General features: G+C 71.6%; 51 protein-coding genes (2 of these 51 running past the window's edge). 35 read left to right on the top strand and 16 right to left on the bottom strand.

Going from position 1 to position 57,671, the window contains the following annotated elements; all coding sequences use genetic code 11:
• Window positions 1-71, bottom strand: the 5' portion of a protein-coding gene (locus IF04_RS0127415) for a PrpF domain-containing protein (RefSeq protein WP_030263516.1). It extends 1,051 nt beyond the left edge of the window; 71 of the gene's 1,122 nt are visible here — the first part of the coding sequence; its start codon is at window positions 69-71; the stop codon falls past the left edge of the window.
• Window positions 72-248: 177 nt separating this feature from the next.
• Between IF04_RS0127415 and IF04_RS0127410 the strand changes: the two genes are divergently transcribed.
• The 4 genes from IF04_RS0127410 (at window position 249) to IF04_RS0127395 (ending at window position 4,715) form a co-directional block, all read left to right on the top strand.
• Window positions 249-1,202 (top strand): LysR family transcriptional regulator, encoded by a 954-nt coding sequence (locus tag IF04_RS0127410; RefSeq protein WP_030263515.1) that lies wholly within the window; start codon window positions 249-251, stop codon window positions 1,200-1,202.
• 367 nt (window positions 1,203-1,569) lie between these two features.
• Window positions 1,570-2,664, top strand: a complete 1,095-nt coding sequence (locus IF04_RS0127405) for a glycoside hydrolase family 62 protein (RefSeq protein ID WP_078600867.1) — start codon at window positions 1,570-1,572, stop codon at window positions 2,662-2,664.
• A 33-nt stretch (window positions 2,665-2,697) separates the two neighbouring features.
• On the top strand, window positions 2,698-3,606 hold the full coding sequence (locus tag IF04_RS0127400; RefSeq protein ID WP_030263509.1) for an alpha/beta hydrolase family protein: 909 nt from the start codon (window positions 2,698-2,700) through the stop codon (window positions 3,604-3,606).
• 77 nt (window positions 3,607-3,683) lie between these two features.
• Window positions 3,684-4,715, top strand: a complete 1,032-nt coding sequence (locus tag IF04_RS0127395; protein WP_030263508.1) for an endo-1,4-beta-xylanase — start codon at window positions 3,684-3,686, stop codon at window positions 4,713-4,715.
• A 114-nt stretch (window positions 4,716-4,829) separates the two neighbouring features.
• On the opposite strand, the gene IF04_RS0127390 is transcribed toward IF04_RS0127395, so the two are convergent.
• Window positions 4,830-5,696 (bottom strand): IclR family transcriptional regulator, encoded by an 867-nt coding sequence (locus IF04_RS0127390; RefSeq protein ID WP_078600865.1) that lies wholly within the window; start codon window positions 5,694-5,696, stop codon window positions 4,830-4,832.
• A gap of 240 nt (window positions 5,697-5,936) precedes the next feature.
• On the opposite strand from IF04_RS0127390, the gene IF04_RS0127385 reads away from it, so the two are divergent.
• The 7 genes from IF04_RS0127385 (at window position 5,937) to IF04_RS0127355 (ending at window position 14,178) form a co-directional block, all read left to right on the top strand.
• Window positions 5,937-8,282 carry a CaiB/BaiF CoA-transferase family protein gene (locus IF04_RS0127385; RefSeq protein WP_169746157.1) on the top strand — a complete coding sequence of 782 codons (2,346 nt, stop codon included), beginning with the start codon at window positions 5,937-5,939 and terminating at the stop codon, window positions 8,280-8,282.
• Between the two features lie 126 nt (window positions 8,283-8,408).
• Complete coding sequence (locus IF04_RS0127380; RefSeq protein ID WP_030263502.1) at window positions 8,409-9,182, top strand: enoyl-CoA hydratase/isomerase family protein; 774 nt, start codon at window positions 8,409-8,411, stop codon at window positions 9,180-9,182.
• A gap of 111 nt (window positions 9,183-9,293) precedes the next feature.
• On the top strand, window positions 9,294-10,592 hold the full coding sequence (locus IF04_RS0127375) for an MFS transporter (RefSeq protein WP_030263500.1): 1,299 nt from the start codon (window positions 9,294-9,296) through the stop codon (window positions 10,590-10,592).
• Window positions 10,589-11,341 carry an SDR family NAD(P)-dependent oxidoreductase gene (locus tag IF04_RS0127370; protein WP_030263497.1) on the top strand — a complete coding sequence of 251 codons (753 nt, stop codon included), beginning with the start codon at window positions 10,589-10,591 and terminating at the stop codon, window positions 11,339-11,341. The genes IF04_RS0127375 and IF04_RS0127370 overlap by 4 nt, the downstream gene beginning before the upstream one ends.
• Window positions 11,342-11,466: 125 nt before the next feature.
• Window positions 11,467-12,324: an alpha/beta fold hydrolase gene (locus IF04_RS0127365; RefSeq protein ID WP_030263495.1), complete on the top strand. Its 858-nt coding sequence runs from the start codon at window positions 11,467-11,469 to the stop codon at window positions 12,322-12,324.
• Window positions 12,325-12,376: 52 nt separating this feature from the next.
• Window positions 12,377-13,231: an alpha/beta fold hydrolase gene (locus IF04_RS0127360; RefSeq protein WP_030263493.1), complete on the top strand. Its 855-nt coding sequence runs from the start codon at window positions 12,377-12,379 to the stop codon at window positions 13,229-13,231.
• Window positions 13,231-14,178 (top strand): quinone oxidoreductase family protein, encoded by a 948-nt coding sequence (locus IF04_RS0127355; protein ID WP_030263489.1) that lies wholly within the window; start codon window positions 13,231-13,233, stop codon window positions 14,176-14,178. Before IF04_RS0127360 ends, IF04_RS0127355 begins: the two co-directional genes overlap by 1 nt.
• Before the next feature lie 86 nt (window positions 14,179-14,264).
• Here IF04_RS0127355 and IF04_RS0127350 read toward each other — a convergent pair whose 3' ends face one another.
• Window positions 14,265-15,770 carry a crotonobetainyl-CoA--carnitine CoA-transferase gene (locus tag IF04_RS0127350; protein WP_030263486.1) on the bottom strand — a complete coding sequence of 502 codons (1,506 nt, stop codon included), beginning with the start codon at window positions 15,768-15,770 and terminating at the stop codon, window positions 14,265-14,267.
• Window positions 15,771-16,028: 258 nt separating this feature from the next.
• Here IF04_RS0127350 and IF04_RS0127345 point away from each other — a divergent pair, with 258 nt between their 5' ends.
• From IF04_RS0127345 to IF04_RS0127310, 8 genes are all read left to right on the top strand, one after another.
• Window positions 16,029-17,306 carry an aromatic ring-hydroxylating oxygenase subunit alpha gene (locus IF04_RS0127345; RefSeq protein WP_051831611.1) on the top strand — a complete coding sequence of 426 codons (1,278 nt, stop codon included), beginning with the start codon at window positions 16,029-16,031 and terminating at the stop codon, window positions 17,304-17,306.
• A complete protein-coding gene (locus tag IF04_RS40150; RefSeq protein WP_258052565.1) occupies window positions 17,303-17,425 on the top strand; it encodes a hypothetical protein in 123 nt (40 codons plus the stop codon). Before IF04_RS0127345 ends, IF04_RS40150 begins: the two co-directional genes overlap by 4 nt.
• A complete protein-coding gene (locus tag IF04_RS0127335) occupies window positions 17,422-18,768 on the top strand; it encodes a M20 family metallopeptidase (RefSeq protein ID WP_030263479.1) in 1,347 nt (448 codons plus the stop codon). The genes IF04_RS40150 and IF04_RS0127335 overlap by 4 nt, the downstream gene beginning before the upstream one ends.
• On the top strand, window positions 18,765-19,715 hold the full coding sequence (locus tag IF04_RS0127330; RefSeq protein WP_030263477.1) for a DODA-type extradiol aromatic ring-opening family dioxygenase: 951 nt from the start codon (window positions 18,765-18,767) through the stop codon (window positions 19,713-19,715). Before IF04_RS0127335 ends, IF04_RS0127330 begins: the two co-directional genes overlap by 4 nt.
• A gap of 36 nt (window positions 19,716-19,751) precedes the next feature.
• Complete coding sequence (locus IF04_RS0127325) at window positions 19,752-20,573, top strand: IclR family transcriptional regulator (RefSeq protein WP_078600861.1); 822 nt, start codon at window positions 19,752-19,754, stop codon at window positions 20,571-20,573.
• Window positions 20,574-20,730: 157 nt separating this feature from the next.
• Complete coding sequence (locus IF04_RS0127320) at window positions 20,731-21,756, top strand: NAD(P)/FAD-dependent oxidoreductase (RefSeq protein WP_030263470.1); 1,026 nt, start codon at window positions 20,731-20,733, stop codon at window positions 21,754-21,756.
• 3 nt (window positions 21,757-21,759) lie between these two features.
• Window positions 21,760-22,089, top strand: a complete 330-nt coding sequence (gene fdxA, locus IF04_RS0127315; protein WP_030263469.1) for a ferredoxin — start codon at window positions 21,760-21,762, stop codon at window positions 22,087-22,089.
• Window positions 22,086-22,898: an alpha/beta fold hydrolase gene (locus IF04_RS0127310; RefSeq protein WP_030263468.1), complete on the top strand. Its 813-nt coding sequence runs from the start codon at window positions 22,086-22,088 to the stop codon at window positions 22,896-22,898. The genes fdxA and IF04_RS0127310 overlap by 4 nt, the downstream gene beginning before the upstream one ends.
• Before the next feature lie 20 nt (window positions 22,899-22,918).
• On the opposite strand, the gene IF04_RS0127305 is transcribed toward IF04_RS0127310, so the two are convergent.
• On the bottom strand, window positions 22,919-24,523 hold the full coding sequence (locus tag IF04_RS0127305; protein WP_051831610.1) for a carboxylesterase/lipase family protein: 1,605 nt from the start codon (window positions 24,521-24,523) through the stop codon (window positions 22,919-22,921).
• Window positions 24,524-24,728: 205 nt separating this feature from the next.
• Here IF04_RS0127305 and IF04_RS0127300 point away from each other — a divergent pair, with 205 nt between their 5' ends.
• From IF04_RS0127300 to IF04_RS0127275, 6 genes are all read left to right on the top strand, one after another.
• Window positions 24,729-25,553 (top strand): HipA family kinase, encoded by an 825-nt coding sequence (locus IF04_RS0127300; protein WP_030263466.1) that lies wholly within the window; start codon window positions 24,729-24,731, stop codon window positions 25,551-25,553.
• A complete protein-coding gene (locus IF04_RS0127295; protein WP_030263462.1) occupies window positions 25,550-25,945 on the top strand; it encodes a DUF3037 domain-containing protein in 396 nt (131 codons plus the stop codon). The genes IF04_RS0127300 and IF04_RS0127295 overlap by 4 nt, the downstream gene beginning before the upstream one ends.
• A gap of 255 nt (window positions 25,946-26,200) precedes the next feature.
• On the top strand, window positions 26,201-26,962 hold the full coding sequence (gene fabG, locus IF04_RS0127290) for a 3-oxoacyl-ACP reductase FabG (RefSeq protein ID WP_030263459.1): 762 nt from the start codon (window positions 26,201-26,203) through the stop codon (window positions 26,960-26,962).
• A gap of 46 nt (window positions 26,963-27,008) precedes the next feature.
• A complete protein-coding gene (locus IF04_RS0127285) occupies window positions 27,009-27,761 on the top strand; it encodes an SDR family oxidoreductase (protein ID WP_030263455.1) in 753 nt (250 codons plus the stop codon).
• Between the two features lie 252 nt (window positions 27,762-28,013).
• On the top strand, window positions 28,014-28,691 hold the full coding sequence (locus tag IF04_RS0127280; protein ID WP_030263453.1) for a uracil-DNA glycosylase: 678 nt from the start codon (window positions 28,014-28,016) through the stop codon (window positions 28,689-28,691).
• Window positions 28,692-28,840: 149 nt separating this feature from the next.
• Window positions 28,841-29,326, top strand: coding sequence for a hypothetical protein (locus tag IF04_RS0127275; RefSeq protein WP_030263451.1), 486 nt, complete (start codon window positions 28,841-28,843; stop codon window positions 29,324-29,326).
• A 41-nt stretch (window positions 29,327-29,367) separates the two neighbouring features.
• Here IF04_RS0127275 and IF04_RS0127270 read toward each other — a convergent pair whose 3' ends face one another.
• Window positions 29,368-29,883 (bottom strand): DinB family protein, encoded by a 516-nt coding sequence (locus IF04_RS0127270; protein ID WP_030263449.1) that lies wholly within the window; start codon window positions 29,881-29,883, stop codon window positions 29,368-29,370.
• Window positions 29,884-30,149: 266 nt separating this feature from the next.
• Here IF04_RS0127270 and IF04_RS0127265 point away from each other — a divergent pair, with 266 nt between their 5' ends.
• Window positions 30,150-31,055, top strand: a complete 906-nt coding sequence (locus IF04_RS0127265) for a Gfo/Idh/MocA family protein (protein ID WP_030263447.1) — start codon at window positions 30,150-30,152, stop codon at window positions 31,053-31,055.
• On the opposite strand, the gene lnt is transcribed toward IF04_RS0127265, so the two are convergent.
• From lnt to IF04_RS0127245, 4 genes are all read right to left on the bottom strand, one after another.
• Entirely contained in the window at window positions 31,027-32,646 is a 1,620-nt protein-coding gene (gene lnt / locus IF04_RS0127260) for an apolipoprotein N-acyltransferase (protein ID WP_051831609.1), read from the bottom strand. The genes IF04_RS0127265 and lnt overlap by 29 nt on opposite strands.
• Before the next feature lie 108 nt (window positions 32,647-32,754).
• Window positions 32,755-33,246 (bottom strand): nuclear transport factor 2 family protein, encoded by a 492-nt coding sequence (locus tag IF04_RS0127255; RefSeq protein WP_030263441.1) that lies wholly within the window; start codon window positions 33,244-33,246, stop codon window positions 32,755-32,757.
• An 82-nt stretch (window positions 33,247-33,328) separates the two neighbouring features.
• A complete protein-coding gene (locus IF04_RS0127250; RefSeq protein ID WP_037960827.1) occupies window positions 33,329-35,257 on the bottom strand; it encodes an ABC transporter ATP-binding protein in 1,929 nt (642 codons plus the stop codon).
• Between the two features lie 132 nt (window positions 35,258-35,389).
• The gene (locus tag IF04_RS0127245) at window positions 35,390-37,360 is read right to left on the bottom strand and encodes a heavy metal translocating P-type ATPase (RefSeq protein ID WP_030263435.1); all 1,971 of its coding nucleotides are present in this window, start codon (window positions 37,358-37,360) and stop codon (window positions 35,390-35,392) included.
• A gap of 173 nt (window positions 37,361-37,533) precedes the next feature.
• On the opposite strand from IF04_RS0127245, the gene IF04_RS0127240 reads away from it, so the two are divergent.
• Complete coding sequence (locus IF04_RS0127240; RefSeq protein WP_030263431.1) at window positions 37,534-37,908, top strand: ArsR/SmtB family transcription factor; 375 nt, start codon at window positions 37,534-37,536, stop codon at window positions 37,906-37,908.
• Between the two features lie 33 nt (window positions 37,909-37,941).
• On the opposite strand, the gene IF04_RS0127235 is transcribed toward IF04_RS0127240, so the two are convergent.
• A complete protein-coding gene (locus IF04_RS0127235; protein ID WP_030263429.1) occupies window positions 37,942-39,303 on the bottom strand; it encodes an NAD(P)/FAD-dependent oxidoreductase in 1,362 nt (453 codons plus the stop codon).
• A 734-nt stretch (window positions 39,304-40,037) separates the two neighbouring features.
• Here IF04_RS0127235 and IF04_RS0127230 point away from each other — a divergent pair.
• The gene (locus tag IF04_RS0127230; protein WP_342668223.1) at window positions 40,038-40,382 is read left to right on the top strand and encodes an STAS domain-containing protein; all 345 of its coding nucleotides are present in this window, start codon (window positions 40,038-40,040) and stop codon (window positions 40,380-40,382) included.
• A 97-nt stretch (window positions 40,383-40,479) separates the two neighbouring features.
• Here the strand turns inward: IF04_RS0127230 and IF04_RS0127225 are convergent, their stop codons facing one another.
• Complete coding sequence (locus tag IF04_RS0127225) at window positions 40,480-41,343, bottom strand: serine/threonine protein kinase (protein WP_051831607.1); 864 nt, start codon at window positions 41,341-41,343, stop codon at window positions 40,480-40,482.
• 191 nt (window positions 41,344-41,534) lie between these two features.
• Between IF04_RS0127225 and IF04_RS0127220 the strand changes: the two genes are divergently transcribed.
• On the top strand, window positions 41,535-43,646 hold the full coding sequence (locus tag IF04_RS0127220) for a SpoIIE family protein phosphatase (RefSeq protein ID WP_245654523.1): 2,112 nt from the start codon (window positions 41,535-41,537) through the stop codon (window positions 43,644-43,646).
• Between the two features lie 9 nt (window positions 43,647-43,655).
• On the opposite strand, the gene IF04_RS0127215 is transcribed toward IF04_RS0127220, so the two are convergent.
• The 3 genes from IF04_RS0127215 to IF04_RS0127205 form a co-directional block, all read right to left on the bottom strand.
• Window positions 43,656-44,135: a flavin reductase family protein gene (locus IF04_RS0127215; RefSeq protein WP_245654522.1), complete on the bottom strand. Its 480-nt coding sequence runs from the start codon at window positions 44,133-44,135 to the stop codon at window positions 43,656-43,658.
• Between the two features lie 330 nt (window positions 44,136-44,465).
• Window positions 44,466-45,287 (bottom strand): IclR family transcriptional regulator, encoded by an 822-nt coding sequence (locus tag IF04_RS0127210; RefSeq protein WP_030263415.1) that lies wholly within the window; start codon window positions 45,285-45,287, stop codon window positions 44,466-44,468.
• Window positions 45,288-45,289: 2 nt separating this feature from the next.
• A complete protein-coding gene (locus tag IF04_RS0127205) occupies window positions 45,290-45,961 on the bottom strand; it encodes a GntR family transcriptional regulator (protein WP_051831605.1) in 672 nt (223 codons plus the stop codon).
• A gap of 94 nt (window positions 45,962-46,055) precedes the next feature.
• On the opposite strand from IF04_RS0127205, the gene glyA reads away from it, so the two are divergent.
• The 6 genes from glyA (at window position 46,056) to IF04_RS0127175 (ending at window position 53,759) form a co-directional block, all read left to right on the top strand.
• Entirely contained in the window at window positions 46,056-47,354 is a 1,299-nt protein-coding gene (glyA, locus tag IF04_RS0127200; protein ID WP_030263407.1) for a serine hydroxymethyltransferase, read from the top strand.
• The gene (locus IF04_RS0127195; protein WP_030263405.1) at window positions 47,351-48,571 is read left to right on the top strand and encodes a sarcosine oxidase subunit beta family protein; all 1,221 of its coding nucleotides are present in this window, start codon (window positions 47,351-47,353) and stop codon (window positions 48,569-48,571) included. The genes glyA and IF04_RS0127195 overlap by 4 nt, the downstream gene beginning before the upstream one ends.
• Before the next feature lie 12 nt (window positions 48,572-48,583).
• Window positions 48,584-48,880, top strand: coding sequence for a sarcosine oxidase subunit delta (locus tag IF04_RS0127190; protein WP_030263402.1), 297 nt, complete (start codon window positions 48,584-48,586; stop codon window positions 48,878-48,880).
• Window positions 48,877-51,768, top strand: coding sequence for a sarcosine oxidase subunit alpha family protein (locus tag IF04_RS0127185; protein WP_030263400.1), 2,892 nt, complete (start codon window positions 48,877-48,879; stop codon window positions 51,766-51,768). The genes IF04_RS0127190 and IF04_RS0127185 overlap by 4 nt, the downstream gene beginning before the upstream one ends.
• Window positions 51,761-52,390 carry a sarcosine oxidase subunit gamma gene (locus IF04_RS0127180; protein WP_030263398.1) on the top strand — a complete coding sequence of 210 codons (630 nt, stop codon included), beginning with the start codon at window positions 51,761-51,763 and terminating at the stop codon, window positions 52,388-52,390. The genes IF04_RS0127185 and IF04_RS0127180 overlap by 8 nt, the downstream gene beginning before the upstream one ends.
• A 157-nt stretch (window positions 52,391-52,547) precedes the next feature.
• Entirely contained in the window at window positions 52,548-53,759 is a 1,212-nt protein-coding gene (locus tag IF04_RS0127175; RefSeq protein ID WP_063829530.1) for a glycoside hydrolase family 6 protein, read from the top strand.
• Here the strand turns inward: IF04_RS0127175 and glxA are convergent.
• Both glxA and IF04_RS0127160 read right to left on the bottom strand, forming a co-directional pair.
• Complete coding sequence (gene glxA, locus IF04_RS0127170) at window positions 53,707-55,635, bottom strand: radical copper oxidase GlxA (protein WP_030263392.1); 1,929 nt, start codon at window positions 55,633-55,635, stop codon at window positions 53,707-53,709. The genes IF04_RS0127175 and glxA overlap by 53 nt on opposite strands.
• A gap of 43 nt (window positions 55,636-55,678) precedes the next feature.
• Window positions 55,679-57,671, bottom strand: partial view of a glycosyltransferase family 2 protein gene (locus tag IF04_RS0127160; RefSeq protein WP_078600858.1) — the 3' portion only. The gene runs 437 nt beyond the window's last position; only the last 1,993 of its 2,430 coding nucleotides appear in the window; the start codon falls outside the window, past its right edge; it ends in the stop codon at window positions 55,679-55,681.

The following is a 57,671-nucleotide window of genomic DNA, read 5'->3' as shown; positions in this document are numbered from 1 at the left end:
GGGAGATGGACCTGGTGGAACAGCCAGCACTTGCTGGTGCCACCGCGGACCAGGGTCGCGGGAGTGTGCACGTCTGAGGCTCTTTCTCGATCAACGCGGAGGGGGAAGGGGCCGGAGTGCGGTTACGGGCGTATTGCCAACCGGTGAACCTGAACCGCCCCGGCGAATGCGATGACCTTCGCAGAGGTGTGACTTGGGCACAATGGCAGTCAGCTTCACCCGGGTTTAGCTCAGCTAAACTCAGCGCCATGCTGAACGTGCGCCATCTCCTGCTGCTCACCGAGGCCGCCGAACGCGGCTCGCTCACCGCCGCGGCGGAGGCGATGGGTATGACCACCTCCGCGGCCTCGCAGCAGATGTCGCAGCTGGAGCGCGAGGCCGGGCAGCCACTGATGGAGCGGCTGCCCCGCGGCATCCGTCCCACCCCGGCCGGCGCCGCACTGGCCGAACGCGGACAGGTGATCCGCCGCGAGCTGCGCGCCGCCCAGGCCGATCTGGGATCCTTCGCCGACCTCGACCAGGGCACACTGCGGCTCGGCTCGTTCCCCACCGCGAGCGCTTCGCTCCTGCCGCTCGCCCTCACGCGCTTCCGCCGCCGTCATGCAGGGGTCCGCATCGAGGTGCGCGCAGGAGTCCTGGCCGAGCTGTGCGAGATGCTGCACACCGGCGAGGTGGAGCAGGCACTGCTGTGGGACTACGGCTGGAACCGCATCGAGGACCCGGCGCTCGCCCTCACCCACCTGCTCGACGACCCCACGGTGCTGGTCGTCCCGGCGGACTCACCCCTGCGCGCCCATCCTTCCGTGCGTCTGAGCGACCTCGCCGACCAGGAATGGATCATCCGAGCCGACAACCACCCCGTCGCCGACGTACTGCGCCGCAGCTGCCGCCAGGCCGGGTTCGAGCCGCGCATCGCCTACGCCTCGCACGACTACCAGGAAGCACAGGCCATGGTCGCCGCCGGGCTGGGCATTGCGCTCGCGCCCCGGCTCGCCCTCACCAGCCGCCGCAGCGACGTCCGCCTGCTCCCCTTCGCCTCCGACGTGCCGGCGCCCACCCGCCGCATCCTGCTCGCGCACGCCCAGGCCCGGCCCACCACCCCGCCCGCCCAGGCGATGGCCCGTGTCCTGCGCGTGGTGGCGCAGCGGTTCGCCTCCCCGGGCCTGCACCGGGCCCAGCTCGGAGCGGTCCGCCGTAGCTGACCGGGCCGACACAGCACCATTGCCGCCCTCGACCGTGAACCGGCCGCCCCTGCCGAAGAGTTGAGCGCGGCCCGTCGTCGAACCACGCGCGGCATCCGATGCGATTCAGGCATACCTTGCTGCCCTTCAAAACGCCTGCTCACCACAGGTGTTGGGGGTTTTACGAAAGACTTTCGAGAGCTGAACCGAGAATATTGCGCGCAAAGCGTTGACCGGGCTCCGTCAAACGCTCCATTATTCCTACGCCCGAAGACCCGGCCGCCGTCCGGTATATCGACCAATCTTCGGGTCCGGTCCGGCCTGGGCAGTACGGCCGGCCAATCCCGCTTCACCGCATGCGCACCAGTCGAGCCGCTATGGAGTTGCCATGCCCTTGACTCATCGTCTCCGCACCCGCCCCTTTCGCCGCCACGCCTGCGGGGCCCTGCTCATCGCCCTGCTGACGGCGTTCTTCGCCGTGCCCGCCAACGGAGCGACACCGGCGGCCACCCCACGGCAGGACCTGCCGAGCAGTTTCCGCTGGTCGTCCACAGGACCGGTGATCTCACCGCAGCAGGACGGCAGTAACTCCGTCGCCGTCAAGGACCCGTCGGTGGTCCAGGACAAGAACGGCAGATGGCACGTCTTCATGACCACCGCCGCGCGCGGCTCCGGCGACTGGAGCCTGGCCCAGACCAGCTTCTCCGACTGGTCCCAGGCCGCCGGTGCGAAGCAGACCCACCTGGAGACCGCCTCCCGCATCGGCCCCGGCTACCGTGCCGCCCCGCACGCCTTCTACTTCGCCCCCAAGGACGAGTGGTACCTCGTCTACCAGACCGGCCTGCCGTCGTACTCCACCACCAAGAACATCAACGACCCGACCAGTTGGTCCGCGCCGAAGAACCTCATGAGCAGCATGCCCGACGTCGTCCGGGACAACATCGGCAACGGCAACTGGCTCGACTTCTACGTGATCTGCGACGACGCGAAGTGCTACCTGTTCTCCGCGGACGACAACGGCCACGTGTACCGGTCCGAGACCACCGTCGCCAACTTCCCGAACGGCTTCGGCAACACCAAGATCGTGCTCCAGGACTCCCGCGCCGCGCTGTTCGAAGGAGGCGCGGTCTACCGCGTCAAGGGCACCAACACCTACCTGCTGATCTGGGAGGCCATCGGCAGCGACGGAAACCGGTACTACCGCTCCTTCACCTCCAAGGGGCTGACCGGCACCTGGCAGCCGCTCGCCGCCACCGAAGCCAACCCCTTCGCCCGGTCCACCAACGTCACCTTCCCCGGCGGCGCCTGGACGAAGGACATCAGCCACGGCGAGCTGATCCGCGCCACCAACGACCAGACCATGACGATCGACCCCTGCCGGCTCCGGCTCCTCTACCAGGGCCGGGACCCCAACTCCAGCGGCGAGTACTCGCAGTTGCCCTACCGGCTCGGCCTGGCCACCCAGGCCGGCTCCACCTGCTGAGACCTCCCTGTCCCCCCACGCAAGGAGTCACGCATGTCGTTAGGACGACGCACCTTCCTCGGCCTGACCGCGGCCGCGACAGCAGGCCTGAGCTCCCCCCTGCTCGGCTCGGCACTGCACCAAGCCCATGGTGTCGAACTGGCGGTGCCGAGCGGGGAGTTCGCCATCGGAGTGCGCCAGTTCAACTGGAGCCGCGGTGCCCGCTCGCTGTTCACCAAGGTCTTCTACCCCACCCCCGGCATCCCCGGCGGCACCCCCGTTCCCAATGCCCCGCTCGCCGACGGTGTGTTCCCCGTCGTCGAGTGGAGCCACGGCATGGGCGGCAACTCCGACTCCTACGCCTCGCAGACCCACGCGATAGCCTCCGCCGGCTTCATCTGCCCCGCCCCCTCGTTCTCCGACAACACCAACCTCGGCTCCGTCTACGGAGGCGAATGGTCGAAGGACGTCTCCGAGGTCATCACCCGGACCCTGGCGCTGGGCGACGCCACGGGCGGCCCCTTCGCCGGGCACATCGACACCGCGGCCGGCGTCGGCGTCTCCGGGCACTCGATGGGCGGCATGACCACCCACGGCCTGGTGACCGCCTGGCCCGACGACCGTATCGCCGCCGCAGTCCCGGTCGCCTGCGTGGACATGGGCGACCCCGCCGCCTCGGTCGGTGCAGGCGTGCTGTTCATCCACGGCGACCAGGACCCGACCTGCGACTACGCCCTGGCCCGACGGGCGTACGAGGAACTGCCCGCGCCCAAGGCGTTCCTCACCCACGTCGGCGCGGACCACGCCGCGTACCTGAATCCGGGGTTCCCCACCTTCGGCCGGACCCAGAACACCCTCGTGGACTGGTTCCGCTGGCGTCTGTACGACGACACCGCCGCCCGCGACCGCCTCCCCACCGACGCCACCGGCGACGGCACCCGCTGGGAAGCCGCCCTGGCCTGACGGCCGACGGCCGTACGAGTCCGGGCCCCGCACAACCCCCCATAGGAAAGGGACACGCAATGACCAGGAGTTCCGCAATGACCAGCAGATCCCCCGGAAAGCGAACCTCCCGACGCACCCGGTCCGCGATCACCGTCGCGGCGAGCGGCGTCCTGGCGGCAGCGGCCGTCCTGACGTTCTCACCGACCGCCCATGCCGCCGACACCCTCGGCGGCGCCGCCGCCCAGAGCGGCCGGTACTTCGGCGCCGCGGTCGCCCCTCATCTCGGCGAGACGGACTACGAGTCCACTCTCAACCGGGAGTTCTCCAGCGTCGTCGCCGAGAACGCGATGAAGTGGGATGCCACCGAGCCGAGCCCGGGGCAGTTCAACTTCAGCGGTGGCGACGAACTCGTCGCCTACGCCAAGCAGCGCGGCAAGTTCGTACGCGGCCACACCCTGGTCTGGCATGACCAACAGCCCGGCTGGGTCCAGGGACTGACCGGCGACACCCTGCGCCAGGCGATGCGCAACCACATCACCAAGGTCGCCGGCCACTACGCAGGCAAGATCGATTCCTGGGACGTGGTCAACGAGGCGTTCGAAGGGGACGGCAGCCGACGCCAGTCCAACCTCCAGAAGCAGCTCGGCAACGGCTGGATCGAGGACGCCTTCCGCACCGCGAAAGCAGCCGACCCCAAGGCCAAGCTCTGCTACAACGACTACGGCACCGACGGCATCAACGCCAAGAGCGATGCCATCTACCGGATGGTCCAGGACTTCCGCGCCCGTGGCGTACCGATCGACTGCGTCGGCTTCCAGAGCCACCTGGCCTCGAACTCCGACCTCAGCACCTACCGGCAGAACCTCCAGCGCTTCGCCGACCTCGGCGTGCACGTGCAGATCACCGAGCTCGACGTCGGCGGCTCCGGGGCGGCACAGGCCAACGTGTACCGGCAGGTCACCCAGGCGTGCGTGGCCGTCGCCCGGTGCAACGGCATCACCGTGTGGGGCGTCACCGACAAGTACTCCTGGCGCGCCCAGGAAACCCCGCTGCTCTTCAACGGCGCCTATCAGAAGAAGGAGGCATACGGCGCGGTCCTCGCGGCGCTGAACAGCGCGGCGAGCTGAAACCGGCCGGGGCCCGGCGGCCGTTTCGCCGGGCCCCGCATCCGCACGCCACGCGTTGTCGTGCGTGGTCCGCACACGATCAAGGGCACGACGCAGCCGCCCACGCCGGCGGGACTACTGATCGGTGTCGTTGTGCAGTGGCAGTGTCGCGTGATCAAGCCTTCGGGCAATGCCTGCGGCTGCCGACCACAACTCCGGCAGCAGGCTTCCCGTCTGCATGCGCGCCGTGGTGGCGGTGGCCGACACCGCGGCGTGGACGGTGCCGTCCGCGCCCGTCACGGGGACGGCGAGGCTGCTGTGGCCGGACAGAACCTCGCCGTGTTCGAGGGCGTAACCGCGGTCGGCGACGGCAGCCAGTTGCTGTCCCAACTTCTCCGTCGTGGCAACGCTCCGTGTGGTCAGCGACGGCAGTCCGGTACGGGCCAGACGCTGCACGGCCTCCGGTCCGCCGCGGTGCAGAGCGAGGAGGACTTTCCCCGTGGCCGTGCACGATGCGGGCAGTCGGCCGCCGATGTGTGAGTGCGTGTGGATGTTCGCCGCACCGGCGACCTTTTCCAGGAAGAGCACGTGGGAGCCATCGAGCACGGCGAGGTGAAGGGTGGCTCGGGTACGCGCGAACAGGTCTGTCAAGAGCGGGCGTGCCACCGCGCGCAGCATCGCCGATGCCGGCACCCGCTGGCCGAGTGAGAAGAGCTGCATGCCGAGCTGGTAGCTGTCGCCCTGCCGCTCGAGCAGGCCCCACTGGACCAGCTCCTGCGCGAGCCGGTGCGTCGAGGCCTTCGGTATGCCGGAGCGCCTGCTCAGCTCCGTCAGTCTGAGCTGGTGGGTGCCGGACCCGAAGGCTTCGAGCAGTAGCTGCGCTTTGCCCAGGACCGAGTTCGGACGTGTGATGTCCCCGTCGACGTGTGCTGGCACCGGTTCGCTCCTCGCTCGAGTCACACCGCAGCACACGGTCTCGGAACGCTTCAGCGATGTGCTCACGGCATCGATAGTTCAACACCATGGTGTTGGGCATGAACAGCCCTCTGTAACAAGCGTGTGAATGTGTCGCCGCGGCACGCTGCTGGGCGTCGCGACCGGTGGCGCCCCCTCGGTGACGTGACGGCGTCCCGCACCGGAATTCGAGGCGACTCGATCGTTCTGTTCACCGGAACAACCCGCTGGCCGCGGCCACCCCACCCCATGAAGGTGAGTCCTCCGTCCCACACCGAAGGAGGGCACGTGGGGGCACGACAGCCGATGCCGCTTCGCGTACTGGATCTCACCGACGAGCTGGCGTTCCAAGGGGCCCGACTGCTGGTCGGCCTGGGCGCCGACGTCCTGAGGACCGATCCGGGAGGAGATCTCGACCCGGCGTCCCGGGCTCACTGGCACGCGGGGAAGCGCTGGACGCGGGTACGCGACCGGACGCACCTCGACGAGCTGGCCGGGGCCGCCGACATCGTGCTGGAGAGCGGGCCCGCCGCCGAGCTCCGAGGCATCCACGCGGACGGCACCTCACGCTGGCCGCACGCCGTGCACGTCGTCGTGACCCCGTTCGGGCTCACCGGCCCGCGCCGCGACTGGCGGGGCGGCGACCTCGTCCTCGCGTCGGCCGGCGGGATGACCTGGCTCGGCGGACAGCCCGACGGGCGGCCCGAACCACCGCCGAGGCAGCAGGCCCTCCAGGTGGCGGGTGCCCACGCGGCGCTGGGTGCGCTGCTCGGGGCGGTGTCGGGCACGCCCCAGCTCGTCGACGTCTCCGTGCAGGAGGCGGTCGCCGCCACCCTGGAAACCGGTGCCATCGGCTGGATACACGCCGGACGGTTCCCGGTCCGCAGCGGAGGGGTGTACGAGCACGTCGCACACCGGATCTTCCGCGCGGCCGACGGTTACGTCGCGGGCGGCTACTCGGGCAGCGAGCGCATGTGGACGGACCTGCTCGCCTGGATGGCGGAGAGCGACGAGGCGGCGGACCTCACCGGCGAGCGCTACGCCGATGCCGCCTTCCGCTGGCGCGCACGTCCCCACGTCGACGCGGTGGTGGAGCGCTTCGCCGCTCGCCGCACCGCGGCGGAACTTGCCGAGCAGGGGAGGGCCCGGGCCCTGCCGTGGGCCGAGGTCGTCCCGCCCGCCCGGCTGCCCGCCAATCCGCAACTGCGGAACCGGGACTTCTTCGTACGCATCACCGGCGAGGGCCTGCCCGAGGAAGGCGTCGAGGACGTCGGCTTCCCCTGGGCCGCCCGCCCGCGGCCGCTCGCGCTCGAGACGATCCGCGAGGTGGCGAGCGGCGCGCCATGGCAGCACGAGCGGCCGCGCGGCCTGCACGAGAAACGGCCGCGCGGCCTGGCGTCGGGCGACGGGCGAGGCATGGCGCTCAGTGGCGTCCGTGTCCTCGACCTGTCGTGGGTGCTGGCCGGCCCGTACGTCACCAAGCTGCTCGGCGAACACGGCGCCGACATCATCAAGATCGAATCCAAGCACCGGCAGGACCCGACCCGCTTCGCGCCCTCCATGCACCTGCGGCCCGGGTCGGACCCCGACGACAGCGGCTACTTCCTCAACTTCAACCGCAACAAGCGCAGCGTCGCCCTCAACCTGCGCACCGAGGACGGGCAGCGGCTGCTGCGCGAACTGGTCCCGCACTGCGACGTCGTCGTGGAGAACTTCAGCCCGGGCGTGCTCGCCCGCTGGGGAATGGACTACGAGTCCCTGCGCGCGCTCAACCCGGACGTCGTCCTCGTGTCCATGGCCGGGGTGGGGCACACGGGCCCCTGGCGCAAGGCGGTGACCTTCGCCGACACGCTCGCCGCCATGTCGGGCCTGTCCAGCGAGACCGCGAGTCCGGGCGGTGCCCCACAAGGGCTGACCTTCGGGCTCGGCGACATGGTCGCTGCCAACGCCGCGGCCCTCGGCGCCCTCGACCTGCTGGCCCAAGGACGCGGCGGACACGTCGACCTCTCCCAGCTCGAAGCGATGGCCGCGACGATGGGCCCCGCCGTGCTGGAACCCGTTCTGACACCGGACCTCGAAGACCCGCGCACCGCCGAGCAGCCCAACCGCTCGCCGTACGCCGTCCCGCACGGTGTCTACCCGGCCGCCGGCGAGGACCGCTGGATCGCGATCACCGTCGACGACGATGCGCAGTGGCGGTCGCTCACCAAGCTCGTCGACCTGCCCGGAGGCGGGGACGGGGACGGTAGCGGTGGTGGTGGCGTGGACACCCGCCGTGCCCATGAGGACGCCATCGACGCCGCCCTTGCCGCGTGGACCCGCGGCCAGGACGCGGCCGAACTCGCCGCGCTGCTGCAGGCCGCGGGCGTCCCCGCCGCAGCCGTGGCCACCGGCCGGGATCTGGTGGAGGAGGACGAGCAACTCGCGGCTCGCGGTTTCTACCCGCAGCTGGACCACCCCCGCGCGGGCCGCGTCCGCCACGAGGGCATCGTCGCGCGCTGCTCGGTGACGCCCGGCGCGCTCACCGCCCCGGCGCCCCTGCTCGGCCAGCACACCCGGGACGTACTGGGCGGACTGCTGGGGCTCTCCGACGAGGACTTCGCGGCACTGCGGGCCGCGGGCGTCCTCGAATGACACTCGCAGCCCGCAGCCCGCAGCCCCCAACCCGAAGGCACGACCACGCAGACGCACCCGCACCCACCCACACCCACCCTCCGAAGCGCCCCCCGAGCGCTAAGGACGAACGGAGAAGGAACCGGTATGACCGCTTCCGTGCTCGACGTCACCCGCGACGGAGCCGTCGCCACGATCCGGATCGACCGCCCCAAGGCCAACGCCGTCGACCCGGCCATGATCGAGGAGTTCCTCGGCGTCCTGCCGCCGTTGGTGGACGACCCATCCGTACGCTGCCTGGTGATCACCGGCACCGGCCGCTTCTTCGTCGCCGGTGCCGACATCGCCGTGATGCGCGACCTGTCGGACGGCAACCAGGCGAAGATGCGCCGCTGGATCGACGTCCAGCGCCTTCTCGAACGCGCCCCGAAGCCCGTGATCGCGGCCATGAACGGGCATGCGCTCGGCGGGGGAGCGGAGCTCTCGCTCGCGTGTGACCTGCGCATCCTCTCCGCCGATGCCTCCTTCGGCTTCCCCGAGATCGCGCTGGGCCTGTTCCCCGGGGCCGGCGGCAGTCAGCGGCTGCCCCGCCTGGTCGGGCCGCATCTGGCGAAGCGGCTCATGATCGAGGGCGCGCGCCTCGACGCCGCACGCGCATTGGAGCTGGGTTTGGTCGACGTGGTCGCCGACGCGACGGACTTCCCCGCGGTCGTCGACGAGCGGGCCCGGCGCCTCGCCGCGCAGCCCACTGCCGCCATCGGCCTGCTCAAACGGGTCATCGACGACGGGTGCGCCCTGCCCATCGAGGAGGCGCTGCGCCAAGAGGAGAAGGGAGTCCGCGAACTGACCCGCACCGCCGACGCCGCCGAGGGCCTGCAGGCCTTCCTGGACAAGCGCACGCCGGTCTTCACGGGCCGCTGACAGCACCGTCCCGCAAACCGGTGAGGTGCGAAGCCGCCCGGACCTCCACCGTCTCCCCTCTCAGGCGTACGGTCGCCGTGCGCCGGCCTTTCTCCCCCTCAAGGAGGGACCGTGACCCAACAGGTCGCCGCACAAACCCCCACTCCGCCCGCACCCCGGACGTCCCTGCGCCGCATCGTGGCCGCGTCGCTCGCCGGCAACACGCTGGAGTGGTACGACTTCTTCCTCTACACGACCGCCGCCGCGATGGTGCTGGGTGATGTCTTCTTCCCCGCCCACGGCAGCCCGCTCCTCGGCACCATCGCCGCCCTGGCCACGCACGCGGTCGGGTTCGCCGCGCGGCCGCTCGGCGGCATCCTCTTCGGACACATCGGCGACCGCAGAGGCCGACGCACCGCACTCATGGCGACGCTGTCGCTCATGGGCGTGGCCACCTTCTGCATGGGCCTGCTGCCCTCCTACGACACGGCCGGCATCGCCTCGCCCGTCCTCCTCGTCCTGCTGCGCATCCTGCAAGGAGTGGCAGCGGGCGGCGAGTGGGGTGGCGGAACGCTGATACTGAGCGAGAACGCGCCGCCCCACCGACGTGGTTTCTACTCCTCGTTCAGCTCCTCCGGCCTTGGCATCGGCTACATCCTGGCCTGCCTGGCGCTGATCGGCGCCGAGCGGTTCGCCGGCGATGCCTTCGCCACCTGGGGATGGCGGCTGCCCTTCCTGGCCAGCGCGGTCATCTTCGTGGTGGGCCTCTACATCCGCCGCCACGTGGGCGAGACGGAGAGTTTCAAGGAGACCAGCCAGGAGGAAGGCGTGGTGCGCGCACCGCTCATCGAGGTGTTGCGCACCAACCCGCGTGGCGTCCTCACCGCCGTGGGCCTGCGCTTCGCGGAGAACGGCGCCGGCTACATCTTCCTCTCCTTCTCCCTGGTCTACGGCCGTCATGTCGGCGTCTCCACCGATGTGCTGCTGTGGGGCGTGGTCGTCGCCATGGCCGTCGACTCGGGGCTGATGGTGTTCTTCGGGCACCTCTCCGACCGGCTCGGCCGCCGCCCTGTCTACCTCGGTGGCGCCGTCGCGATGGTGCTGTGGACCGTTCCGTTCTTCCTTCTCATGAACACGGCCTCCGCGCCCGCCGTGTGGCTGGCGCTGATCGGCGGCCACATCACCATCGCCGCCATGACCGGCGTCCAGCCGTCCTACTTCTCCGAGCTGTTCAGCACCGAGACCCGTTACTCCGGCATGGCCATCGGACACGAGCTGGCCTCGGCGGTCGCGGGCGGACTCTCCCCGGTGATCGCAGCCATCCTGCTCGACTCCTACGGCAGCTTCTGGCCCGTGGCCGCCCTGACGATCGGGCTCGCCCTGGTCACCGTCGTCACGGTCGTGGTGGCTCGGGAGACGAGGCCCACATGACCGAGCTGTTCGCACTGCGCGGCCGGACCGCCCTGGTCACCGGTGGTACTTCCGGGATCGGGCTCGCCGCCGCGCGGGCGCTCCACGGGGCAGGGGCCCGGGTCGCGCTCACTTCGCGCGACCCGGGCCGTGCCCGCGAGGCCGCCGCCGGCATCGGTCCGGACGCGCTCGGACTGGCCTGCGATGTCACCGACGAGGACCAGGTACGCGTGGCAATAGGGCGCGTGCACGAAGAACTCGGCGGCCCCGACATCCTGGTGACCAGCGCCGGGACCCTCGCCCGCGGCAGCGCCACCGACCTGCCCACCAACACGCTGCGGGCCTGCATGGACACCAACTTCTACGGCACGTGGTACGCCGCCCGCGAGGCGAGCCGCCACATGACGGCCGCGGGACACGGACGCATCGTCACCATCGGCTCCGTCCTCGGCGCCGTGGGCGCGCGCGAGCGTGCCGGGTACGCGGCGTCCAAGGGAGCGGTCGTCCAGTTCACCAAGTCGCTGGCCCTGGAACTCGCCGGCACCGGCGTCACGGCCAACTGCCTCCTGCCCGGCCCCGTACTGACCGAGATGAACGAGGCCTCGCGCAACGATCCCGTCGCCCTCGACATGATCGGCCGCGAAGTCCCGCTCGGCCGCTGGGGCGAGCCGCAGGACCTCGCCGCCGCCCTGCTGCTGCTCGCCGGCGACCACAGCGGCTTCCTCACCGGCACCGCACTGCCGGTCGACGGCGGCTACCTCGCCCACTGAACGCGGCCACCTCGCCCACTGAACACCGTCGCACGGCCGCGGTTCACTCAGCGGAACCATTCCCTTGGGCGCACCGGGCCGCGCTGGTGGACTCGGCACCGCACAGCGATCACGGAAGGAACGCGATGATCCCGTCACCCCCCGAAAGCCGCTACGCAGACGGCGGCGGAGTGCGCTATCACTACCACGACCTGGGCGCGGGCTCCAACACCGTCTTCCTGCACGGAGGCGGTCCCGGCTGCACGGCGTGGAGCGACTTCGGCCCCGTCGCCCCGCTCTTCGCCGCCGACCGGCGCTGCCTGCTGGTCGACATCCACCAGTACGGCAAGTCCGAGAAGTCCCGCATCACCGGGCCCATGTGGGATCACCACGCCGCCAAGACCGTCGCCCTGCTCGACACCCTGGGCGTCGAGCGCGCCGACTTCCTCTGCAACTCCTGGGGCGGCACCATCGCCCTCAACCTTGCCGCCAAGTACTCCGACCGGGTCCGCTCCCTCGTCGTCACCGGCAGCATGCCGGTCTTCTACGGGCCGCTCGCCCCGCTCCCCGAGAACGGCCACCGCGGCCGCACCGCCCGCGACGTCTACTACGGCGGCGAGGGCCCCACCCGCGAGAAGATGCGCCGGCTGATCACCAGCCTGGAGTGGTACGACGGCGCCAAACTGCCCGAGGAAACCCTCGACATGCGCTACGAGCAGAGCCTGGACGAAGGCGAGCGCTCCCTCGCCGCCATGTCCGACTCACCGCGCGGCGACTGGCAGGACCTCACCGAAGAGCTCGGCCGGATCCAGGCGCCGACCCTCTTCATCTGGGGCATGTACGACGCCTTCCTCACCCCGGACTACCCGCTCATGCTCGCCCGCATGGTGCCGAACGGAAACCTGCACGTGATGGACCACGTCTCGCACCACCTCCAGGAGGAGCGCCCCGAGGCGTACCACTCGGTGGTCACCGGCTTCCTCGACTCCCTCGGAAAGTCCTGACGCCCCTTCCTTTCTCACCCACACTCGCAACGAACGCATCGGAGTACCTTCCGTGACCCTCTGGACCGATCTGAGCCCGCTTCCCTTCCGTATCGAGTACGTGGACGCCAAGGGCGTGCCGACCCGCGCCCTGCGCGCCGGCGACCCGGCCGCGGAGGCCGTCGTCTTCCTGCACGGCACCAGCGGCCACCTCGAAGCCTTCTCGCGCAACATCGCCGCCCACGCCGCGTACGACCTGCACGCCATCGACATGCTCGGGCACGGCTACACCGGCAAGCCCGACCGCCGGTACGAGATCGCCGACTACGTCCGGCACCTCCTGGACTACCTCGACGCCGCAGGCGTCCAGCGCGCACACATCGTCGGCGAGTCCCTCGGCGGCTGGGTCGGCGCACGCGCCGCCATCGACCACCCCGAGCGCATCGCCGGCCTCCAACTCCTGTGCGCCGGCGGCACGGTGGCCAACCCGGAGGTGATGGACCGCATCCGCACCAGCACCAAGAAGGCCGTGGAGAGCGACGACATCGACCTCACCCGCCAGCGGCTGCGCCTGCTCATGGCGGACGACGCCGACGCCACCGAGGAACTGGTCGAGATCCGGCACGCGATCTACCACACGCCGGAATTCGTCGCGAACGTCGACAACCTCCTGTCGCTGCAGGACATGGAGCGGCGGCAGCGCAACATCCTCCGCCCCGAGGACCTGGCCCGCATCACTCGGCCCACTCTCATCGTGTGGGGCCGCAAGAACCCGTTCGGTGAGGTCCCCGAGGCCAACCGCATGCACGAGAACATCCCCGGCTCCGAACTGGTGCTCTTCGACGACTGCGGCCACTGGCCGCAGCACGAGCAGGCCGGGCAGTACAACCCGATCAGCCTCGCCTTCATCGCCAAGGCGGCCGCCTGATGCGGGCCGCCCGGATCCACGCCTGGGGCGCCGCGCCCGTCGTGGACGAGGTGCCCGAGCCGGTCCGCGAAGAGGGCCGGGTACTGGTCGAGGTACAGGCGGGCGCTGTCGCACACCTCGACGCTTCCGTCGCCGGCGGGGACTTCCGCCTCAAGCCGGAGCCTCCGTACATCGGCGGGGTGGAAGGCGCGGGCGTCGTCCTGGCGGCGGACCCGGACAGCGGCCTGGCGCCCGGCACCCAGGTGGTACTGCGCGGCGGCGGCCTCGGCCTGCTGCGGGACGGCACCTGGACGGAGCGGATCAGTGTGTCGCCCAAGGCGTGCATGCCGCTGGAGACCGCGCTGCCGCCCGAGACAGCGGCGAGCTTCTTCGTGCCCGCCACCACGGCGTACGTCGTCCTGCACGACGTGGCCCGGCTGCGCGAGGGGGAGCGGGTCGTGGTCGTGGGCGCGGCCGGAGCGGTGGGCTCCATGGTCGTCCAGCAGGCCCGCGCCGCCGGCGCTGAAGTCGTCGGCGTCGTCGGCCGGAAGGAGCAGCTCGCCGATGTGCCCGAGGGGGTCGAGGCACTGTTGCTGGACGAGGCGGAGCACCTCGCGGAGCAGCGCTCGGCCGACCTGCTCGTGGACACCCTCGGCGGTGCCGGTCTCATCGGCCGCAGCCGCTGGGTGCGCCAGGGGGGACGCGCCGCCGTCATCGGGTACGTCACGGGGACCACGGTCGAGATCGACCTGCCCTCCTGGCTCCTGGACGACGTGGCCCTCCTGCCGGTCAACATGATCCGGCAGGAACAGCGGGCGCGCGAGGTGTGCGGTGATCTGGTCCGCCGGCTCGCCGACGGCACACTCAACGTTCCCGTCGAGACGTTCGCGCTGGAGGACACGGCGAAGGTGCTCGCCGCCCTTCAAGAGGGCCGCGTCCGCGGGCGGGCGGTCGTCCTGCCGAAGTGATGTGTCCGCGGAGAAGGGCCGGGAGCGGCGTATGCTTCCGGCCCTTCGCGTGGCTCCGTGGGATGCGCCCGCGGGGGAGTGGAGCGTCACGGGCTGCCGGCGGCCTCCCGGTCCCACGTGGCGGCCGTGACCCCGCGCTCGCGCAGTGCCGCCTTGCGGACCTTGCCGGTCTCGGTGAGCGGCAGCGCCGGCATCGCCTCGATGTAGCGGGGCACGGCGAACGCGGGCAGCTCGCCTGCGCAGTGGCGGGCCAGCTCGGCAGGCTCGACGACGCTGCCGGAGCGAGCCACGACAGCCACCATCACCTCGTCCTCGGCGAGGTCGGAGGCGACGGGGAACGCGGCGGCCGCGGCCACCGCCGGGTGGCCGCACACCACCGACTCCACCTCGCCGGAGGCGACGTTCTCCCCGCGTCGTCGGATCACGTCCTTGATGCGGTCGACGAAACGGAACCAGCCGTCCGGGTCGCGGACGACGCGGTCACCGGTCCGCCGCCAGGAGCGCGGGGCCAGTGGCGGATCTCCCGTATAACCGGTGGAGAAGGCGTACAACTGGTCTGTCGCCACGAGGAGTTCGCCCGGGACGCCGTCCGGAACGGGGGTCAACGTCTCGTCGACCACCTCGGCGCGGAACCCGGGACGCACGGTGCCGATCATGCCTGGGCGGTACTCGCCGGGCGTGGAGCCGATGACGAGGTTGGTCTCGGTCGAGCCGAAGCCGTCGACGAGCGCCACACCGAACCGCTCGCGGAACGGCTCGCACAACGGCGCCGGTGTTGCCGGGGAGAGGCCGCGCCGCACCTGGTGCGCGCGGTCCTGCGGGCCGGGCGGCTGGGCGAGCAGCATGGGCACCATCGCGCCGAGCAGATGGACCACGGTGGCCCCGCAGTCGGCCGCCCGGGACCAGTACCGCGAGGCCGAGAAGCGCCCGTCGACCGTGCAGCTCGCGCCGACCGTCATGGCCTGTGCGAGGGTGTTCAGCGCGTTGGTGTGGAACAGCGGCAGGCAGGTGTAGAGCGAGTCGTCGGCGGTCAGGCCCAGCGCGTCGGACACGTTGCGGCCCCACCACACGAACTGCGCCTGCGGGCAGCGCACGCCGCGGGCCGTGCCGGTGGTGCCCGAGGTGAAGAGCACGGCCGCGGTGTTCTCCGGGCGCACCGGTGCCGGGGCGATGGCCTCACCATGGTCGGGCGCGGGGACGTCACCACTGCCGGCCACCCACACGCGCCCCCGGTACCCCTCCGCGACGGCACGCGTCGCGAGCTCCGGCTCGGCGTACAGGAAGGGCGGGGCGGCCTCATCGAGGACGTGCCGCAGCGACCGGCCGCGCAGTGCCGTGTTCAGCGGCACGACGACCGCCCCCAGCCACGCACACCCGAGCACCAGGTCCACCAGCTCGATCCGGTTGGACAGCAGGGCCGCCACCCGGTCCCCGCGCCGGCAACCGTGCGCGGCCAGGGAGCCGGCCATCGCCGCCGCGGCCTCCCGGGTCTCCGCGTACGTGCGCACCGTACCGCCCACGCGCAGGAAGACCCGGTCACCGAATCTCCCAGCAGCGGTCTCCAGCAGTCCTGGCACGGTCAAGCGGTCCATCGCAGCCTCCCGGAGGCCGCACGCCGCACGCACCGGCCCGGCCCCGTCGTCGGTCGTCACGCGCGCATGCTCGCTCCCGTCCGGGGGCCGGTCCAGGCGGCTGTTCCGCTCAGCGGTCCGGGGACCGGCCCGGCCCGGCGTCCGCTCAGCGGCCCGGGTGGCCGCGTTCTGTTCAGCGGAACAGGACCGTTGGCGGCCGCCGCCTCGGGCCGGATGCTCTAGCGCCATGGACCGAGAGCGACAGGAGGGCCCGGGACGATGACCACGGGTGACAACACTGCCACCGCACAGGACGCCGGCCGCCGTGGGCGCGGCAAGAGCGCGGCGCAGGGCCGCCAGGACTGGACGTCCTGGCCCCACTACGACGCGGCCGGTGCGGGGTTCCGCGGCTACTGGTACCCGGTGACCTGGTCGAACCACATCACCGGCGATCCGCAGCCGTTCACCATCGCCGGCGAGAGGATCACCCTGATCCGTGACGGCGGCACCGCCTACGCACTGCACAACCGCTGCCCGCACCGCGGGGTGCCGCTGTCCGAGGGCAACCAGCAGTTCCCGGGCACGGTCAGCTGTCCCTACCACGGCTGGACCTTCGACCTGCCCACCGGCAAGCTCAGCGCCGTCATCACCGACGGCCCCGGCTGTCGCCTCACCGGCAAGCTCGGTGTGCGCACCTACCCGGTCGAGGAGCGCCTCGGCATGGTGTGGGTCTACATCCCGGTGGCCGACGAGGAGCCGCACCCGATCGACGAGCAGCTCCCCGAGGAACTGGTCGGCAACGCCTTCGTCATGGGCGGCCGCATCGAGCCGCGCGGCGGCAACTGGCGGTTCGCCTGCGAGAACGGCTTCGACGAGGGCCATGCCAAGTACCTCCACCGCACCGCGCTGTGGCGGCTGTTCAAACCGATGCCTACGTGGAACATCACCAAGGTCGTGCCGCGCGGCCGCTGGATCTACCGCGTCCAGCAGGAGGTCCACTGGGAGGCGGACTTCCCCGGGGTCGGCCGCTGGACGAACAAGCGGTGGTGGAAGATGCAGCCGCCGAAGGAAACCTTCAACATCGGCAACACCGGTGCCCCCAAGGAGATCAACCCGGTCATCGAGGACCAGGAGTTCCCCGGTTTCGCCTCCCTCTCCATGCCCGGCGTGCTGCGCATCGCCTATCCCAAGTTCATCCACTACGAGTTCTACGTTCCCGTCGACGAGGACAACCACCGTTATGTCGGCGTGATGGTCAACTTCACCGAGGGCTGGCAGACGCTCGGCTTCTACGCCAAGTACCTGGGGGCGGTCCGCTGGCTCTTCCACGGCCAGTTCTCCGGCCAGGACGCCTGGATGGTCGACGTCACCGACGCGCCGCCGGAGAAGCTCTACCGCCCCGACATCTCGCTGACCGCCTGGCGGAACCTCAGCGAGGAGGAGTACGGCAAGAAACTCGCCGACCTCGGCACGGCCACGACTACCACGACGGAACCGGCCGCCACCGGCACCACTGAACCGGCCGCCACCGCCACCACCGACGGAAAGAAGGCATGACGATGGGCCGCACCCTGCTCACCCTGCTCGCCGGCGCCGCGCTCGCGGTCGGGCTCCCGCTCGCGAAGAAGCGCTTCGAGCGCACCACCATGACCCAGGTCCACCGGATCAACCAGTGAACGCCACCGGACTCGCGGGGCTCGACAAGCCGCGACGCGGATGGACCGAGGCCGCCTGGCGGCACATCACCGGTGACCGCCTGCGCGAACTGATCACCGGCCTCGTGGACATCCCCAGCCCGACCGGCGACGAGGCGCCGCTGGCCCGGCACATCGCCAACACCCTTGCGGACGCCGGCGTCACGGGCGCCACCGTCCAGCCGCTCGACGACCGCCAGGCCAACGCGTACGGCCGGCTGCGCGGCGACGGCACCGGCCCCGACCTCATGCTGTACGCGCCCATCGACACGCTGACGGTGGGGGAGGAGAGCGAGGACGTCCCGTGGATCGGGCCCGAGCTGCGCGAGGACATGCGCCCCGCGGCCCGGAGCGTCGGGGACCTGGTGACCGGCCTGGGCGCCTCCAACCCGAAGGGGCACGCCGCGTGCGTGATGATGGCCGCCGAGGCGATCGCCCGCGCCGGCATCCCGCTCACCGGCGACCTGGTCGCGGCGTTCGGCGCGGGCGGCATGCCCACCAACGCCCGCCCGGTCGGAACGCGCCTCAACACCGGCCAGGGCGCGGGGTGTTCCTTCCTGCTGGAGCAAGGCGTGTGGACCGACTACGCGGTCATCGCCAAACCCGGCTGGACGGTCTCCTGGGACGAGGTCGGACTGGTCTGGTTCGAGGTGACGGTACGCGGCACGCATACCTACGTCGGCTCGCGCCACCGCCTTCCCTACGACAACGCCATCGCCCGTGCCGGCGAGGTTGCCTGCCACCTGGAGGAGTGGTTCGCCGAGTACGCCGAGCACCACACGCACGGCACGGTCGCCCCGCAGGGCATCGTCTCCTCCATACGAGGAGGCTGGCCGCGGATGGCGGCCGTCACCCCGGCCGCGTGCACCCTCCGCGTCGACCTGCGCATCGCCCCCGAAACGACGCCGATGCAGGCCAAGCGGGAGTTCACCGCGGCCCTCGACGCACTGGGCGAGAAGCTGCCGGGGCCGGCCGCCACCGCGGAGATGATCCTGGCCATTCCCGGCACACGCACCGACCCCGACAGCTGGGTCCACCGCAGTGCCACCGCCGCATGGGAGGCACTGGAGGGACGCGCGCACGAGGTCGTACGCGGCAACAGCGGCGCCACCGACGCCAACATCCTCCGCGGCCGTGGCATCCCCACCGTCCGGGTCGGCATGCCCAAGGTCACCGAGGCGGAGGCACCCTTCCCCATCGACTTCGCCCGGGGAATGAACACCGTCTCGGTCCCGGCCATGGAGAAGCTGACCCGTCACCTGGTCCGCACCGCCATCGACACCGTCACGCGCACCCGCGCGGAAATGGAGGGCCCCGCAGCATGACAGAGATCGTCCTCGGGGTGGGTGCCTCCCACAGCACCCTCATGAACACGCACTGGGGCCAGACCCTCCACAAGGACCGCGCCGAGCGCTTCCGCGACGCATTGCACCAGGCCCGCGACGCGCTCGCCGAAGCCAGGCCCGACACCGTGGTGCTGGTCGGCTCCAACCACTTCCGGGGCTTCTGGCTCGACCTGATACCGAGCTTCACCCTCGGTGTCGGCGAGTGCCTCGCCAGCGGCGAGTCAGGGACGCCCAAGGGACCGCAGCCGGTGGACGTGCCACTGGCCCGGCACCTCGCCGACACGCTCGTCGACGGCGGGCGCTTCGACGTCGCCTTCTCGGCACGCCTGCAGATCGACCACGGGCAGTCGCACGCCATCCAGTACCTGCTCGACGGGCTCGGCGCCGAGATCGTGCCGCTCGTCGTCAACGTCTTCGCACCACCGCTGCCCACCCTCGACCGCTGCGAGCAGCTCGGCCGGGCCATCCGCGAGGCGGTCCTCGCCTTCCCCGGCGACCGGCGCGTGGCGGTCGTCGGCTCCGGCGGACTGTCGCACCGGCTGCCGTGGCCGGACTGGCGCGCACCGGACGGCGAGGACGAGGAGTTCATGGTCGGCGCCTGGCTCAACGGCCGGAACAACTGGCAGGACTACGACCAGCGCCGCCGCGAGATCATCCGCGCCGCCGAGGCCGCCATCACCCCCGCCTTCGACGAGGAGTTCCTCGCCCTCCTGGAGCGGGGCGAGGCCCACCGCCTCACGGCGTACACCTCCGAGCAACTGGAGGAGGCCGCGGGCAACGGCGCGCAGGAGCTGCGCACCTGGCTGCTCATGGCGTCCGTGCTCGACCACGTCCCCGGCCGGCGCCTCGCCTACGAGCCGATGCCCGAGTGGCTCACCGGCATGGGCGTGGCCGTCCTCGATCCGGTAGACACCGCACGGGCGTGAGATCCGGACCGCAGCACCGACCGGGAGGTTGTCACCATGACCGTCACCACGACCGCCGGCACAACTCGGTACCCCGGTCAGGGCACGCCCCACGACCTGGAGGCTCTCAGGGGCCGGGACGCGCCTGAGCCGATGAACTCGGTACTCGGCAAGGTCCGGCCCATCCTGGAAGCGTTCACGGAGCAGGACAGCAGTCTTCCCCTCGCCGAACTCGTCCGCCGCACCGGCATCGCCAAGGCGACGGTGCACCGGCTCGCCCAGGAACTCGTCGACTGGGGGCTGCTGGAGCGGGACGGCTGCGATTACCGGCTCGGCCTCCGCCTGTTCGAGATGGGCCAGCGGGTGCACCGCCAGCGCATCCTGCGCGAGGTCGCCCAGCCGTACATGGAGGACCTGCTGCTCGTCACCCACGAGACGATCCACTTCGCGATCCACGACGCCCTGGACGTCGTGTACTTGGACAAGATCTTCCCGCACCGCGGGCTGAACGAGGAGTCCCGGGTCGCGGGCCGCCTCCCGCTGCACTGCACCGCCACCGGCAAGGCGATCCTCGCCTTCTCACCCGACTCGCTGTTCCTCCAGGTCGTTCGGCACGGCCTGAAACCGGTCACCCGCCACACCGTTGTCTCCCCCGGCAGGCTGCGCGCTCAGCTGGACCGGATCAGAGCCGACGGCATCGTGCTGGAGAGCGAGGAAATCCGCCTCGGCTACGCGAGTCTCGCCGTACCCGTCTTCGGGCGCGACAGCTCGCTCGTGGGCGCGCTGTCCATCACCGCGCCGACGTACCGCATGGACGCCGTCAAACACGCCACCGCACTGCGCACCGCAGCACTCGGCATCGGCCGGTCGCTGCGGTGACCCACCACCGCTGACCGCGCCCACACACGCATGAGGGAGCCCTCCGACCCGGAGGGCTCCCTCATGCGTGTTGCCTGAGAAGACTCGCCCGTGCGGCGTCCTGCTGGGTGGAACGAAACCGTAGGGGAGGACGGATACCGTCCCTACGCTCCCGACCATGAGCGTTCCCACCGACGCGCCGACGAGCGCGGACGCCGCCACACCCACCCTCGATACCGACATCCTGATCATCGGCGCGGGCCCGGCTGGCCTGTACGGCGCCTACTACGCGGGCTTCCGCGGCCTCAGCGTCACCGTCATGGACGTCCTGCCGCAGTGCGGCGGCCAGATCAGCGCGATGTACCCCGAGAAGCCCATCTTCGACATCGCCGGCTACCAGGCCGTGCGCGGCCGCGACCTGGTCGACAGCCTGGTCGCCCAGGCCGAGCCGTACGGACCCCGCTACCTCCTCGGCCACCGCGCCACCGAACTCACCCACGGCCCCGACGGCCTGCCCCTGATACGCAGCGACCGAGGGGCGGTGGTACGCGCAGGCGCCGTCGTCATCACCGGCGGAGTCGGCACCTTCACCCCGCGCACCCTCCCCGCCGGCGAGGACTTCCTGGGCCGCGGCCAGGTGTACTTCGTCCCCGACCCCGGCGACCACGCCGACCAGGACGTGGTCATCGTCGGCGGCGGCGACAGCGCCTTCGACTGGGCCGACACCCTCGCCCCCCTCGCCCGTTCCGTACGGATCGTCCATCGCACCGCACGCTTCCGCGCGCACGCGGCGACCGTGGAGAAGGTCCGCAACCTCGGCGTCGAGATCATCACCGACTCCGAAGTGAGCGCCCTGCACGGCAACGAGCGCCTGGAGCGGGTGGAGATCCGCCACCGCACCACCGGCGAGACACGGACGCTGCCCGCCGACACCGTCGTCGCCGCCCTCGGCTTCCTCGCCGACCTCGGACCGATCAAGGACTGGGGCCTCACCCTCAACGCCCGCAAGATAGCCGTCGACACGCGGATGGCGACCAACTTGCCGCGGGTGTTCGCCGCCGGCGACATCACCGACTACCCGGGCAAGGTCCGCCTCATCGCCGTCGGCTTCGGCGAAGCCGCAACCGCCGTCAACAACGCGGCCACCGTCATCGACCCCGAGGCCGCCCTCTTCCCCGGCCACTCCACCGACAAGGAGAACTGACCCATGGCGTACGTCATCGGCGCGGCCTGCGTCGACACTCAGGACCGCTCCTGCGTCGACGAATGCCCGGTCGACTGCATCTACGAGGGCGACCGCAAGCTCTACATCAACCCGACCGAGTGCATCGACTGCGGCGCGTGCGAAGTCGCCTGCCCCGTCGAGGCCATCACCGTCGACCGCAAGGCCGACACCGTCTTCCGCGACGACAGCCGGCGCTTCTTCGACGAGGTACTGCCCGGCCGCAGCGAGCCGCTGGGCACCCCTGGCGGGGCCGGTGCCGTCGGCCCGCTGGGCGTGGACACCCCGTTCGTCGCGGACTGGAGCGGAGCGTGACGGGCACGGTCCCCACGGCCCCCGCCCTCCGCAAGGGCTACGCCGACAGCCCCTTCGGCCAGCTCCACTACGCGGAGTGCGGGGCCGGCGAGCCCGTGCTCCTCTTCCACCAGACCCCGCGCTCCTGGACGGAGTACCTGCGCGTCCTCCCTCTCGTGGGCGCCGAATTCCGCGCGATCGCCATGGACACCCTCGGCTTCGGCGCCTCCGCGAAGCCCGAGGGGCCGCACTCGATCGAGCGGTACGCGGACGCCGCCGAGGCCCTGGCGCAGGCGCTGGGACTGGACCGGTACCACCTGGTGGGCCACCACACGGGCGGCCTCATCGCACTGGAACTCGCCGCCCGCCACCCCACCCGGACAGCCAGCCTCCTTCTCTCCGCGACGCCCTACGTCGACGAGGAGAAACGCCGGAGCAGCGGCCACGCGGTGGACCACGTCGTCCCGCACCCCGACGGCTCCCACCTCCTCGACCTGTGGAACCACCGCCGCGCCTTCTACCGGCCGGGCGAGGAGGCCGCCCTCAACCGTTACGTCATCGACGCACTGACCGTCCTCGACCACGTGACCGAAGGCCACGCCGCGGTCCGCCGTTACGCGATGGAGGAGCGGCTGCCCCTCGTCACCGCCCGCACCCTGGCCGTCTGCGCCCCGGACGACCACTTCGCACTCCCGTCACTGACGAAACTGGCCGCGGCCCTCGCCTGCGAGACCCGCCTGCTCCCCGGCGGACACGCCCCGGTCCCGGAGCAGCTTCCGGAGGAGTTCGCGCGGACCGTCGTGGAGTGGGTGACGACCGACCGCGGCTGAAGCGGCCACTGCGGGCGGCCTCAGGACGTGGGAACGCCTGCCTGTTCAGCGAGACTGTCCGGGTTGGTGGTGAGCCAGTCGTAGGTGAAGGAGTTCCAGAAGGAGCACTGGTGCCGTGCCGCGTACACCTCGGACTTGAGGGCCCGGCTCTCACCACCCGGCAGCAGGGACATGTACTTCGCGCCCCGATACGACGGCCAGGCGGCAAGCCCCGGGGTCGCGGGGTTCCCGTGCTTCACGAACGAGCCCCAGTAGCGCACCATCTCCTTGGACAGCTGCTGCTGCCCGGGGGAGAGCAGCTTCGAGGTCTCCATGGGCCACAGGTATCCGACCTGGCTGGAGTGCGGGGCCCCTGAGTCGAAGCCAGGCGGAGTCTCGCCGAGGACGGGAGGGTGCGGGTCGTCGAACTCGTAGAAGTACGTCCGCGGTTGACGGGTGGCGAACCGGGCCGTGAGCTTCTGGTACTGACAGCCTCCGAGCCCGTAGAAGACGCTGCTGTCGCCCCACAGCGCGCTGATCGCATAGGTCCCGGCGTACGGGCTGCTGTAAGCGCTGTAGGGGTAGTGCGCGAGCACGGCGTCGGCCCGTGCCCCGAACTCCAGCCGGACCGCCCGCTCGTACTGCTCCTTCGTCGCGTGCGCGAACGGCAGCGCCCATGTCCGCACTTCGTCACGCGTGCTGCCGATGAGGAGGGGGACGTTCGCGGACCGGCCGGTGCGTACGGCCTCGCTCGGCGCGAGGGGCAGTTCGGGAACCCCGGACACGGGCAGCGGGCCGGTCAGGACACCACCCACGAAGTCCCGCCCGGCAGCCAGCAGTTCATCGGCAGGCTTGGCTCGCAGGCAGGAAGCGCCGGCCGACGGATCGGAACAGCCGGCGGTTGCCGCGTACTTCTTCCCCCTGGCGACGGCTTGCGCGACCGTGTGGCTGGGGCACCCGCCGCTTTCGATGATCGCGCCGGCGAACAGGCCGCGGGCCGGGGGCGAGGCCAGCAGCGCGCAGACGGAATGGCCGCCGGCCGACTGGCCGGCCATGGTCACGCGGCTCGCGTCCCCGCCGAAGGCGCCTATGTTGCGCTGTGTCCAGCGGAGCGCCGCCTCCTGGTCGAGCAGGCCGTAATTGCCCGCACCCCGCCTGCTCAGCCCGGGCAGGTCGAGATAGCCGAACACGCCCAGCCGGTAGTTGATCGTGACGACCACGACGTTGTTGGCCTTGGCGATCTGTGAGCCGTCATAGCGGTCCCCCGAACCGCTGGAGAAGCCGCCTCCGTGGATCCAGAACAGCACCGGCAGCGGCCGGTTCGTGCGGTGTGCGGGAGTGTAGACGTTCAGGTACAGGCAGTCCTCGCTCATCCCCGGGCCGGTGCCATTGCCGGTGGCCGACTGCAGGCAGCGCGAGCCGTGGGTGGTCGCCGGCCGTACGCCCGTCCAGGGGGAAACGGGTGCGGGAGGCTGCCAGCGTCTGGAGCCGACCGGCGGCGCGGCGTACGGGATGCCGAGGAACCGATCGACCCCATCCGTCGCGGCTCCCTTGACCAGGCCTTTGTCGGTGGAGACCGTCAAGGGGCGAGGGGCGGCGGACGCGGGTACGGCCGATACGACGGTCAGCAGGGTGAGCAGGCTCACCAGGGCAGCAAGTCCTCGTCGGACAATGGATCGCACGGAATCTCCCGAGAGGCAGGAGTGATGGGGAAGGCCATGCTCAGTAGCGAGGAGCAGGTGTGCAATGCCACCGGTCCGCTCAACGGACCTGTGCCTGAGCTACCAGGTGTGGAGGGCCTCGGCGGCCCGTCGTGGGACCGACGGTAAAAGGGCCCTATAACCTGGGGAAATGCTTACAGAAGTCATTGCGACTCGTTATGTGACACCGCTGCGGGAGGGCGGGTCGCTGCCTGGGATCGTCGAGGGAGACGACCTGGGTACTTACGTCATGAAGTTCACCGGGGCCGGGCAGGGGCGGAAGACGCTTGTTGCCGAGGTGGTGTGCGGGCAGCTGGGGCGGCGGCTCGGGTTGCGGGTGCCGGATCTGGTGCGGATGCAGCTGGATCCGGTGATCGGGCTGAGCGAGCCCGATCAGGAGGTGCAGGAGCTGCTGAAGGCGAGTGGGGGGCTGAACCTGGGCATGGATTACCTGCCCGGTTCGCTGGGCTTCGATCCGCTGGCCTTCGAGGTGAGCGCCCGCGAGGCGGGGCGCGTGGTGTGGTTCGACGCGCTGATCAACAACGTCGACCGGTCCTGGCGGAATCCGAATCTGCTGGTGTGGCACGGGGAGCTGTGGCTGATCGACCACGGTGCGACGATGATCTGGCACCACAACTGGGCGGGCGCGGAGAAGGCGGCGTTGAAGCCGTACGACGCCTCCGATCATGTACTGGCGACGTTCGGGCCGGACGTGGCGGGGGCGGCGGAGGAGTTCGCGCCCAAGGTGACCGAGGAGCTGCTGACCGAGGTCGTCGCGGATGTGCCGGACGAGTGGCTGGTGGACGAGCCGGGGTTCGATTCGGCCGAGGAAGTGCGGCGGGCCTACGTGAAGACGCTGCTGGCGCGGGCCGGAGTGATCAGCGACAACATCAGGATCGGTGAGCGTACGGAGGACAAGCCTTCGCAGGCGCCGGGCTGGCTGGCCGGCAAGCTTCCGCGGAGGGCAGTGAAGTGAGCGGACTGCACAACGGACGGGACGTCTTCGAGTACGCGCTGCTGCGGGTCGTACCCCGGGTCGAGCGGGGCGAGATGATCAACGCGGGCGTGGTCGTCTACTGCCACGCGCGGCGCTTCGTAGAGGCGCGTACGCATCTGGACGAGGCACGGCTGCGCGCCCTGGATCCTTCGGTGGACGTGGAGGGCGTACGGGCGGCGCTCGGTGCCGTCGAGGGGATCTGCCACGGCGGCGAGCGGGCCGGGCAGGCGGCCGGGGACGACGTGGGCCGGCGGTTCCGCTGGCTGATCGCGCCGCGCAGCACGATCGTGCAGCCGGGGCCCGTGCACACCGGGCTGACGGCCGACCCCACCAAGGAGGCGGAGCGGCTGCTGGACCTGTTGGTGCGGTGACGACGAGGCGTATACGGGGAGTACGGGCAGGCGCCCGGCTTTCCGTGTCCGCTACGGGGGAGTGCGGGCGGGTGCGGGGCTTTCCGTGGCCGCCCGCGGCCGTTCGATGCCGCAGGTGAGGTGTGTAACGGGGGCCGGTGGGGCGTTGACACGGAGTGCCCCGGCTTCTAGCGTCAGCTCTGCTGAAGCGACTAAGCGGTTGCTCACCCGCCTTCCGGGAGCGGTGAGCCGCTTTCGAGGTGAGGAGAACCCCGCATGTCCACCACCGAGCAGCGCGTAGCCATCGTGACCGGCGCCGCCCGCGGCATCGGCGCCGCCACCGCCGTGCGCCTGGCCGCCGAGGGCCGCGCCGTCGCCGTACTCGACCTGGACGAGGCGGCCTGCAAGGACACCGTCGAGAAGATCACCGCGGCCGGCGGCAAGGCCATCGCCGTGGGCTGCGACGTGTCGGACTCGGCACAGGTGGAGGCCGCCGTCGCGCGCGTCGCCGAGGAGCTGGGCGCGCCGACCGTCCTGGTCAACAACGCCGGCGTGCTCCGCGACAACCTGCTGTTCAAGATGAGCGACAGCGACTGGGACACGGTCATGAACGTGCACCTGCGCGGCGCCTTCCTGATGTCCCGCGCCTGCCAGAAGCACATGGTGGACGCGAAGTTCGGCCGGATCGTCAACCTCTCCTCCAGCTCCGCGCTCGGCAACCGCGGCCAGGTCAACTACTCGGCCGCCAAGGCCGGTCTGCAGGGCTTCACCAAGACGCTCGCCAAGGAGCTCGGCAAGTTCGGCATCACCGCCAACTCCGTCGCCCCCGGCTTCATCGTCACCGACATGACCGCGGCCACCGCCGAGCGGGTCGGCATGGGCTTCGAGGAGTTCCAGGCCGCGGCCGCCACCCAGATCCCCGTCCAGCGCGTCGGCAGGCCCGAGGACATCGCCAACGCCATCGCCTTCTTCACCGGCGAGCAGGCCGGCTTCGTCTCAGGCCAGGTCATGTACGTGGCCGGTGGCCCGCTCAACTGACCCGACACGCAGCCGCCGACGTAGCCGTAAGGGATCGGAATCGGACATGACTGAGCAGGACAACGCCAAGGTCGCCCTCATCACGGGCGCCAGCCGCGGCATCGGATACGGCGTCGCCGAGGCCGTGCTCGCGCGCGGCCACCGGGCCGTGATCACCGGCCGCAACGAGGACGCCCTCAAGGAGGCCGTCGAGAAGCTCGGCGCCGACCGGGTGATCGGCGTGGCCGGCAAGGCGCACGACGAGGCCCACCAGGCGGCCGCCGTCGAGCAGGCCATGGAAGCCTTCGGCCGGGTCGACTACCTCGTCAACAACGCCGGTACGAACCCGGTGTTCGGGCCGATCGCCGAGCTGGACCTCGCGGTCGCCCGCAAGGTCTACGAGACCAATGTGGTCTCCGCGCTCGGCTTCGCCCAGCAGACGTGGAAGGCGTGGCAGAAGGACAACGGCGGGGCGATCGTCAACATCGCGTCCATCGCGGGCGTCTCGGCCTCGCCCTTCATCGGCGCGTACGGCATGAGCAAGGCCGCGATGATCAACCTCACGCAGCAGCTCGCGCACGAGTTCGCGCCCGTCGTACGGGTGAACTCGATCTCGCCCGCCGTGATCAAGACGAAGTTCGCGGCGGCGCTGTACGAGGACCGCGAGGCGGAGGCGGCGGCGCAGTACCCGATGGCGCGGCTCGGCGTACCGCAGGACATCGGCGGTGCCGCGGCGTTCCTGCTGTCCGACGACGCGGGCTGGATCACCGGCCAGAACCTCGTGATCGACGGCGGGCGCTTCCTGAACGCCGGGGTCTGAGGGCTCGTACGTACGGTTTGCTCGTACGCTTCGCTCCGCCGGGTGCGGAGTTCTGCTGCCGGTGGCGGTGGTCCCGAGGGGCCGCCGCCACCGGCAGTTCTCGTCGGTCTCCTTCACGTCCGCCGTCGTTCGCCGTTCTCGTCCGCGATGGCGAGTTATCCACAGGGTGAGGCCCGGCGGGACGCGTTGTCAGTGGTCGCCGGTAGGTTCTCCAGTGAGAGATGCGGAACCCACCCGGAGGTCGTTGACGTGATGCCCGACATGCTGCCCGAGTCCTGGCGCGGCGTACTCGGCGAGGAGCTGACCAAGCCCTATTTCCAGGAGCTGACGGCCTTCGTCGAGGAGGAGCGCGCTCGGGGGCCGGTCTACCCGCCGCGCGAGGAGGTCTTCGCCGCGCTGGACGCCACGCCGTACGACCAGGTGAAGGTGCTCGTCCTCGGCCAGGATCCGTACCACGGCGCGGGCCAGGGGCACGGTCTGTGCTTCTCGGTGCGCCCCGGCGTCCGGACCCCGCCGTCCCTGCGCAACATCTTCAAGGAGATGCACGACGAGCTCGGCACGCCGATCCCCGACAACGGCTATCTGATGCCCTGGGCCCAGCAGGGCGTGCTCCTGCTGAACGCCGTACTGACGGTGCGCGCCGGCGAGGCCAACTCCCACAAGGGCAAGGGCTGGGAGAAGTTCACCGACGCGGTGATCAGGGCGGTGGCGAGCCGGCCCGACCCGGCGGTGTTCGTGCTGTGGGGGAACTACGCGAAGAAGAAGCTGCCGCTGATCGACGGCCAGCGGCATGTGGTCGTGCAGGGCGCGCACCCCTCGCCGCTCTCCGCCAAGAAGTTCTTCGGCTCGCGCCCCTTCACCCAGATAAACGACGCGGTCGCGGCCCAGGGGCACACACCGATCGACTGGCGGATTCCGGACCTGGGGTGAGTGGGGTGCATACCGGGGGCCGGGGCGGGCGTGGTCCCGGTGGCCGGGGGCTCGGGGCCGTCTGGGGGGCTTGTCGTGCCGGGGGTGGCGGGCGCGGTTAGCGTCGGGGGAGTAGGTGGTGAGGCGGCGTACGGACGCGGGTGAGCGCAGTGGCACAGAGGCGGCACGGGGCGACGGCCGGGCACGGCGTCCTGACCAGGATCGGGCAGGCCGTCATGCTGCACCGCGGTGGCGACCGGGAGGAGGCCCGTAAGCGGATGACCGCGCTGTGGCAGGAGCTCGGGCCGTGCGCCGACGCGTACCAGCGCTGCACGCTCGCGCACTATCTGGCCGACACCCAGGACAGCCCTTTGGAGGAACTGCGCTGGGACCTGCGGGCGCTGAGTGTGGCTCAGAGCAGCCGGGGCCACTCGGACGCCGGCCGGACCGAGCTGCGGGCGCTGCTGCCCGCGCTCCATCTCGACCTCGCCGCTGACTACGCCCGGCTCGCCCGGCACTCCGAGGCCCGCTGGGAGCTGGGCCGCGCCCGTACGGCGCTGGACGCCCTGGAGGACGACCCCCACCGCCAGGGCATCCGGGCCGACATCGAATGCCTCCAGCGACGACTGGACCGCGCGGGCGGCCACCGTTCCTAGCGGGCGGTCACTGCTCCTGGCGGGCGGCGCCCGGTCGGCCCTCAGACCCCCGTGTCGCCGTCCAGCCGCTCGCGCAGGAAGTCCGCGTGGCCGTTGTGGCGGGCGTATTCCTCGATCATGTGGAGGTAGATCCAGCGCAGCGTCAGTTCCTTGCCGGGCGGCCGTCCCGGGGCCGGCTCGTCCAGTGTGCGGCCCTCTGCTGCCTTGGTGGCCAGCTCTGTCTCCGACTGCCAGGTGGCCAGTGCATCGGCCGCGGTGTCCTGTTCGCCGAAGTGCCAGTCGCGGTCCCAGTCCTCCTCGTCGCAGTAGATCCACGGGAGGTCCTCGCCGGTCATGATCCGCCGGAACCAGTGCCGCTCCACCTCCGCCATGTGGCGCAGCAGGCCGAGCAGGGTCAGCTCGGAGGGCGGTACGGAAGCGGTGCGCAGCTCTTCTTCGGTGAGGCCCGCGCACTTGGTGGCCAGGGTCGCGCGGTGGTAGTCCAGCCAGCGCACCATTTGCGTGAGTTCGTCGCCGGTGCCGATGGGAATGGTGCGTGCTGGATCGGATGTGGTCATGCCGCCCAGCATGGCCGCTGCGGCGCGCGCCGACCCGGTTTTTCCCGGTTCGGTGTGCATGGCCCGCAATTTTGCGCCATGGGGCGCGGCCGTGGATGAGCCGCGCGGCCCCGCCCGGCGGCTCGCAACTCCGCGCGGCCACGTACGCTCCCGGTACACGCTCGTACGCTCCCGTGCACGCTCGCGCGCCCGCTCGACGGATCGGGGCGTACGACCGGCACAGAAGCAACCGGCACATCAGATCGACACACCAGAGGTGAACCCCCTTGAAGGTAGGCTGCATCGGCCTCGGCGACATCGCGCGGAAGGCGTACCTTCCGGTGCTCGGGGTGCAGCCCGGAGTCGAGCTGCACGTGCAGACCCGTACTCCGGCCACCCTCGACCGGGTCGCCGACACCCTCCACCTGACCGCGCGGCAGCGCCACGCCGACCTGGATTCGTTGCTTGCGGCGGGGCTGGACGCGGCGTTCGTGCATGCGCCGACCGTCGCGCACCCGGAGATCGTCGGTCGCCTCATAGAAGCCGGCGTGCCGACCTATGTCGATAAGCCGATTTCTTACCACTACGCCGAGAGCGAGCAGCTCGTACGGCGGGCCGCGGACCGCGGCGTCAGCCTGGCCGTCGGCTTCAACCGGCGCTATGCGCCCGGGTACGCGCAGTGCCTGGAGCATCCGCGCGAGCTGATCCTGCTGCAGAAGAACCGCGTCGGGCTGCCCGAGGACCCGCGCACCCTCGTGCTGGACGACTTCATCCACGTCGTCGACACGCTGCGCTTCCTGGCGCCGGGGACCATCGATGACGTGCACGTACGGGCGCGGGTACGGGACGGGCTGCTGCACCACGTCGTCCTGCACCTGTCCGGTGACGGGTTCTCCGCGATCGGCACCATGAACCGGCTCAGCGGCTCGGCCGAGGAGATCCTCGACGTCTCGGGGCAGGACACCAAGCGCCAGGTGATCAACCTCTCCGAGGTGATCGACCACAAGGGGCAGCCGAGCGTCCGGCGGCGCGGCGACTGGGTGCCGGTCGCCCGGCAGCGCGGCATCGAGCAGGCGGCGTTGGCCTTCCTGGACGCGGTACGGGCCGGGACGCTGCTGACCGCCGAGGACGCGCTGCACACCCACGAGCTGTGCGAGCGGGTGCTCACCGAGGTGTCGGGCCAGGGCGCCTGAGGAAGCGGAGCGTGCGGGTGGCGGGCGGCTGGGTGGGCAGGTCGCGGCTCCGGTCGCCCGGCGTCCGGGCCGACGGCGGACGCAGCGCCCGTACGCCCGCCCGCAGGCAGTATCCGGCGAGCGCGAGCAGGGCCACGTACAGCGGCCAGTCGCCGAAGCGGACGTACGGGCTGGTGCCGTGGGCCAGCGGCAGCGCGTAGACCGCGGCGGTGGCCCGGTCGGTACCGAGCTGCTCGCCGACCGGGGTGCCGTCCGGCCCGTACACCGCGCTGACCCCGGTCAGCGTCGCGTGCACCATCGGGCGCCAGGTCTCGGCCGCGCGCAGTGCGGCCAGTGAGGCGTGCTGTTCGGGGGCCCAGCTCTGCTGGAAGGAGGAGGTCGCGGACTGCGCGACCAGCAGCCCCGCGCCGTCGCGGACCAGCCGCCGGCTCATGTCGGGGAACGCCGTCTCGAAGCAGACGAGCGGACCGAACCGCAGGCCCGGTGACGAGTCCGGGCCCGTCGCCATGACGACCTGACGGGTGCCGCGATGGCGGTCCTCGGTGGCGGCCTTGCCGACGCTCGTCGCCCAGCCGAGCAGTGAGCGGGCCGGTACGTACTCGCCGAACGGCACCAGCCGCATCTTGTCGTAGCGGTCGCCGGTCGGGCCGTCCGGGCCGATCAGTACGGACGACTTGTAGATACCGGGGCGGTCGGCGCGCCGGGCGTCCACGTTGACCAGCAGCTCGGCGTCCACCTCGCGGGAGAGCGCGGCCAGCCGGGCCCGCAGGTCCGGGCGGCGGGTCAGGTCGGCGCCGACGCTGCTCTCGCCCCAGACCACCAGGTCCACGCCGCGGCCCTTGAGCGTACGGGTGAGCTGCTCGCCCCGCGCGAACCGGGCGTCGGGCCCCACCACCACGCCCGCCTGCACCACCGCGATCCGGGCCGTGCCGACGGGCTCGGGGCGCGGCGCCCAGGCCCAGGCGGCGCCCGCCGCGACGGCGACCGCGAGCAGCCCGCCGAGCGCGGTCCGGCGCGCTGCGGGGGACAGCAGTAGCACGGTCAGCGCGGTGTTCACGGCGACGAGCAGCAGCGTCAGCAGCCAGACGCCGCCGAGCGAGGCGAGCCGCAGCGCGGGCGCCACCTGCCACTGGCTCGCGCCGAACACGCCCCACGGCCCGCCCAGGTACTCCCAGGACCGCACGAGCTCGATCAGCAGCCAGCCGCACGGCACGAGCAGCAGCGCCGCAGCGCACCGCGCGGGCCCCGGGCGGCCCCGCAGCAGATCGCGGACGAGCAGGCCCCAGGGTGCCCACAGCGCGCCGAGCAGTGCGCCCAGTACGAGCAGGAAGACGTGCAGGCTCGGCAGCAGCCAGTGGTGCATCGCCAGCATGAAGCCGGTGCCGCCCAGCCAGCCCTCCAGGGCGGCGCGCCGGGGCGTGGCGGCGGAGGCCAGGAGGGCCAGCCAGGGGACCAGGGCGAAGTACGCCAGCCACCAGAGCGCGGGCGCGGGGAAGCACAGGGCCGGCAGCGCGCTGGCCACCACGGCGGCGACGGCGCGCCACCGGAGGGAGCCGGGGCTCCTGTCCTCTCGGCCTGCCGGGCGGCGCATACCGTGTCCCCCTCTCGGGTCGGACGCCCAGTGTGCGCCACGACGGCGATCACGCACAGGGGGCGCGGCGGCTCACGTGCAGGAGAGAGCCGTGCGGGGGAGGCCGCCTCACCCCTTCCCGGCCGGCACCACCTGCCGCCACTTCTCATGGACGACGACCTCCGCCAGCCGCCAGCCCTCCGGGGTGCGGTGGACGGTGAAGGCATAGCGGCCGCCGCAGGTGTAGTTCGGGGCCATCGCGCCGTGGTCGGCGGGGACGGCGCCGGCCGGGTCCGCGAGCCGCATCGGGTTGAGGTAGTCGGCGCGTACGGTGGCGGTGTCGCCGGGGGCGCTGTCCTGGGTGCAGAGGATGATTCGGCGGTTGACGATCAGGTGCTGGCGGACGGGGAAGTGCCGCATCATCTCCGCGAGCCAGCCGGCGATCTCCTCGCAGCCGCCCTCGATGCCGCCGGCCGAGCGGTAGTCCGCCCGGCCGTCCTTGGTGAAGAGCTCCCGGTACGCGGGCCAGTCGCCGTCGTCGACGGCGTGGGCGTAACCGGTGATGAGGTCGTCGATCGCGAGGCGGTCCATGACGGTCGAGTGTTCAGCGCGCTGGGTCACCCTCCGAGTGTTCGGCATCGGCCGGTCGCCGCCAAGAGGCGGGACCGGCCGGTGATGTCGTGACCGTACGCCGGGACCGCGATCAGTTGACGGCCGCCGCCTTCTGCGCGGCGGGCGAATCGACGGACGAATCGACGGACGAAGCGGTGGGGGACTCGGCGAACTGGGTGCGGTACAGCTCCTCGTAGCGGCCGCCCGCCGCGAGCAGCGCCTCGTGGCTGCCGCGCTCCACGATCCGGCCGTCCTCGACCACGAGGATGACGTCGGCGGCCCGCACGGTGGACAGCCGGTGGGCGATCACCAGGGAGGTGCGGCCGGCCAGCGCCTCGGTCAGCGCTTCCTGCACCGCCGCCTCGGAGGTGTTGTCCAGGTGCGCGGTGGCCTCGTCGAGGATGACCACCCGGGGGCGGGCCAGCAGCAGCCGGGCGATGGTGAGCCGCTGCCGCTCACCGCCGGAGAGCCGGTACCCGCGCTCGCCGACGACCGTGTCCAGGCCGTCCGGCAGCGAGGCGATCAGGCCGTCCAGGCGGGCCCGGCGCAGTACGTCCCACAGCTCCTCCTCGGTGGCCTCGGGCCGGGCGAGCAGCAGGTTCGCGCGGAGCGAGTCGTGGAAGAGGTGGCCGTCCTGGGTGACCATGCCGAGGGTGTTGCGCAGGGACGCGGCCGACAGGTCGCGCACGTCGACGCCTCCGATGCGTACGGCGCCCTCGTCCGTGTCGTACAACCGCGGCAGCAGCTGCGCGATGGTGGACTTGCCGGCGCCGGAGGAGCCGACCAGCGCGACCATCTGGCCCGGCTCGGCCCGGAAGGACACATCGTGCAGGACCTCGTCGCCGCCCCTCGTGTCCAGCGTCGCGACCTCTTCGAGGGACGCCAGGGAGACCTTGTCGGCGGCGGGGTAGCCGAAGCGTACGCCGTCGAACTCCACGGCCAGCGGGCCGTCGGGAACCTTGCGGGCGTCCGGCTTCTCGCTGATGAGCGGCTTCAGATCCAGTACCTCGAAGACCCGCTCGAAGCTCACCAGGGCGCTCATGACCTCGACGTGGGCGCCGGACAGCGCGGTCAGCGGCGCGTACAGCCGGGTCAGCAGCAGGGCGAGGGAGACGATCGCGCCGGGCTCCAGGCTGCCGCGCAGGGCGAAGTAGCCGCCGAGCCCGTAGACGACGGCCAGCGCGAGCGCGGAGACGAGCGTGAGCGCGGTGACGAAGAACGTCTGCACCATGGCGGTACGGACGCCGATGTCCCGCACCTGACGGGCCCGCACGGCGAATTCGGCGGACTCCTGCTCGGGCCGCCCGAAGAGCTTGACCAGCGTCGCGCCGGGCGCGGAGAACCGCTCGGTCATCTGCGTGTCAATCGTGGCGTTGTGCGTGGCGGCCTCCCGGCGCAGCTGCGCGAGGCGCCGCCCGACGCGCCGCGCCGGCAGGACGAACACCGGCAGCAGCACGAGGGCGACGAGGGTGATCTGCCAGGACAGGCCCAGCATCACGACCAGCGTCAGGATCAGCGTGACGAGATTGCCGACGACCTGCGAGAGCGTGTCGCTGAACGCCCGCTGCGCGCCGATGACGTCGTTGTTGAGCCGGCTGACCAGGGCGCCTGTACGCGTACGGGTGAAGAACGCGATGGGCATCCGCTGGACGTGGTCGTACACGGTCGTGCGCAGGTCCAGGATCAGGCCCTCGCCGATGTTCGCGGAGAGCCAGCGGGTGAGCAGCCCGAGGCCCGCCTCGGCGACCGCGATGGCGGCGATCAGCCCGGACAGGCCGAGCACCAGTTCCGTGGAGGAGCGGTGCACGATCGCGTCCACGACCCGGCCCGCGAGCAGCGGAGTGGCCACGGCGAGCATGGCCGTGACGGTGCTGAGCAGCAGGAACGCCGCGATGAGGCGGCGGTGCGGCCGGGCGAAGGCCGCGATGCGGCGCACGGTCCCGCGCGAGAAAGGCCGCTTGTCCTGTTGCGCGGTGACAGTGCTGTGCAGCGAATGCCAGGCGGTGACTTCCATGTCCATCGCGGACCTCCGGGTGCGCGGTCATCCGTCGCGGTCGGGATGACCGGCGACACATCAGGAAGCTATGACCTCAACCAATGTTGAGGTCAATTGCTTCCCTCGCAGACACCCGGGAGAGGTACCCCTCGGTTCTCAGACCGCCGCCCGGCGCCAAGCCGAGGCCCGCAGCAACCGCAGCCCGTTCAGACCCACCAGTACCGTCGATCCCTCGTGCCCCAGTACGCCCAGCGGCAGCGGCAGATGGCCCGCCAGGTCCCAGATCACCAGGCCGCCGATGCACACCGACGCGATGACGAGGTTCTGGGTCACCAGCTTCCGGGCGCGCCGGGAGAGCGCCACGACGGTGGGCACGGCGCCGATCTCGTCCCGCACGACCACTGCGTCGGCCGTCTCCAGCGCCAGGTCCGAACCGGCCCGGCCCATCGCCACGCCGCTGTCGGCGGCGGCCAGCGCGGGCGCGTCGTTGACGCCGTCGCCCACGACCAGTACGCGCTCGCCCTCCCGCTGCCAGGCGTGTACGGCCGCCACCTTGTCCTCGGGCAGCAGCCCGGCCCGTACGTCGGTCATGCCCGACTCATCGGCGGTACGGGCCGCCGTACGGGCGTTGTCGCCGGTCAGCAGGGCGGGCTCGGCGCCGGTCAGCGCGCGCAGCCGGGCCACGGCCCCGGGCGCGCCGGCGCGCAGCCGGTCGGCGAGCGCGAGCACGGCGGCGGGCGCGTCATCGATCAGTACGACGACGGCGGTGTGGCCGTCCTCCTCGTACTCGGAAACCGCCTTACGGGCGGCCGCCGTGCCCTCGTCGTCGGACAGCAGGGCCGCCGGGGAGCCCACCCGGACCGTGCGCCCGCCGACCTCGGCGCGCACGCCCCGGCCCGGTACGGAGGAGAAGTCCTCGGCGTCCGTCAGCCGCAGACCGCGGTCGCGGGCGGCGGTGACCACGGCGCGGGCGAGCGGGTGCTCGCTGGGCAGCTCGGCCGCCGCGGCCGCCGCCAGCGCCTCGTCCTCGCCGAAGCCGGGCAGCGCCCGGACGGCGGCGACCCGCGGGGTGCCCTCGGTGAGGGTGCCGGTCTTGTCCATCGCGACCCGGGTGACCGAGCCCAGCCGCTCCATCGCCACCGCCGACTTCACGAGGACGCCGTGCCGCCCGGCGTTGGCGATGGCGGAGAGCAGCGGGGGCATGGTGGCCAGCACGACGGCGCACGGCGAGGCCACGATCATGAAGGTCATGGCGCGCAGCAGCGTCGAGGTGAGGTCCGCGCCGAAGGCCAGCGGGATGGCGAAGAGCGCGAGGGTGGCGACGACCACGCCGACCGAGTACCGCTGCTCGATCTTCTCGATGAACAGCTGGGTCGGCGCCTTGGTACCGCTGGCCTCCTCGACCATCGTCACGATGCGCGCGATGACCGACTCGGAGGCGTCCTTGTCGACGCGGACGCGCAGTGCGCCGGTGCCGTTGAGGGTGCCCGCGAAGACCGTGTCGCCGGTGCGCTTCTCGGCGGGCAGCGGCTCGCCGGTGATGGACGCCTGGTCCACCTCGCTCGCGCCGTCGAGCACGGTGCCGTCGGCGGGGAGCCGCTCGCCGGGGCGTACCAGGACGGTGTCACCGACGGCCAGCGCGGTGGCGGCGACGGTCTCCTCGCCGTCGGCGGTCAGCCGTACGGCGGTGGACGGCGCGAGGTCGAGCAGGCCGCGTACGGAGTCCTCGGTGCGCCGGGTGGCCAGGGCCTCCAGCGCGCCGGAGACCGCGAAGATCACGATGAGCAGGCCGCCGTCGAGGTACTGGCCGATGGCGGCGGCGCCGATCGCTGCCACCACCATCAACAAGTCGACATCAAGGGTGCGTTCGCGCAGCGCCGTCAGACCCGCCCAGCCCGGCTCCCAGCCGCCCGCCGCGTAACAGACCGCGTACAGCGGGCCCCACGCCCAGGCGGGCGCGCCCATGAGGTCGAGCGGGAAGGCGATCAGGAAGGCGAGCAGGGCGAGCGCGGCCCAGCGGACCTCGGGCAGCGCGAAGAGCCTGGTGCGGCGGGGGAGTGCCGCGGGGGCCGGTGGCGGTGGCGCGGTGGCGGCGGCCGTGGGCTCGTCGGCCAGCGTGGAAGCCATGGGGAGGACACCTCGGAGAGCGGAGACGTCCGCGCGGCGGGGCCGGCGGACGACGGTGCGGACGGGGACGAATTCCACGCACGCATGAAGACATCTTCATGCGTGTGCGTCACCGCCACCATAGCCGAATACATGAAGAGGTCTTCAAGTATGCCGGTCGTTACGATGGGCGCATGGGACATGGAGTCGACGCCCGGGTCACGCCGGCCGAGCATCTGGACGCGGAGTCCGCCGCGACCATCGCCGCCACACTGCAGGCGCTGGCCACGCCGTCACGCCTGATGATCCTCACCCGGCTCCGCCAAGGGGCCTGCCCCGTGGGCGAGCTGGCCGAGGCGGTGGGCATGGAGCAGTCGGCCGTCTCCCACCAGCTGCGGCTGCTGCGCGCGCTGGGCCTGGTCACCGGCGCCCGCCGGGGCCGCCGCATCGTCTACAGCCTCTATGACAACCACGTCGCGCAGCTCCTGGACGAGGCCGTCTACCACATCGAGCACCTGCGGCTGGGCGCCCGCGACCTCCCGGTGGACGACGCGGCCGAGCAGCTCTGAGGGCCGCCCGGCCGCGCCGCTCCCATCCGGCCGTCAGCTGTTCCGGCGCCCGCCGCCGGTCTGCGCCTGTACGGCATCCGCCGAGAGATAGGCGTCCGTACGCTCGAAGTCGCGCAGCGTCGCCTCCCGGCCCGACTGGAACCCGGTCCGTACGAAATCGTCGCCCGCCGTGGCGTTGAGCAGCCAGTTCGCGACGGTGCGGAACCGCGCGGTGCCGGTCCGCAGCGCCATGAGGTGGTAGCCGCGTGCCACCACCTGCGCGGGCAGGCCGACCAGCTCCTTGCCCAGTGGCCGGGACACCGCGTCGGTGCCGCCGAGGTCGACCACCAGCCCCAGGTCCTTGTGCTTGTACGGCGTGCTCAGCCCGCCGCGCAGCGAGGCCATGATGTTCTTCGCGGCGTGCTTGCCCTGGCGCTGCGCGTGCTGCGCGGTGGGCGGGCAGACCGCGCCGCCCTCCTTGGTGATGTCCGGCACGGCGGCGGCGTCACCGCAGGCCCACACGCCCTGCATCCGCGGCACCGACAGGTCCGCGTGCACCACCAGCCGGCCCTTCACGGTCTCCGCGCCGAGCGTGCCGATCAGTGGGCTCGCGGCGACGCCGGCCGTCCAGATGAGGGTGTGGCAGGGCAGTACCCGGCCGTCGGTGAAGGTCACGGTGTCCTCGGTGACCGACTCCACCGACACCCCGAGCGACACCTCGATGCCGCGGTGGCGGACCAGCTCCATCGCCTTGGTACCGAGCCGATCGCCCAGCTCCGGCATCAGCTTCGGCGCGATGTCGATCAGATGCCACTTGATCTCGTCGGGCTCGATGCGCCCCGCGTAGCGCTCCGCCGCCGCGCTGGTCAGCCGCTGCAGGTACGCCGCCGTCTCCGTACCCGCGTAACCGCCGCCGACCACCACGAACTGCAGCCGCGCGGCCTTCTCGGCCGGGTCGGCGCAGCACGCGGCGATGTCGAGCTGGGCGATGACGTGGTCACGGATGTACGCGGCCTCGGCGAGCGTCTTCATGCCCCGCGCGTGCTCGGTCAGGCCCGGGATGTCGAAGGTCCGGGTGACGGAGCCGGGGGTGAGGACGAGGTGGTCGTACGAGAGGTTGACGGTCTCGCCGGTGATCTGGCGGACCACGCAGACCTTGGCGGCGGTGTCCACGCCGATCACACCGCCCGGTACGAGCCGCGTCCGGTGCAGGATGCGGCGCAGGGAGGGGGCGATGGACTGGGGGGTGACCACGCCGGCCGCCAGGTGCGGCAGAAGTGGCAGATAGAGCTGGTAGTTGGTGGGGGAGACCAGCGTCAGCTCTGCCTCGCGGGCCTCCAGGCCGTGCTCCAGGACGCGGGCGCACTCGACGCCGGCGAAGCCGCCGCCCACGATCAGTACTCTGGGTCGTTCCATCACGGTCCTCGCAAGATCGGCAGCAGGGGCCCGGTGGCGGCGCCACCCCTGGACACGCTGGCACGCACCCCTCCGGCCCGCCATCGGGCCGCGGCCGGGGTCGTGCGACCGGGTGAGTACCGGCGTTTCCAGATGCGCCGGGTGCCCCGCCGGCGGCGGTCCCATGCACCCGTTCCTTGACACCGTCCGGCGTATTGATAAGCAGCGGCTCATCAATGCGCACGGAAGACGTATCGGGAGATGCTTCTCCCGGGACCGCCGCGGCGGCAGGATGGTGGCCGCGGCGCCGGGGAGCGCCGTACGGGGGATGGCGGGGGCGTCGGCGCACATCCGTGTGCGCGGACGCTCCCCGCATCGCCGGGCAATGCGCGGAACAGCGAGTCTTCCTCCTGTGCACGCGGCCGAGGGAGCGGAGCGCGAGGGGTGGCGAAGAGTGGCGGAAGGGGGTCAACAACTTTCTGGTACAACCAAGTTGTTGACTCGGGCCAGCGGAGCCGGGTACACCGTAGACACGTAAACGGACCGGCCGATGACCTGGACCCTGCCGACGGCCGGCGCGGCGCGGATTCCCGAACGCCGACGGTGGTCGTTGCGCGACTTTACTCCGCGGGTGTCCCCCACCTCCGCAAGACTCCATCGCCGGTGTACGGCGCTATCGCGCGTCTCGGCCGAACAGTGAAGTGGGGACGGGGATGGCCGAAGAGAGGCGGTCCTTCAGGGGCCGGGAAAGGGCCGTGGGTGGCACCACGGTCATGGAGCTGAGCGGGGAGCTGGACATCCTTGCCAGGATCAGCCTGATCGACCGCATGGACGTGCTCACCAGTACCGGACGCCCCGACCTGGTCGTGGACCTGCGCCGGGTGACCTTCATGGACTGCGGCGGCCTGTCGCTGCTGTGCCGGGCGCGGTTGCGGATCCTGTCGCGCGAGGGGCGGCTGCGGATCGTCTCGGACGACGGCAGTCCCAGTGTCGTCCGGCTGCTGCGCCTGACCGGCCTCCTCGACGTCTTCGAGATCCACTCGGATCTGCTCTCCGCGCTCGACCCGCTGGGCACGACGTCCGACGACGCCATCGCCTGACCGGTCGCTCTCCACGGCTCGCTGCCCTTCCTGGCTGTCTGCCTGGTGGTGCGCGCACCCTCCTCGATGCACTAATGCACCATTTCTGCCCGGTAGATTAATGCATCAACTCGCCGCGGCCAAGGGGCTCGTGCGGATCGGCGGGCACCTCGCTGCTCGCCGCCCGCCACTCCCCGACGAACTGCCGCACGCTCGGAAAGCGGTGCGGCGGATCGGCGCAGGTGGCGCGGGCTATCACCGCGCGCTGCCGCGGCGTGCCGCGCCACGCCCGCTCCTCGTCGCCCGCGTCCATCAGCAGCCGCGCCGTCCGCCCGAGCGTGTACACCGTCGTACGGACGTCGATGACCGCCCCGCGCACCCACTCCTCCGGCGCCATGAACCGCCGCGAACCCGGCAGCCGGTCACCCTGCAGGACGAACGGGCCGCGGCGGTACTCGTCGAGGTCGATCAGGTGCGGGGTGTGCGTCGCGAAGTCGTACAGCACGGCCCCGTCGTAGAAGTCCACCGCGACGTGCCCGGCCTGCTCGACCGCCAGGTGCGCGTCCAGGATCAGGTCCAGCGCCGCCAGCACCCGCTCCACGGGCAGCGCCCGGAAGCGGGCCAGCGCGGCGCCCCGGGGCTCTCCGGGGACGCGGGCCGGGGCGCGGTGGTACAGCGGCTCACCGTCCCGCCAGGGCAGTACGGCGGCGGTCCGCTCGCCCACCTGCCACCGGTGCACGTGCGGGACGATCACCGGATGCCGTACCGCACGGTGGAACACCCAGCCGCGGTCCAGTGACCGCTGCGCCGCGTCTGTCAGCGCCTCCTTCACGCACCAGCGTTCCCCGTCCGGGAGCCGCACGCCGTATGCACGGCACCCCGAGTCGTGCACGGGCCCGGCCGCGAACACCTCACCCACCCGGGCGAGATACGGCTCGACGGCGGCCACCTCATACGTTCCGAGCAGCGGATGGTCGGTCATGCCCAGCATCCTGCCAGCGGGCCCGGGAGGCCCTGGGCCGCCGCGGGCCCGGCCGGCTATTTCCAGCCGGCCTGCATCGGGGCCCGCCCGAGAGCCCCGCACCCGGCCCACCCGATCACGCGTCTCGCCCGACGGGAACGCCCGCAATTGAGTAGAAATAATGCATACGCGACGTGGAAGTGGGCGTGATGGTGACCGAGCAGCCAGACGGTGAGGGACCCGGCATCCCGGCGCTGGACGTGTTCGACCCGGCGCCGGTGGCCGTGGCCGTCTTCCACGGGCCCGACCACGTTCTGGCGTACACCAACGCCGTCTACCGGCGGCTCTTCGGGAACCGGCCGCTCGGCGTGCCCGCCCGCGAGGCACTGTCCGAACTGGAGCAGCGGGAGCACTTCGCGCTGCTCGATCAGGTGTACCGGACGGGTGAGCCGGTGCAGATCGGCCCCGACAGGCCGGTACGGATCGAGGACGCGCGGGGCGAGGTACGGGACCGCTGGTTCAGCATCAGCTTCTCCCGGGCCCTGCCCGAGGGCCGGGTGGGGGAGCCGGAGGAGGTGGGCGTGCTGCTGGTGGCCATGGAGGTCACCGGCGAGGTCACCGCGAAGGAGCGGGCCCGGCTGCTCTCGGAGAAGCGGCTGCGGGTGCTCCACCGGTACCAGAGCCTGGTCACGGCCGGCGCGCAGAAGGTCTGGGTCACCGGCCCGGACGGCCGCCTCATCGAGCGCAGCCCCGGCTGGGAGCAGGTCACCGGCATGTCGTGGAACGAGCTGCGGGGCGACGGCTGGCTGGACTCCGCGCACCCCGACGACCGCGCTGCGCTCGCCGAGGCGTGGCGGCGCGCGGTCCGGGAGGTGCCGGACCTGTTCCAGCACCGCTTCCGGCTGCGCCACAAGGACGGCTGCCACCGCCACTGCGAGCTGCGCGCGGTGCCCGTCAGGGAGGCGGGCCGGGTCGTGGAGTGGATCGGCGCCTGTGCCGACATCGAGGACCAGTGGCTGGCGGAGCGCCGCAAAGAGCTGCTGGTGCGGGCGTCCGCCGCGGTGACCGAGTCGGCCCGCGCCGACCATGCCTTCGCGGCGGTGGGACGGGTGATCGTGCCGGAGCTGGCCGACGCCTGCGGGGTGTACCTCTTTCCCGAGGGCGAGCCGGGCACCGAGCGGGAGGGGCGGGTCATCCACCGGATCTCCGCCACCATCCGGGACGGGCTGCCGACGGCCGTGGCTCCGCTGCGCCCCGAACGGGTGACACCCGGTTCGGCCTTCGACCAGGCGATCCGCGAACACCGTCCGGTCCACCGCACCCTCGGCCCCGGCCCCGTACCGCCCGCGAAGGTGCCGCCCGGCGTGGAGGGCTGGGCGGAGAACGCGGGGGTGCACGACATCGTCATGTTCCCCGTCACCGTCGCGGGGAGCGTGCACGCGGTGTTCACCGTCTACGCCTGCCGCGGCCGGGAACCGTTCAGCCGCGACGAACTCGGCCTCATCCGGGCCGTACTGGACCAGTCCCTGCCGGTCTTCAGCCACGCCCTGGAGCTCCGGCACACCCAGCGCATCGCCCTCGCGCTGCAGCGGAGCCTGCTCACCGATCCGCCCGCGGTCGACGGCCTGGAGATCGTCGCCCGGTACACGCCCAGCACCATGGCGGACGAGGTCGGCGGCGACTGGTACGACTCCTTCGTACTGCCCGACGGCGCCACCACGCTGATCATCGGAGACGTCGCCGGCCACGACCTGACCGCCGCCGTCACGATGAGCAAGATGCGCAACATGCTGCGCGGCCTGGTCGTCGACCGGCAGGAGCCGCCCGGCGACATCCTGCGCAGGCTGGACGTGAGCACCCAGATCCTCGACACCGAGGAGGGCACCGCGACCTGTGTGTACGCGCGCATCGAGGGCGAGTCCGGCGGGCCGCGGCAGCTGCACTTCAGCGTCGCGGGGCACCCGCCGCCGCTGCTGGTCACGGCCGACGGCGAGGCACGGTTCCTGGAGGCCGCGCAGGACATCATGCTCGGCGGGCTGGCCCCGGACAGGGAGCGGGCCAGCACCACCGAACCGCTGCCGCCGGGCAGCATCGTCCTGCTCTACACCGACGGTCTCGTGGAACGTGCCGACGAGGACATCGACCAGGGCCTGGAACGGCTGCGCCGGCACGCCGCGCGGCTCGCCGACGAGCCGCTGGACGAATTCTGCCGCGCCCTGATCGAGGGCCCGTCCGCCACCAGCAACGACGACATCGCGGTGATCGCCGCCCGGCTGCCGGGGCCGGAGGGCCAGGAACCGGAGGGCTCGACGACCGTGCTGTGAACCGGTTCATCAGGGCAGTGGCCGAGGCCGGCCCGGAGGCGGAGCGGCGGCCACGGTTCTGATGAACCGGCCGCGGAAGAAGAGCAGCGGGCGGGCCTCGCGGGCGGTCTCCACCGCGAGGACGCGCCCGATCACCACATCGTGGTCGCCTGCGCCGTGCACGGCGGTGATCTCGGCGTGCACCCGCGCGAGGACCCCGCGCAGCGACGGCGTGCCCCATCGGGACAGGTCCCAGCCGAGTCCTTCGTACTTCCGGCCGGCGCGCGACCCGAAGCGCGCGCACAGCTCGGTCTGGTCCTCGGCGAGCACATTGGCCGTGAAGCGGCCGGCCGCCCGGATGCGGGGCCAGCTGCGTCCCCGGTGGTCGGCGCAGAACAGCACCAGCGGGGGAGTCAGGGACACCGAGGCGAAGGACTGGCAGGTGAATCCGACGGGTTCGCCGCCGTCCACCGCGGTCACCACCGTCACCCCGGTCGCGAACGCCCCCATGGCCCGCCGCATTTCCTCGGGCGAAGGGGCCTGCGTGGTAGCTCCCGGCGGTACCGCCGCTCTGGGCTCGACTGTCGCTCTGGGCTGTGCTGTTGTCGTCATCAGGGTCACCTCGACCGGTCCGGCGCGGGCGGGCCGCCGCGCTGTGGCTCGACGGTGGACCGTCGCCGCCGGGCCCCCGCGCCGCAGGCCACTGCCGCGCGGTGCTGTCGAGTTCCCCCGGTCCCCTCCCGTACACGGTCCCAAATCCGCCCCGGGTCAGGGAAACCCGGGGCAGAGCCTCACGGACCGGATCGCCGTGCCGGTCGGCCGTGCACCAGCCGCTGTGGATCAGCCGCCGTCGCCCGCCGGGCGGTGGCCGCCGAGCCGCTCGGTGACCATGTCGGCGGCGGCGCGCACGGCGTCGCCGAGCACCGGCAGCTGGTCGGGGGAGACGCGGAAGCGCGGCGCCGAGGCCAGCACGGCGGCCGCGAGGTCGCCCCGGTGGTCGAACACCGGTGCGGCGACGCCCACTTCCTGCAGGCTGGTCTCCCCGTAGTTGACGGCGTAGCCGCGCTCCCGGGCCTCACGGAGACGCCGGAGATACATGTTCAGGGCCGTGTCGTCGTCCCGGCCCGGCGGGACGAGCGTGCCGTTGGTGAGCAGCGTGCGGGCCCGCTCCTCGGTCAGCCGGCTGAGGAAGACCTGTACCGAGGCGCTGTGCGCGGTGTGGTACCGAGTGCCCAGCGGGGTGGTGTGCTTGACCTCGTGGCGGCTGGGCACCTGCTCGACGGAGAGCGACTCGGAACCGTTCCAGAGCATCAGCGCCGAGGTCTCGCCGGTGCGCCGGGCCAGCTCCTGCAGGACGGGATGGGCGACCCGGCGTACGTCGAGGTCGGCCAGGAGCGGGCCCGCCATGGCGATGACCCCCAGACCCAGCCGGAACCGCCGGGTCTCCGGGTCCCGTTCGACCAGCCCCTCCTTCTCCAGCGTGGCCAGGAGGCGGGAGACCGTGCTCTTGTGGAGGCCGATGCGGGCGGCGATGTCCGTGACGCCCAGCAGTGGTTCCGCGGCGCTGAACGTGCGCAGTACGGATATGCCGTTGTGCAGGACGGAGACGCCGCGGTTCTCGCCGGAGGCGTCGGCGTTCTTGTCCCTCCGGTTGTCAGCCACGGTCAGATCGCCTCGCGGATTGCCTGCTCGAAGCCCTCGACGTGGCTGCGGGCCAGTTCGGCGGCCTTGTCCGGGTCGGCGGCCGTGATGGTGCGGAGCAGCGGGCCGTGCTCGCCGATGTGGCCCGCCATGCCGGGGAGGCGGTCGACGAAGAGACACCACACGCGGGTGGCGAGGTTGTCGTAGGCGACGAGGGTGTCTTCCAGGTACGGGTTGTGCGTGGCGGCGTAGATCGCGCGGTGCACCGCGAGGTCGAGGCGCATCAGGTCGTCGGGGCTGCGGCCCTGCTCGCCCGCGGTCTCCAGCTCCCGCAGCAGCTCGGTCAGCCGGGCGCGGTCCGCGGCGGTGGCGCGGCGGGCCGCCTGCGCCGCGGCCATCGGCTCCAGCTGCCGGCGGACCTCGGAGATGTGCGCGAGGTCGGTGATGTTGACCTCGGTGGCGAAGGTGCCGCGGCGGGGGAAGGTGGCGATCAGCCGCTCGTACTGGAGGCGTTTGAGCGCCTCGCGCACCGGGGTGCGGCCGAAGCCGAGGGACTGGGAGAGCTGGTCCTCGTTGATCGGCGCGCCGGGGCGGATGTCCAGCATGATCAGTCGGTCGCGGATGGCGCGGTACGCCTGCTCGGCGAGCGACAGCTCCTCTTGCCGCTCCTCTGACCTGGACTTCGGACCGCTCATCAAGCCACCTCTTGACCTGTTCTCCGGACTCACATACCTTACCGCACAGCATGATATATCAGTTGCTCTTCAGCTGGATTCTAGGAGTGCGCAGATGGCAGCGAATGCTTCGAACGCCCTCACGTCACCGCTCGGCGCGCTCGACCCCGAGGTCGCGGCCGCCGTCGGTGCCGAGCTCCACCGTCAGCAGTCGACCCTGGAAATGATCGCGTCGGAGAACTTCGCGCCGGCCGCCGTCATGGAGGCGCAGGGCTCGGTCCTGACCAACAAGTACGCCGAGGGGTACCCCGGCCGCCGCTACTACGGGGGCTGCGAGCACGTCGACGTGGTCGAGCAGATCGCGATCGACCGGATCAAGGAACTGTTCGGCGCCGAGGCCGCCAACGTGCAGCCGCACTCCGGCGCGCAGGCCAACGCCGCCGCGATGTTCGCGCTGCTCAAGCCGGGCGACACCATCCTCGGCCTGGACCTCGCGCACGGCGGGCACCTCACCCACGGCATGCGCATCAACTTCTCCGGCAAGCTCTACAACGTCGTCCCGTACCACGTCAGCAAGGACGACATGCGGATCGACATGGACGAGGTCGCACGACTCGCCCGTGAGCACCGGCCGAAGATGATCGTGGCGGGCTGGTCGGCGTATCCGCGCCAACTCGACTTCGCCGCCTTCCGCCGGATCGCGGACGAGGTCGGCGCGTACCTCATGGTCGACATGGCGCACTTCGCCGGGCTGGTCGCCACCGGGCTGCACCCCAGCCCCGTGCCGTACGCCGACGTCGTCACCACGACCACCCACAAGACGCTCGGCGGGCCGCGCGGCGGTGTGATCCTCTCCAAGGCGGAGCTCGCCAAGAAGATCAACTCGGCCGTCTTCCCCGGTCAGCAGGGCGGCCCGCTGGAGCATGTGATCGCCGCCAAGGCCGTGGCCTTCAAGGTCGCCGCCTCCGAGGAGTTCAAGGAGCGGCAGCGACGCACCCTGGAGGGCGCGCGCATCCTCGCCGGGCGGCTGCTCGCCGACGACGTCGCCGAGACCGGCGTCTCCGTGCTCACCGGCGGTACGGAGGTCCACCTCGTCCTCGTCGACCTGCGCGCCTCCGCCCTGGACGGACAGCAGGGCGAGGACCGGCTGCACCGCATCGGCATCACCGTCAACCGCAACGCCGTCCCCTTCGACCCCCGCCCCCCGATGGTCTCCTCCGGCCTGCGCATCGGCACCCCGGCGCTCGCCACCCGCGGCTTCGGGACCGAGGAGTTCCGCGAGGTCGCCGACATTATCGCGCAGACGCTGAAGGACGAGCCCGATGACGAGCGCGCCACCGCGCTGCGCGCCCGCGTCACCGCGCTCACCGACAAGTTCCCGCTGTACCCGGGCCTGAACGGAGCCACCGTATGAGCACGACGCCGTTGCCCGAGCACCCCGACCACCTCTGGCGCAACCCCGAACCCCGCTCCTCCTACGACGTCGTGATCGTCGGCGGCGGCGGACACGGCCTGGCCACCGCCTACTACCTCGCCAAGGTCCACGGCATCACCAACGTCGCCGTCCTGGAGAAGGGCTGGCTGGCGGGTGGCAACATGGCCCGCAACACCACGATCATCCGCTCCAACTACCTCTGGGACGAGAGCGCGGGGATCTACGAGCACGCCCTGAAGCTGTGGGAGGGGCTGCCCGAAGAGCTGGACTACGACTTCCTGTTCAGCCAGCGCGGCGTCCTCAACCTCGCGCACACCCTCCAGGACGTACGGGAAGGCGTCCGCCGCGTCGGTGCAAACAAGCTCAACGGCGTGGACGCGGAGTGGCTGGACCCGCAGCAGGTCGCCGAGGTCTGTCCGATCCTCAACGTCTCCACCGACACCCGCTATCCCGTACTCGGCGGCACCTACCAGCCCCGGGCCGGCATCGCCAAGCACGACCACGTCGCCTGGGCGCTGGCCCGCCGCGCCGACGAGATGGGCGTCGACATCATCCAGCACTGCGAGGTCACCGGCTTCGTGAAGGACGGCGACCGGGTCGTCGGCGTGGAGACCACCCGCGGGCGCATCAACGCCGGCCGGGTCGGCCTCGCGAGCTCGGGCCACAGCAGCGTCCTCGCCGAGAAGGCCGGCTTCCGGCTGCCCGTGCAGTCGCACCCGCTCCAGGCGCTCGTCTCCGAGCTGCACGAGCCGGTGCACCCGACCGTCGTGATGTCCAACCACGTGCATGTGTACGTCTCGCAGGCGCACAAGGGCGAGCTGGTGATGGGCGCGGGCGTCGACTCGTACAACGGGTACGGGCAGCGCGGCGCGTTCCACGTCATCGAGGAGCAGATGGCCGCGGCGGTGGAGCTGTTCCCGGTCTTCGCGCGCGCCCATGTGCTGCGCACGTGGGGCGGCATCGTCGATGTCACGCCGGACGCCTCGCCGATCATCGGCACCACGCCCGTGGAGAACATGTACGTCAACTGCGGCTGGGGGACCGGCGGTTTCAAGGCCACCCCGGCGGCCGGCTGGACCTTCGCGCACACCATCGCCACCGGCGCCCCGCACCCCCTCAACGCCCCCTTCGCCCTGGACCGCTTCGTCACGGGCGCCCTGATCGACGAACACGGCGCCGCTGCCGTGGCCCACTGAGAGGACGGCACGGTGCTCCGACTCAATTGCCCATGGTGCGGTCCCCGCGACGAGACCGAATTCCACTACGGGGGCCAGGCCCACGTCCCGTTCCCCGCCGATCCGCACGCGCTCGACGACCGGCAGTGGGCCGAGTACGTCTTCTACCGCGACAACCCCAAGGGCCCGTTCGCCGAGCGGTGGATGCACGCCACCGGCTGCCGCCGCTGGTTCAACGCCGTCCGCGACACCGCCACCTACCAGGTGCTGGCCACTTACCGGCTCGACGAGCCGCGCCCCGACGTCCTGTCCGAGGGAGGGAACCGATGACCGACCAGCACCGCCGCCTCCCGTTCAGAGGCCGCATCGACCGCACCACCCCGCTCCGCTTCACCGTCGACGGGCGCGAACTGACCGGCCACCCGGGCGACACGGTCGCCTCAGCGCTGCTCGCGGCGGGCGCCATGGAGGTCGCACCGTCGATCTACCGCGGCCGCCCCCGCGGCATCACCGCCGCCGGCGTCGAGGAGCCCAACGCGCTCCTTCAGCTCGCCGGGCCCTGCTCGGAAGGCATGCTCCCGGCCACCACCGTGGAGCTGTACGACGGACTGTCCGCCACCACCCTCTCCGGCCAGGGCCGGCTGGACCCCACCCCCGATCCCGCCGTGTACGACAAGAAGTACGTACACACCGACGTGCTGGTCATCGGCGCGGGCCCGGCCGGTCTCGCGGCCGCCGCCACCGCCTCGGCCACCGGCGCCCGAGTGATCCTCCTCGATGAACAGCCCGAATGCGGCGGCTCGTTGCTCTCCGGACGCGGCGAGACGGTCGGCGGCCGGGACGCGCTCGCCTGGGTACAGGAGACCCGGGCCGCGCTCGACGCGGCGCCCGAGACCGTCGTCCTCTCCCGTACGACCGCCTTCGGCTCGTACGACGACAACTACGTCCTCGCCGTGCAGCGCCGCACCGACCACCTCGGCGCCGATGCGCCCGAGGGCGTCTCGCGGCAGCGGCTGTGGCACATCAGGGCGGCACAGATCGTGCTGGCCACCGGCGCCCACGAACGGCCGCTGGTCTTCGCGGACAACGACCGCCCCGGTGTCATGCTCGCCTCCGCCGTCCGGACGTACCTCAACCGGTACGCCGTGGCGCCCGGCGCGCGCGTCGTCGTCACCACCACCAACGACAGCGCGTACGAGACGGCGGCCGACCTCTGCGCGGCCGGCATCGAGGTCGCGACCGTCGTCGACTCCCGTACCGAACTCTCGGACCGGGCAGGGGAGTTCGCCACGTCCACCGGGGTCGAGGTGCTGACCGGCAGCACGGTCACCGGCACCGCGGGGGACCCGCGGCTGACCGGCGTCACCGTGCGCGCCCTGGACGAGGACGGGCAACTGACGGGCCCCGCCCGGTCCTTCGACTGCGACCTGCTCGCGGTCTCCGGCGGCTGGAGCCCGGTCGTGCACCTGCACAGCCAGCGGCAGGGGAAGCTGCGCTGGGACGACGCTCTGGCGGGCTTCATACCGACGGAGCCGGTGCAGGGCCAGTGGCACGCCGGTGCGGTGTGCGGCACGTACGACCTGGCCGGCTGCGTCGCGGACGGCGCCAGGGCCGGGGCGCAGGCCGCCGCGGACGCCGGCTGCGCGGCCGATGTCCCGGCCGCGCGCACCCCGGAACCCCCGTCGCCCGTACGCCCCCTCTGGCTCGTCCCCGGCGAGGGCGACGACCCCGGCGCCTGGGACACCCACTTCGTCGACCTCCAGCGCGATGTGACCGTCGCCGACGTGCGGCGCTCCACCGGCGCCGGGATGCGCGGCGCCGAACACGTCAAGCGGTACACCTCACTCGGCACCGCCAACGACCAGGGCAAGACCTCCGGCGTCAACGCCATCGGCGTCATCGGGGAGTTGCTGAAGGAGGGGGACGCGCCCGTCTCGCCCGGTGCCATCGGGACGACGACCTACCGTGCCCCGTACACGCCCGTCTCCTTCGCGGCGCTCGCCGGGCGCGAGCGCGGCGAGCTCTTCGACCCCGAGCGCCGCACGGCCGTCCATGACTGGCACGTCGAGCACGGCGCCGAGTTCGAGGACGTCGGGCAGTGGAAGCGGCCGTGGTACTACCCGCAGCCCGGCGAGGACATGGACGCCGCGGTGCAGCGGGAATGCCGGGCGGCCCGCGAGGGTGTCGCCTTCATGGACGCCTCCACCCTCGGCAAGATCGAGATCTGGGGCTCGGACGCCGGTGAATTCCTCAACCGCATCTACACCAACGGCTTCAAGAAGCTGAAGCCCGGCTTCGCGCGCTACGGCGTGATGTGCAAGCCCGACGGCATGATCTTCGACGACGGAGTGACCCTGCGCGTCGCCGACGACCGCTACTTCATGACCACGACGACCGGCAACGCCGCGACCGTGCTGGACTGGCTGGAGGAGTGGCTGCAGACCGAGTGGCCCGAGCTGGACGTGAAGTGCACCTCGGTCACCGAGCAGTGGACCACGGTCGCCGTCGTCGGCCCGAAGTCGCGCGAGGTGATCGCCCGGGTCGCCCCGGACCTGGACGTCTCCAACGACGCGTTCCCCTTCATGACCTTCCGCGAGACCACCCTCGCCTCCGGCGTGCCGGCGCGGGTCTGCCGGATCTCCTTCTCCGGCGAGCTGGCCTTCGAGATCAACGTCTCGTCCTGGTACGGCCGGGCCGTCTGGGACGAGGTGTACGAGGCGGGCCGCCCGTACGGCATCACGCCGTACGGCACCGAGACCATGCACGTGCTGCGGGCCGAAAAGGGCTTCATTATCGTCGGCCAGGACACCGACGGCACGGTCACCCCGCAGGACGCCGGAATGTCCTGGGTGGTCTCCAAGCTGAAGGACTTCGTCGGCAAGCGCTCCTTCGCCCGGGCCGACACCACCCGCGCCGACCGCAAGCACCTGGTGGGCGTGCTCCCCACCGACCGCACCACGCGGCTCCCCGAAGGCACCCAACTCATCGACCAGGGCGTGCCCGTCACCCCCGAGGCCGGGCCCGTGCCGATGCTCGGTCATGTCACCTCCGCCTACTACAGCCCGGCGCTCGGCCGCCCGTTCGGCCTGGCGCTGGTCAAGTCGGGGCGCGACCGGATCGGCGAGACCCTGCTCGCCGTCGTCGGCGACGACCTCGTACCCGTCGAGGTCTCCGGACCCGTCCTCTACGACCCCGAAGGGACCAAGCGCGATGGCTGAGCCGACCGTCACCGACACCGCCCCGGGCCCCGCGGCGCTCCGCCGCAGCCCGCTCGCCCACCTCGCCGACCGGCTCCGCGACGCCACGGTCACCGGCCCGCGCGGCGTCTCGGTGAGCGAGTGGCCGTACACCACGATGCTGAGCCTGCGCGTCGAGCCGGGCTCGGCCGCCGCCGCGCGGATCGAGAAGTGCCTCGGCGCGGCGCTGCCCGCGCGCTGCGGGGAGACCGCGCCGGCCGGGCCGCGCACCACGCTGTGGCTCGGCCCGGACGAGTGGCTGGTGGTCGCGCCGCCCGGCACGGCCCCGCTCACCGCCGAACTCCACGAGGCGCTGGCCGGCGAGCCCGGCTCGGTCGTCGACGTGTCGGCCAACCGCACGGTCCTGGAGCTGCGCGGCCCCGCGGCCCGCGACGTCCTGGACAAGGGCTGCCCGCTCGACCTGCACCCGCGTGTCTTCACCCCCGGAGAGGCCGTCAGCACCCAGCTCGGCCCGGTCCCGGTGATTCTCTGGCGGACCGCCGAGGACACCTACCGTCTCCTCCCGCGCTCCTCCTTCGCCGACTATCTGGCGCGCTGGCTGATCGACGCGATGGGCGAGTACGCCCGGCCGGAGGTGACCTGACGGCACACCACTCCTTCGCGGTACTGCCACAGCCGGACAGCCAGCCGGGCAGTAAATAGCACGAAATGCCCTGAAATTCGGTCATACCATGTCATTCTGGAAAGGTGTGACATGGCATGACCGAAGGAAAGGGAACTCATGACTGGGCAGACGGCTTATGAGCCGGCTCAATAACCGGGCGGGCGTGGCCCTGGGCGTACTGCCGCTGCTCGGGATGCTGACCGCCGCGTGCTGGGCCGCGGCCCCCGAAGGGAAGCCGAGCGGCTTCTGGGTCGACCCGGACACCCCGGGCGCCCGGAAGGCCCGCGTACTGACCGAACGGGGACGGGAGCCGGAGGCGACCCTGCTGCGCCGGATCGCCGACCAGCCCGTGGCCGTCTGGCTCACCGAGGAGAACCCCGCACCCCGCGTGGCGCGCATCACCGAGCAGGCGGCGGGCGACAGCCGCGTCCCGATCTTCGTCGCCTACAACATCCCGCAGCGGGACTGCGGCCACTACTCGGCGGGCGGCGCCGGCAGCGACCGCGCCTACCGCGACTGGGTCGCCCGGCTGGCCAAGGGACTGGGCAACCGCAAGGCGGTCGTCGTACTGGAGCCGGACGCGGTGCCGCACACCGTCGCCGGCTGCCGCGACCGCACCCGCAACGACCGCCTGGCGCTGCTGAACGATGCGGTCCGGACACTCAAGGCACGCCCCGGTGCCTCGGTCTACGTGGACGCGGGCAACGCCTCCTGGATCAAGGACACCGACGCGCTCGCCAAGTACCTGGTGTCGGCGGGCGTCAAACGCGCGGACGGCTTCGCGCTCAACGTCTCCAACTTCCAGACCACCAAGGCGAGCGAGGAGTACGGCGACAAGGTCTCCAAGGCCCTCGGCGGCGTGCACTACGTCATCGACACCAGCCGCAACGGCAACGGCCCGCCCCCGGACACCCAGGACGAGGAGACCGGCGCGGAGCACTGGTGCAACCCGCCCGACCGCGCGCTCGGCACGCCCCCCACCACCCGTACCGGCCACCCGCTCGTGGACGCCTACCTGTGGATCAAGCGGCCCGGCGAGTCGGACGGCACCTGCCGCGGCGGCCCCCCGGCAGGCCAGTGGTGGACCGACTACGCGCTGCGGCTCGCCAGTGCCGCCAGGGAAAACCTGCCGGGTCAGGAGGAGGCCGCCCAGGAGGAGTCCGCGACACCGGCCGGCACCGCGTCGCCGTCCCAGGCCGCCGCAGCGCCCTCCCCGGCGGCCGAGTCACCGTCTCCGGCCGCCGCGTCGCCGTCTCCATCGGCCACAACTCCGTCCCCGACCGCCTCGCCGGTCACTACTTCACATGCACCCACTTCGCCTGCGACGGAGTCCCCCGCGAGTCAGTGAGGAAGAGCATGTACCAGCCCCGCGGCACCAGCGAATGGCTCTTGGGCACGCGCACCGACAGCGTGCTGCCGCGGCGCTCGAAGTCCAGCGCCACCGACCGCTGCTCCACATCGGTGACATGGGTGACGGCGCTGGGCCGCATCAGCCGGGCGGTCTTCACCTTCCCGGCGCCGGCCACGGTGAAGCGGGTGGTCTTCCCCCGCTTCACCTCGGTCGGGCCGTGCGCCGCCGCGGGCCGCGCGCGGTCGTAGCGGTACGGCGGCGTGTAGACCTCGATGCGCTTCTCGAACTCCCCGCCCTTGGTGTTCGCGCGGTCCGAGAACAGCGGGTCGGAACCGAAGACCGCGATCCGCCCGTCGGGCAGCAGCAGCGCCTCGGAGTGGTAGTTGCGGCCCACGGCCGGGTCCGCCGCCTTGGTGAACGCGCGCGTCCGCGGGTCGAAGATCTGGGCCTTGTGGTTGTCGCTGGCGCCCTTGCCGCGGTAGTCGCCGGACCCGCCGCTGGTGAACACCTTGTCGTCCGGTGTGAGCACCGCGTTCAGGTAGCGGGTGCCCTCGGTGAGGTCGGGCCCGGGACGGTACTCCGGGTCCTTCTTGGTGAGGTCCACCAGCGCGGTGCGGGCTGTGGACTTCGGTGACTCGCCGACGCCGCCCCCGCCGAGGACCATCACCTGCTGCTTCTGGGCGGGCGGCAGCAGCACGGAGGCGGAGGTCTCGATCAGTTCGGGGTCCGTCAGGCCGGGCACCGGCTTGAAGGTGTTCTTCTTGACGTTCCAGATGCCGGGCGTGCGGCCCTTGTCGGCCGGGCCGTAGCCGGCGTTGGAGCCGGAGTAGAAGAGCTTGCCGTCGCCGGTGAGGAAGAGCGCCGGGTAGGTCGGGAAGTAGCGGTGCGGCCCCTTGGACCACTTGCGGGTCTTCGGGTCGTAGATCTCGTTCTTGCCCGGGATGATCTCGCCCATGTCGTCGAGCCCGGACACCGAGAGGACCTTGCCGCTCTTCAGGGTGACCAGCGTCGGGTACCAGCGCGCCTCGTTCATCGGGTCGACGCGGAGGTACCGCTCGGCGACCGGGTCGAACTCGTACGTGTCCTTCAGGCCCTGGAAGTCCTTCTTGTCCAGGCCGAGCTTGGTCGCCAGACCGTAGTGGTTACGGGCGTCCGCGCCCTTGAGCCCCTTGATGCTGTACTGCGCGGCCGTGTTCGTCACCCCGGCCCGGCCGCGCCGCACGGCCTCGACGTACACCCGCGCCTCGCGCGCGCTGACCCGCATCTTGCCGCTCCCGTCACGGGCGGCCTTCTTCTTGGCGCGCGGCACCACCACCGGGAACTGCGAGCGGTACTCCAGGCCGTCCGGATTGCGGAAGACGGTGCCCTTGGGCAGGGTCTTCGGCTTGTCGGGGTCCTCGTTCTTCACGACCATCAGGCCGCCGGCCCGAGTGACGTCGCCCTTGAGCTTCTCGTACCGGCGGGTGCCGCCCGCCACCAGCAGCTTGCCGTCCGGCAGCTGGGCGTGGCCGGCGCAGAACATGTCCTCCGGCGTGTCGATCTCCTTGAAGGTGTTCTTGACCGGGTCCCACAACACGCTCTGGAACGTGCCGGCGTCGAAGTTCTTCTCGTCGTTGCCGGACCCGGCGATCATCAGCACCTTGCCGGTGTGCAGCAGCGCGGCGTGGATGGTGTTGATCCGGAAGCGCTCCGGCACGTCCACCAGGTCCCAGTGCCCGTACCGCGCCTTGTACGACGGCTGGTTGATCTTGTAGTCGTGGTACTTGTGCTCGGCATAGCCGATGACGGCCGGCGCGTTCATCGCGCCGACCGCGCTCAGGGCGACGGCCCCGACCGCCACCTTGCGGGTACGGGGACTGGGTCGGTATCGCACGGTGCGAGCCTCCTGACGGTGGGACGAGGGCGGGCAGAGCCGGTCAGGCCGGTGGGGGCGGCGGGTCGGCTCCGTCGACGCACGGCAGGCCGTCGCCGGTGTCGGGGCGCTGCAGGTACTCCTCCACCGCCCACCGGCTCGAAGCCACCTTGACCAGGTCCTTCAGCCGTGCGGCCGAGGGCCCGCAGCAGACGTAGTACGCCATTCCGTGCGGGTCGCCGCCGGTCCGCCGGGCCAGCACCCAGCGCCCGAACCCGTCCTGCCGGGGCGGGCGGATCATGACGCGCGCCCAGGCGCAGTCCCGGTCGTGCTGGTTGTCGGCGCCGCCCGGCACGCTTTTCCACGCTTGCACGGGCAGGGTGGTGACCAGCGCGTCCACGCGTGCGTCGGCCCCGTCGGCCGTGTGCACCGTGTCGTGGGCCCGGACGGGCAGCACGTACGGGATGCGGGACTCCTCCATCCAGTCGCGGAGCGGCCGGTCCCGCCCGTAGCCGGCGTCGGCGGTGACCCAGGAGAACGGGGCCTTCGTGTCGAGGGCGTGCTGCAGCAGCCGCCGGAAGTCGTCGGAGGAGGGCGCCGTGGGATCGGTGGGCTGCTCCGGCACTTCCGCCTGCTCCTGCTGTGCCGGCTGCTCCCGCTGCGCTGTCTGCTCCGGCTGTGCCGGCTGCGCCCGTTGTGCCGGACATTTCGCGCGGCGTCGTTCGTGGGCCGCCGTCCAGCGCCAGACGACCAGCGGGGCGAGAGAGACGACCAGCGCGATCGAGGCCCAGGTGCGCATGGCCGCGTGGGTGTTGTTCAGGAACACCGAGGCGATCAGCGTCGTGGCGAACAGTCCGGCCCACAGCAGATGGGTGGTGAAGGTACGCAGGCGATCCGGGTCGGCCGCGTCGCCCTTCGACGTGACGATGAAGCCGGCCTTCCGCCGCAGGACCGCGCCTGTGAAGGAGCGGGCGTACAGCGGCGCGGACATCGCGGACATCGCCATGCCGGCGACGCCCGAGGAGCCCTCCGGCTCGTGCGGACTGACGTTGTGCCGCCGGTTCCACATGTACAGCCCGATCTGCAGGGCCGCGGCGTCGCTGTACAGCATCATCCACATCTGCGACTCGACCTGGACGCCGGAGGAGCCGAGACAGAGGAACAGCGCGCAGGAGAGGGCGCCGATCATCCAGTTCACCGCGGAGATCGGATAGTAGGTCACCATCAGCGCGTAATTGAGCGCCTGACCGGGGGTGAGGCGGAAGGCGGCCCGCCCGAACTGGCGGAAAAGCGTTTCGTAGGTGCCGCGGCTCCAGCGGAGCTGCTGGTTGAAGAAGTCGCTCCAGGTGGCCGGCCCCTCGCCCACGGCCAGTACATCGGGGGTGTAGACCGAACGCCAGGGCCGGCCGGTGTCGGGGTTGTGCCGGCGGTGGATCTCCAGCCCGGTGGCCATGTCCTCGGTGATGGAGTCGTAGAAACCGCCGGCCTGCCGCAGGGCGCTGATCCGGACGCAGTTGTTGGTGCCGACGAACATGGGCGAGCCATAGGCGTTCCCGGCGCGCTGGATCAGCGCGTGGAAGAGGAATTGCTGGCTCTCCGACGCCCTGGCGACCGCGCTGTCGTCATTCCCGTAGACCTGGGGCCCGACGACGAAGGCCACATCGGGGTCCTGGAAGAAGCCCATCATGCGTTCGAGGTACGCGGGCAGCGGGACATGGTCGGTGTCGACGCCCGCCATGAATTCATACGCGTCGCCGTGCGCGTCCAGCCAGGAGTTGTAGTTGCCGTGCTTGGTCTTCGCACGGAACGGCCCGGACGGCTGGTTCCATTTCTCCTCGCCTTTGCGGGAGAAGTGCCGCACGCCCAGTTCCTCGCACAGCCGCCGCATCTCGGGGGTGTTTCCCTCGTCCAGCAGCCACACGTCCAGCGGGCCGTCGTGCCGGAGCGCGATGGCGCCCTCCAGCGTGGCCCGGACCATCTCCTCGGGCTCCTTGCCGGGGACGAAGGTGGTCAGGAACGCCACCCGGGTACCGGACGCGGGAGTGACCGGCACGGGG

It is taken from the genome of Streptomyces violens, assembly GCF_000717745.1.
Classification (GTDB): domain Bacteria; phylum Actinomycetota; class Actinomycetes; order Streptomycetales; family Streptomycetaceae; genus Streptomyces; species Streptomyces violens.
Note: the sequence above shows the minus strand (reverse complement) of the source record. Positions and strands in the feature narration are given on the sequence as shown.

Coding starts and splice junctions, on each gene's coding strand:
- IF04_RS0127380 (WP_030263502.1), top strand. CDS start 8,409: ATGACCGCTTCCGTGCTCGACGTCACCCGCGACGGAGCCGTCGCCACG.
- IF04_RS0127175 (WP_063829530.1), top strand. CDS start 52,548: ATGAGCCGGCTCAATAACCGGGCGGGCGTGGCCCTGGGCGTACTGCCG.
- IF04_RS0127355 (WP_030263489.1), top strand. CDS start 13,231: ATGCGGGCCGCCCGGATCCACGCCTGGGGCGCCGCGCCCGTCGTGGAC.
- IF04_RS0127205 (WP_051831605.1), bottom strand. CDS start 45,961: ATGAGCGGTCCGAAGTCCAGGTCAGAGGAGCGGCAAGAGGAGCTGTCG.
- IF04_RS0127330 (WP_030263477.1), top strand. CDS start 18,765: ATGACAGAGATCGTCCTCGGGGTGGGTGCCTCCCACAGCACCCTCATG.
- IF04_RS0127250 (WP_037960827.1), bottom strand. CDS start 35,257: ATGGACATGGAAGTCACCGCCTGGCATTCGCTGCACAGCACTGTCACC.
- fdxA (WP_030263469.1), top strand. CDS start 21,760: ATGGCGTACGTCATCGGCGCGGCCTGCGTCGACACTCAGGACCGCTCC.
- IF04_RS0127215 (WP_245654522.1), bottom strand. CDS start 44,135: ATGGGGGCGTTCGCGACCGGGGTGACGGTGGTGACCGCGGTGGACGGC.
- IF04_RS40150 (WP_258052565.1), top strand. CDS start 17,303: ATGACGATGGGCCGCACCCTGCTCACCCTGCTCGCCGGCGCCGCGCTC.
- IF04_RS0127180 (WP_030263398.1), top strand. CDS start 51,761: ATGGCTGAGCCGACCGTCACCGACACCGCCCCGGGCCCCGCGGCGCTC.
- IF04_RS0127240 (WP_030263431.1), top strand. CDS start 37,534: ATGGGACATGGAGTCGACGCCCGGGTCACGCCGGCCGAGCATCTGGAC.
- IF04_RS0127365 (WP_030263495.1), top strand. CDS start 11,467: ATGATCCCGTCACCCCCCGAAAGCCGCTACGCAGACGGCGGCGGAGTG.
- IF04_RS0127370 (WP_030263497.1), top strand. CDS start 10,589: ATGACCGAGCTGTTCGCACTGCGCGGCCGGACCGCCCTGGTCACCGGT.
- IF04_RS0127235 (WP_030263429.1), bottom strand. CDS start 39,303: ATGGAACGACCCAGAGTACTGATCGTGGGCGGCGGCTTCGCCGGCGTC.
- IF04_RS0127410 (WP_030263515.1), top strand. CDS start 249: ATGCTGAACGTGCGCCATCTCCTGCTGCTCACCGAGGCCGCCGAACGC.
- IF04_RS0127320 (WP_030263470.1), top strand. CDS start 20,731: ATGAGCGTTCCCACCGACGCGCCGACGAGCGCGGACGCCGCCACACCC.
- IF04_RS0127285 (WP_030263455.1), top strand. CDS start 27,009: ATGACTGAGCAGGACAACGCCAAGGTCGCCCTCATCACGGGCGCCAGC.
- IF04_RS0127400 (WP_030263509.1), top strand. CDS start 2,698: ATGTCGTTAGGACGACGCACCTTCCTCGGCCTGACCGCGGCCGCGACA.
- IF04_RS0127225 (WP_051831607.1), bottom strand. CDS start 41,343: ATGACCGACCATCCGCTGCTCGGAACGTATGAGGTGGCCGCCGTCGAG.
- glyA (WP_030263407.1), top strand. CDS start 46,056: ATGGCAGCGAATGCTTCGAACGCCCTCACGTCACCGCTCGGCGCGCTC.
- IF04_RS0127300 (WP_030263466.1), top strand. CDS start 24,729: ATGCTTACAGAAGTCATTGCGACTCGTTATGTGACACCGCTGCGGGAG.
- IF04_RS0127395 (WP_030263508.1), top strand. CDS start 3,684: ATGACCAGCAGATCCCCCGGAAAGCGAACCTCCCGACGCACCCGGTCC.
- IF04_RS0127350 (WP_030263486.1), bottom strand. CDS start 15,770: ATGGACCGCTTGACCGTGCCAGGACTGCTGGAGACCGCTGCTGGGAGA.
- IF04_RS0127245 (WP_030263435.1), bottom strand. CDS start 37,360: ATGGCTTCCACGCTGGCCGACGAGCCCACGGCCGCCGCCACCGCGCCA.
- IF04_RS0127405 (WP_078600867.1), top strand. CDS start 1,570: ATGCCCTTGACTCATCGTCTCCGCACCCGCCCCTTTCGCCGCCACGCC.
- fabG (WP_030263459.1), top strand. CDS start 26,201: ATGTCCACCACCGAGCAGCGCGTAGCCATCGTGACCGGCGCCGCCCGC.
- IF04_RS0127270 (WP_030263449.1), bottom strand. CDS start 29,883: ATGACCACATCCGATCCAGCACGCACCATTCCCATCGGCACCGGCGAC.
- IF04_RS0127185 (WP_030263400.1), top strand. CDS start 48,877: ATGACCGACCAGCACCGCCGCCTCCCGTTCAGAGGCCGCATCGACCGC.
- IF04_RS0127195 (WP_030263405.1), top strand. CDS start 47,351: ATGAGCACGACGCCGTTGCCCGAGCACCCCGACCACCTCTGGCGCAAC.
- IF04_RS0127280 (WP_030263453.1), top strand. CDS start 28,014: ATGCCCGACATGCTGCCCGAGTCCTGGCGCGGCGTACTCGGCGAGGAG.
- lnt (WP_051831609.1), bottom strand. CDS start 32,646: ATGCGCCGCCCGGCAGGCCGAGAGGACAGGAGCCCCGGCTCCCTCCGG.
- IF04_RS0127345 (WP_051831611.1), top strand. CDS start 16,029: ATGACCACGGGTGACAACACTGCCACCGCACAGGACGCCGGCCGCCGT.
- IF04_RS0127325 (WP_078600861.1), top strand. CDS start 19,752: ATGACCGTCACCACGACCGCCGGCACAACTCGGTACCCCGGTCAGGGC.